The following is a 57671-nucleotide window of genomic DNA, read 5'->3' as shown; positions in this document are numbered from 1 at the left end:
TGGCCGCCCGACATCTGCGCCGGCAAACGCGTCTCGAACCCCGTCAGTCCCACGGCGGCGATCACGGCTTCCACCTTGGTTTTCAGCAGGGCCGGCGCGACCTTGCGCAGGCGCAAACCGAAAGCGATGTTGTCGTACACATTCAGGTGCGGGAACAGCGCGTACGACTGGAACACCATGCCGATATTGCGCTTGTTCGGCGCCAGCTTGCCGATTTCGCGGCCGTCGAGCACGATGCGGCCCGACTGCAGCGGCATCAGGCCGGCGATCGCGCGCATGGTGGTGGTCTTGCCGCAGCCGCTGGGGCCCAGCAGGGAAATCAGTTCGCCCTGCTCGACGTGCAAGTCCAGGTCTTTCACGGACGTCGTGTTCTTGGCGTAGCCGAGGTTCAGCTTGTGCAGTTCCAGATAACTCATCGTGTGTTGCCTCTTACATGTATTTAGAAATGCCCAGCACCTTCTCGGTCACCATCACGAAGGCCATGGTGAACAAGACCAGCAAGGTCGACAAGGCAGCGATCGACGGGTCGAAGCTGTTTTCCATATGCCCCAGCATCTCGATGGGCAAGGTGCTGATGCCCGGTCCCGTCAGGAACAGCGACACGGGCACCTGGTTGAACGAGGTGACGAAGGCGAGGAAGAAGGCGGCGATCACGGCGTTGCGGATGTTCGGCAGCACGATCATGAAGAACGCGCGCAGGCGCGACGCGCCCAGCGTGATGGCGGCATCCTCGATATCCACGCGCAAATTGACCAGGCTGGCGTACACCACGCGCACCGAGTACGGGATCAGCAGCGCGATATGGCCGATCAACAGGCCCACGTAGACGGGCGCATTGATGGTGAGGACCAGGTGATGCAGCAAGCCCAGGCCGACGAGGATGGCGGGAATGATCAGCGGCGACGTCAGGATCTGGCGGATAACGCCGATGCCGGGCGGCGGCATGCGCGAAAACGCATACGCGACGGGGATGCCCAGCAACAGCGCGATGACGGTCGCGATCAGGCCGATTTCCAGGCTGGTCTGGAAGGCGCGGCGGAACTCGGGCGCCGCCCACACTTCCAGAATCCAGCGCAGCGAATACGACTCGGGCGGGAAGGCCAGCGTTTCGCCGCCGCTAAAACCGGCCAGCACGACGATGGCGAAAGGCCCCAGCAGGAACAAAAACACCAGCCATAAAACGGCACGTGAAAACAAGCTTTCTTTCATACGGAGCTCCGGCTCGAGGAAATACGTTTAAGGCCGGCATTCACCAGCAGGGTCATGCAGACGAGGATGACGGCGATCACATTCGCGGCGCCAAAATCGCTCTCCACGCTGACCTTCTGGTACAGCAGCGTTTCCAGCATCAGCACCTTGGTGCCGCCCAAGAGGGCCGGCGTCACGTAGGCCGTCACGCAGCCCGTAAACACCAGCGTGCCGCCAACGACCAGGCCTTCCTGCGTCAGCGGCAGGGTGACCTTGCAAAACACTTGCCATGGATTCGCGCCCAAAGTCGCCGCAGCCGGTTCCACGTCGCGCGGCAGGTTTTCCAGCGCACCGGCCAGCGACATCAGCATCAGCGGCAGCAGCAATTGCAGCAGGCCGACAAACACGGCAAATTCACTGAACAGCAAACGCAGCGGCTCGTCCGTGAACCCCATGTTGACGAGCGCCGCGTTGAGGGCGCCGTTACGGCCCAGCAGCACGATCCACGCGTAGGTACGCGCAATCGGCGAGACCATCAGCGGCAGAATCATCATGCCCACCACCAGGCCGCGCCACTTCGGCGACACGCGCGCCACGGCTTGCGCGGCCGGGTAGCCGAGGATGATGGCCGCCAGCGTCACCAGCGCGGCGATGCGCAGGGTGCGCCAGAAGATGGTGCGGTTGAATTCCTGCGAGAAGAATTCAACGAAGCGGTCAACGCCCCACTGCATGCCGTCGCCGACGCGAAAGGCGTCGACCAGCAAGGCCAGCACGGGCAGCAGGAAGCAGACGACGATAAAGATCAGCGCCGGCAGGACCAGCAGCAGTCCCAGGCGCTTTTTTGGATCAGCAAACATGGTGTTTTCTCCTCGTCACCACTATTTGCTCATGGCCTTGTTCCACTGCGTCATCCAGTTGCTGCGCTGCTTGAGGATGGTTTCCGGCTTGACGAATTTCAGCGAGCTGATTTGATCGGCGCCATAGGTATTGAATTGCGCGGCCGCCACGGACAGGCGCACGTCCTTGTTGACGGGCGAGTCGACCAGGTTGGTTGCCAGCTGCGTCTGCACTTCCTTGGACAGCCAGAAATCCATCAGCTGGTAGGCCAGGTCCGCATTCTTCGAGCCGGCCACGATGCCCATCACGTTCATGCCGGCCGCCTGGCCTTCGGCCGGGATGCTCCATTTCAGGGGCAGGCCCGTCTTGAGCATTTGCGACCACGTAAAGCGCGCCACGGGCGCGGCCCAGATTTCATCCTGCGCGAACAATGCCGCGAGCTGCGCGCTGTTCTTCGAGAACGTGACGACGTTGCCCTTCATGCCGACGATCTTGGCAAAGCCGGTGGCATAGTCGTCCGTCTTGCCGCCCCAGGCCGCATCGGCCATGCGCAGCATCAACGGGCCCTGCGTGGTGCTCACGTCGGGGAAGGCCACGCGGCCTTTCAGTTCGGGGCGCCACAGGTCCTTCCAGGACGTCAGCGGGGCGATCTTGTCGCTGCGGTACACCAGGCCCACGGAATACAGCGTGTAGCCGACGGCGTAGTTGCCGCCGATGGGGTTTTTCGCCACGTCGTACAGGGCTTTGTAATTACTCAGCTTGGCATAATCCATGGGCTGGATCACGCCTTTTTGCGCCGCTTCCAGCATGCCGGAATCGGACAGCAGCACCAGGTCGATCACCGGGTTCTTGGCGTGCACCACCAGCTTGGCGATGCGGTCCGCGTTATTCCCCGTTTCCACCTTGATATCGCACCCGCATTTGGCCTTGAACGGCTCGTACACATACTTCATGAACAAGGGCTGGGCAATCGGATAGGCCGAAATGACCAGCTCGCGTTTTTCCGCGTGGGCGGCGTTAGCCAGCAAGCCTAGGCTCAACGCCAACATGAGGTGCTTTTTCAAGATGCTTCCTTTCAGGGGGCGGCGCTGCGGGACAGCGCCTGTAAAGATGAATCAGAATCAGAAATAATGTCGCATGCCGACGATCAGGACGCTTTGCGTCTTGCCGGCCGAGGCGCCAAAGCCGAACACGCGCGCGAACGTCGCATCGCCGGCCGCTTTCTGGTAGCTCCAGGTGACGGCGACATCGGTGCGCTTGGACAGGAAGTAATCGGCCTGGAAGTTGACCTGATGCCATTTCGGCGTCTTGTTGATCACGTCATATTTTCCGGTGGTATAGAAATACGACGCGCCCAGGTTCAGCGCTTCCGTCAGCTTGTGGTTCACGTTCAGGTCCACGTTTTGCAAGGTCAGATTGCTTTGATCCAGATAGTGGTAGCGCACGTTGGTGTACAGCGCGCCAAACTTGGTCCTGCCCACATTATAAAAGCCTCCCGTGCCGGCGATGGCCTGGCTGTCCACGCCAGCGCCCTTGACGGCGCTCTTGTTGAAAATCAACAGGGAACTGCCATAGTCGTTGCCGATGGCGCCATTCGGCGCGTCGGGGCTGTTCGGGTGATCCATCTTCGTATAGGCGACGGCCCAGCTGAAGGCATCGACCTTGTAGCCGGCGCCCATGCTGTAGACGCGGTTGCGCTTGGAGTCCGCCGGATTTTCGCTGAAGCCATACAAGCCCGTGAACGACAGCTTGCTGATGTTCGGGCTGACATACTTGACGGCGTTTTGCACGCGCAGGTTGTTGTAGCCATTGTCGTTATCGCCGATGTGCACGCCGTTACTGGCGATGACCACGGGGCCCAGCAGGTCCTTGATGGCTTCATACTGGCGCCCCAGGGTGAGCGTACCCTTGTCGTTGCTCGACAAGCCCACATACGACTGGCGGCCGAACAGGCGGCCGCTTTGCGCAGCCGTGCCCGTCATCACGTTAAAACCGTTTTCCAGCACAAAGACGGCCTTGGTGCCGTCGCCCAGGTCTTCCTGGCCGCGGAAACCGATGCGGGGATTCTGATTCGTGCCGCTCAGCGCATGCGTGCGGCTGCCGTTACCCTCATCCGACACATAGCCGATACCGGCCGACAGCAGTCCATACACTTGCACGCTGCTTTGCGCCTGCGCCGCGCCCTGCGCCGCCAGCAAGCCACCCACCACCATCGTTCCCGTCATCCATTTGTTCATCGCCGCCACCCTAAAAAGAATAAACCCTGAGTTTTTTTGGAATTATTTTATTGATGCGTCCCTTGCCTGACGCGCCGCCGCACGTGCCGGTGCCGCATTCCAGGCGCTTCTCCTGAATACTATTGCTTTCAAGACAAGTAAAGACCAGTCCAGAATATGGTAAATTGCGGGATAAGAAAATTTGTTTATTTTTATAAATCCATTACTTTTTCTAATAAGCAACGCCCATGCATGAACTGAGCAAGAAGATTTCCTTACGACATTTGCAAGCGTTTGCCACCCTAGCCCGGGTAAACAGCTTCAGCAAGGCTGCACAGGAATTGTGCGTGACCCAACCGGCCCTCAGCGCGTCGATCAAGCTGCTGGAAAATCAACTGGGAAAAAAGTTGTTTAACCGCACAACCCACCAGCTGGAACTGACGCGCGAAGGCAAGCTGGCGCTCGATTACGCCACGCATTTATTGAATACGGCGAGCAACACTTTTGCCGATATCCAGCGCGCCATCGGCAGCGGCCGGCACCGCATCCGCATCGGCGCGATTCCGTCGGCCATGGCGATGACGGCCGTGGTGGTGGCGCGCTACAGCGAGCAGCATGGCGATGAAGTGGAAATCGTCCTGTCGGACATGCCCAACGATGGCTTGCTGCACGCGCTGCATTCGGGCCAGCTGGACTTTTGCGTGGGCATCGAGGTGCCCGGTTCCATCTCGCTGGAAAGCGTGGGCCTGTTCGAAGACGAGCTGGTGCTGGTGACGGCGGGGCGCCATGCGCTGGCGCCGCTCAAGGAAGTGCGCTGGGAGCAGCTGGCGGGCCAGGAAATCGTCGTGTTTACCAAGGGCAGCATCTGGGAATTCGCCTCGAGCGCGCTGCGCCAGCATGGCTTGAGCCCGTCGAACCTGTACCAGATGATCCACAGCGAGTCGCTGTATGGCGTGGTGCGCGCCGGCATCGCCGTGGGCATCATGCCCAGCCTGTACACGACTTTCCTCAATGACGAGGATCTGCACGTGGCGCCGCTGCGCCAGCCCACCTGCAAGCGCAAGATCGCCTTGATGCGGCGCAATGAAATCAGCCGCAACCACCATGTGGACGACTGTTTTTCAGCGTTGCGGCAGGATTTACAGCAAGTCGACCAGTGGTTTTGATTAACCCCAACCGATGAACAGCCGGGGTCGGCCCTTCCGGGGTCGGAATGTTCCCCATTGGGCAACATTCCCCCTGAGGGTCTGACCCCAGTCCTCGCCCTTGGGTTTGGCAACGCTTACACAGGTGCTTTGAGCAAATTCGCCAAAGCAACATACTGCTCCAGCCCCACGGTTTCCGGACGTTTGGTCGGGTCGATGCCGGCCGCCTTGATCTGCTCTTCCGTAAACATGCCGGCCAGGCAGTTGCGGATCACCTTGCGGCGCTGCGAGAAGGCCTTCATGACGACCGCTTCCAGCGTCGCCTGGTCGCACGCCAGGCGCTCGGCCACGGGGATCATGCGCACGATGGCCGATTCCACCTTCGGCGGCGGATCGAAGGCCGTCGGCGGCACGATGAACATCAAGGTCATGTCGTAGCGCCATTGCAGCATCACGGACAGGCGGCCAAACGCCTTGCTGCCCGGCTCGGCCACCATGCGCTCGACGACTTCCTTTTGCAGCATGAAATGCTGGTCTTTCACCAGCGGCGCGAAGTCCGCCAGGTGGAACAGCAGCGGGCTGGAAATGTTGTACGGCAAGTTGCCCACGATGCGCAACTTCTGGCCGGCCGGCACGGGAATTTGCGCGAAATCAAACTTCAGCGCGTCGCCCGAGTGGATCGTCAGCTTGGCCGGATTGAAGGTCTTTTCCAGGCGCACGATCAGGTCGCGGTCCAGTTCCACCACATGCATCTGCTTCAGGTGGCGCAGCAACTGCTCCGTCATGGCGCCCAGGCCGGGGCCGATCTCGACCATGGCATCGTCCTCCTGCGGCGCGATGGCGGCCGTGATGTCGTTGAGGACGAAGCGGTCGTGCAGGAAGTTCTGGCCAAAGCGTTTGCGGGCAACGTGTTTCATATTCTGTTTTCTATCAATGCGGTAAAGCCGGCACAGGCCGGCGGGATCGTTGAGCAGGCAGCGTCGGGTTACGCCTTGCGGCTAACCCGACCTACGCTCTGGTCGGGGTGCTGGCGCGCAGCATGTCGAGCGCCGTTTGCAGCGCCTGCTCCATGCTGTGGCAATCAGCCAGCCCCAGCCCTTGCGCGGCCAGGTCCAGCGCCGTGCCATGGTCGACCGAGGTGCGGATCAGCGGCAAGCCCAGGGTGATATTGATGCCGCGCCCGAAGGTCGCGTATTTCAGCACGGGCAAGCCCTGGTCGTGGTACATGGCCAGCACGCAATCGGCGTCGGCCAGGTATTTGTGCTGAAACAGGGTGTCGGCAGGGTACGGTCCGCGCGCATCGATGCCGCGCGCTTGCGCCGCGGCAATCGCCGGGGCGATCACATCGATTTCCTCGCGCCCCAGGTAACCGCCCTCGCCCGCATGCGGGTTCAGGCCGGTCACCAGGATGCGCGGCGCGGCGATGCCGAATTTCTGTTGCAAGTCTGTCTGAATGATATCCAGGGTGACGGCCAGGCGGTCCAGGGTGATGGCGGCGGACACGTCCTTCAAGGGCAAATGCGTGGTGGCCAGCGCCACGCGCAGGGTCGGTTCGCCGTGTCCCGGTTCGCCGGCCAGCATCATCACCACTTGCGGTGTGTTGGTTTTTTCTGCCAGGTATTCCGTATGGCCGGAAAAAGCCACGCCGGCGTCGTTGATCGTGCTCTTTTGCAAGGGCGCCGTGACCATGGCGCCAAACCAGCCGGCTTCGACGCCTTCCACGGCCGCGTCCAGGGTCGCCAGCACGGAGCGCCCGTTTTCCTTGTCGAGTACGCCAGGAATGACATTATTGACAGTCGGAATATCGATCACGGCCAGGCGGTCGGGGCCGAAATGCGGCAGGCCGTTGTTGCGCACGGCTTGCAGCGACAGCGCCGCCAGGCGGATCTCCGGATCGATCAGGCTGGCCGTCAGCGCCAGGAAGGCGGCGTCGCCCAGCAGGATGCAGTTGACGTCATTGCGCATGGCCCAGGCCGCGCGTATGGAGATTTCCGGGCCGACACCGGCCGGTTCGCCACAGGTAATGGCGATGGCCGGGCGGCGTGATGCAGGCAAATTACTCATGCGCAAATAATTGGCAGCATTACTGGTCGTCCGCGCGGAATTCGACGTAGGCACGGTCGCGTACTTCGCGCGCCCAGTTTTCCGTCGCTTCTTCCAGCTTGCGTTCGCGCAAGGCGTTACGTGCGGCGCTGCGCTGCTTCTCTTTCGAGACGTCGTCGCTCTTGCGTTCCAGCACTTCGATCAGGTGGAAGCCAAAGCTCGATTCGATCGGCTCGCTCACTTCGCCCGGTTTCAGTGCATTCATCGCCGTTTCAAATTCCGGTACGGTATCGCCTGGATACAGCCAGCCCAGGTCGCCTCCCTTGGCGGCCGAACCGTCGTTCGAGAACAAGCGGGCCAGGTCTTCGAACTTGGCGGCCTTGTTATCGAGACGCTCTTTCAATTCGGCCAATTTGCGCTTGGCTTCGGCCGCCGACAAGGTCGGCGTCACTTTCAGCAGGATATGGCGCGCATGCGTCTGCTGCACGGCAGCGACCGCTTGTGCTTCGGCCGCGCTGCGGCGGTCCACCAGCTTCAGGATGTGGAAACCGGTGTTGCTCTTGATGATGGGCGTGATCTGGCCCGGCTTCAATTTCAGCAGTTGCTCCGTGAACAGGGGCGGCAAACGGTCGCTATTGCGCCAGCCGATATCGCCACCGCTCAGCGCATCGCTGGCGTCGGAATAGGTGGCGGCCATCTTGGCAAAATCGGCGCCCGTGCGCAACTGGCGGCTGACTTCTTCGGCGCGCGCGCGGCGCGCGGCGATCTGTTCAGGGCTGGAGTTTTCCGGAATGCGCACGAGAATCTGCGCCAGGTTCAGCTCCACCTGTTCGCTGGCCGCCGCTTTTTCCGCTTCCAGGAAGTTATCCACTTCGGAATCGGAAATCTGGATCTTGGCGTCGACTTCATGCTCGCGCAAGCGCTGCATGATGATTTCATCGCGGATTTCTTCGCGGAAGGTCGCAAACGGCGTGCCTTCTTTTTCCATCTGGTTGCGCAGCTCTTGCACCGTCATCTTTTGCTGTTCAGCAATACGGGCAATCGCGCGGTCCAGGGTCAGGTCATCCACGCGCACGCCCATTTCCTTGGCCAGTTGCATTTGTGCGCGCTCAACGATCATGCGCTCCAGCAATTGACGACGCAGGTCGGCGGGATCGGGCACGGGAATATTCTGCGCCTTCATGCGCTGCTCCACGCTCTTGATGCGGGCCGCCACTTCATTGCGCGTAATCACATCGTCATTGACGACGACGGCGATGGAGTCGATGCTCTGGCCACTGCTCGAGGCCGGTGGTGTGAAGCCCTTGACCGGTGCTGGAGCAGCGGCAGCGGGCTTGTTCGCAGGCGCTGGTGCAGCCTGTTGCGCCCAGACACTACTGGTCGTGGCGCCGGAAATGGCGCACAACAAAACCGTTGCAATTTTGAGTTGGTGCATACTGGCATTACGCATAATGTGTAGAGCGCTCATGAGTTCAGGTGAATAAAAAAACCGGTTTGTGCCAGCGCCGGGAACACCGGCGGCGGCAACGGTGCCTATCTTAACGGAGTGGCTGGCTCAGTGGCTGGTAGCCAGGTATGGTTTTGGTAAATGTTTCCAGCCCATTCGTGCCCAGACCCAGGCCATTCGACAGCCCAGTCAGTTCCAGCTGGAAGAAAATCGGCGTCGAGGCCTTGTTGGCAGAAGTCACGAAACGCTGCGCTCCCATGCGGAATACCCAGCAGTCGCCCTTGTACTCCAGGCCGACCAGGCTTTCCAGCATGCGCCGGTCCAGCAGGGAGTAACTGATGCGTCCCACGCCATACAAGCGGTCCGTCAATGGCCATTGCGTCGACACTTCCGCATTGCGTATGCTGCCACGCTGAAAACGGTTACTAAAGTTCAATACTTTCTTGGCACCTGGCTGATATTGCAAGGAGTACGTCGAGCTCATCAACTGGCGATCGCTGGGATTGTACTGCACCAGGCTATCGACGGTCCAAGTCTCCGACACGCGGCCCGTTGCTGCCAGCAGGATATCCGAACGCGACTGATTGACGGGCGTGGTCGAATAGAGCTGCACACGCTGGTCGGCAAAGTAGAAACGCTGGCCGAAGGTCAGACGCATGCGCTCCGTGCCGTCCGACTGCAAGAAGCGCGAAACGACAGCGGCCGTGACCTGGTTGGCATCACCGATACGGTCGCTGCCAACAAAACGGTTTTCCGTGAAGATCTGCGTCAGGTTGAACGTGCCGGCTGCCGTATCGAAATTCGGGAACTGCGACTGGTCGCGGTATGGCGTATAGACGTAGAACAGGCGCGGCTCCAGGGTTTGCGTACCGCCCTTGGCGCCAAACAGATTCGAGTCGCGTTCGAACACCAGGCCGCTGTCGACCGAAAAGGTGGGCACGGCGCGCGTAAACGACGTGTCCGGAAACAGTGCCTTGGTCCTGGCATCGTTGTCGAGCTGATACGCGCTGGCATTGAGCATCAGCTTGGGCGTGATGAAGTAGCCAGGGCGCACGATGGGGAAACTCACCTGCGGCACGACCACGAGGCGCGACCCTTGCACCAGCGTCGGGTGCGCGAAGCGCGTCGCTTCCGCGTCGAAGGTCCAGTCGAAACCGCCCCAGACGTCATATTTACCAGCGTGAAAGTTTACCGCCGGCAAACGGTCATACGGCCGCGACACAGTCAGACTGGGATCTTTGGCGGCATCGGGGTCTTGCAACACCTGATAATTCTGCACGCGCGCCGTCAGGCTCCAGTCCTCGGTGCGGTAATCGGTGCGCAATTCGCGCAGCAACTGGCGCTCGGTGGCGGAGGCGACGTTTTTCGAAAAATCGTTCGGGTAATTATTGTCCGATGCGTCGCGCAGATCCCAGCTGTACGTCCAGTCCTTGGCCAGCGCCTGCTCGTGCTTGGACTTGATCATGTAGCGGTTGGTCTTGGTTTGCTTGTCATTAGGCAAGAACTCAACCGACGTTTCACCGCTGTACAAGCCGGCATCCGTCTCGCCCATGTAGCGGCCCGTCGCACCGAGCTGGATGCCGCGCCGCTGAATGTAGCGCGGGAACAGCGTCAGGTCGCGGTTCGGCGCGATGTTCAGGTAATACGGCATCAGCAGCTCGAAACCGTTCTTCGAGGCAAAGCCCGGCGTGGGCGCCAGCCAGCCCGAGCGGCGCGCGCCCGACAGCGAAAACGAGATGCCCGGCGTGCCCAGGATCGGCACGTCCTTGAAATAGATGATGGTCTTGCTGCCCGTCCCCACGTCGCGGCCCGTATCGAGGTTCAAGGTGCTCGATTTCAGGTACCAGTCCGGATTCGGCCCTTCGCAGGTACTGTACGTACCTTCGATGACATTGGCTTCGTCGGGGTTGATGAAGTCGACGCGCTCGGCCTTGCCCCGGCCGCCGCCCACTTCGAAGCGGTACGTCGGGTTAAGCAGGAAACCCTTGCCGGTCTCCATGTTCAGCTTCAGGACGTCACCCGTGTAGTAATCGCCAAAACGCCACATCTTGATATGGCCCTCGGCGTCGAACTGATCTTCAACTTGTTTGTAACAAGCTGTATCGGCCGTCATTTTTGTGGTTTTTCCGCGCTCAATCACGACATTTTTATCGAGATTGATCTCCCTTTCGGGTCGTCCGTTCATGCTGTTCGCCGTCATGACGGTGGGCGCGTCGGGATCTTCCACATGAACCGGACGCGGTGCTTTCTGGGCGTGAACAGGCACCGTCGTGGCGGCGACGAGCGCGCTGATGGCGAAAGCCCAGCGCTGCGAAGGGGGGGAGGCCGAAAACCAGCTCATGAATTGGAAGGGGCAAGCACCATTGAGAGGCGATTTTTTGATTTGAATCCCTTATTATATGGGAATCTGCATCATCAACCCGATTCCACAGGCCGCTTAATGTCATTCTCTTCCAATTCCTCCACCGCGCCGGCCCAGGCCGACGCTCGCCTGACCCTGTTGAAAGCCTGGTTGACCTCGCTTAACCTCGTCGCGCCCGAATCCGCCCGCCCCGCTTCCAGCGATGCCAGCTTCCGCCGCTACTACCGTCTCGATATGCTTCCTGGCAATACAACATTGCCAGGAAGTACACTGATTGCCATGGATGCGCCGCCCGAGCGCGAAAACGTGCCCGCCTTTGTCAAGGTGGCCGGCTTGCTGAAAGGCGCCGGCGTGTCCGTGCCCGAGATCTTCGCGCAAGACCTGGACAACGGCTTCCTGCTGCTCTCCGACCTGGGCACGACCACGTATCTCGACGCACTGAACCACGACAATGCCAGCGTGCTGTACGCCGAAGCGCTGGAATCGTTGATGAAAATCCAGCTGGCCAGCCAACCGGACGTCTTGCCCGAGTTCGACCGCGCCTTCATCCTGCGCGAAATGCATCTGTTCCCGGAATGGTTCATCGGCAAGCACCTGGGCGCCACCTTGACGGATGTACAACAAACCCAGCTGGACAAGGTCTTCGAGGCCATCACGGCAAATATTTTGTCGCAACAACAAGTATTCATGCACCGCGACTACCATTCGCGCAATTTGATGCACATCAACGACGGTTCGATTCCGAATCCCGGCATCCTCGACTTCCAGGACGCCGTCTTCGGTCCCATCACCTATGACATCGCCTCGCTGCTGCGCGACGCCTACATCCAATGGGATGAAGAACTGGTGCTCGACTGGGTGATACGCTACTGGCAACGCGCCAAGCAGCTGGGCTTGCCCGTGAATCCCGACATCGATGCCTTCTACCGCGATTTCGAATTCACGGCCCTGCAGCGCCACCTGAAAATCCTCGGCCTGTTCTCGCGCCTGAATTACCGCGACGGCAAGGATCTGTACATGGGCGACCTGCCAACCGTGCTCGATTATGTGCGCAAGACCGCCAACCGCTACACGGAACTCAAGCCGCTGGTGCGTTTGCTGGACGCCCTGGAAAACAAGACCCCACAAGTCGGCTACACATTCTGATCACTTCAGAGCAATGTACAAAATAAATCAGAAAACGAGTATTCCATGAAAGCCATGATCTTTGCCGCAGGCCGCGGTGAACGGATGCGTCCGCTTACCGATACCTGTCCCAAACCGCTGCTGAAAGTGCGCGGCCGCCCGCTGATCGTCTGGCATGTGCTGAACCTGGTGCGCGCCGGCATCACGGACATCGTCATCAACCATTCCCACCTGGGCCACCAGATCGAGGAAACCCTGGGCGACGGCAGCGCGTACGGCGCGCGCATCGCGTATTCGCCGGAAAGCACGCCGCTGGAAACGGCGGGCGGCATCGCGCAGGCGCGCCACCTGCTGGGCGATGAACCATTTCTCGCCATTTCCGGCGACATCTATTGCCCCTACTTTGACTTCAAGCAGGTACTCGACGTGCTGGCCGACAAAGATGTGCTGGGCACGCCGTACCCGGCCGACCAGCGCGACATCGCCTGGACTTACCTGGTGCCCAATCCCGACTTCCATCCACAGGGCGACTTCGGCCTGACCTTGTTCGCGATCAACAATACGGACGAGACCAAGTGGACCTTCGCCAACATCGGCGTGTACCGCCCCGAGATGTTCGACGGCATCGCGCCGGGCAGCCACGCCAGGCTGGGCGACCTGCTGCGCAATTATGCGGACCAGGGCCGCGTGGGCGGCGAAGTCTATCCGGGCGAGTGGACGAATGTGGGTACGCCGCAGCAGCTTGACGCGCTCAATGGCGTCACCGCTACAAGCCCGAAGGCGCCGGCGGCATGATCGCCAATTACGCGGCCCGGCGCGCGGCGCTGCTGGCGCAGATGCTGCCGGGCAGCGTGGCCATCCTCGCCACAGCGCCCGAAGTGCCGCGCAACAGCGATTGCGATTATCCGTACCGCCACGACAGCTATTTTTACTACCTCAGCGGTTTCACGGAACCCGACAGCGCCGTGGCGCTGGTGGCCGCCAGCGCCACGGCGCCCGCGCGCGCCATCCTGTTTTGCCGCGCCAAGAACACGGAACGCGAAATCTGGGATGGTTTCCGCCATGGCCCCGAGGCGGCGCGCGCCAGCTTCGGTTTTGACAGCGCCTTCCCCATCGAGGAACTCGACGTGGAAATGACGCGCCTGCTGGCCGACTCCCCCGCCATTTACTATGCGCTGGGCGGCAGCCTCGATGCACAGGTCAAGCTCTGGCGGCACAACGTGCGGCAAAAGGCCCGCAGCGGCGTCACGGCGCCCGCCATTGCGCATGACATCAACGGCATGCTCGACGCCATGCGCCTGCTGAAAGACCCGCAGGAACAGCAGCTGATGCGCCGCGCGGCCGCCATTTCCAGCGCCGCCCACGTGCGCGCCATGCGCGCCACGCGGCCCGGCATGCACGAATACGCGCTGGAAGCGGAGTTGCTGTACGAATTCCGGCGCAGCGGCGCGCAGTTTCCCGCGTATTCCTCCATCGTCGCGGGCGGCGACAACGCCTGCATCCTGCACTACAGCGCCAACAACGCGGTATTAAAAGACGGCGAGCTGGTATTGATCGACGCCGGCTGCGAACTCGATGGCTACGCCTCCGACATCACGCGCACGTATCCTGTCAACGGCCGCTTCAGCGGCCCGCAGCGGGCGCTGTATGAATTGGTGCTGGCCGCGCAGCAGGCAGCGCTGGACATGGTGCGCCCCGGCTTGCCGCACAGCGCCATCCACGAGGCGGCCGTGCAGGTGCTGGCGCAGGGCATGCTGGATTTGAACTTGCTGGACCGGCAAAAAAGCGGCAGCGCGCAGGACGTCGTCGCCGACAAGGCCTATATGCCCTTCTACATGCACGGCACCAGCCACTGGCTGGGCATGGACGTGCACGACGTGGGCGCCTACCGCGACACGGGCGCGCCCGGCAAGCCGTGGCGCACTTTGGCACCGGGCATGGTGCTGACGGTGGAACCGGGCATCTATGTGCGTCCCGGCGCGGGCGTGCCGGAGCAGTTCTGGCATACCGGCATCCGCATCGAAGACGACGTGCTGGTCACGCCGCAAGGCCATGAAGTCTTCAGCACGGCGCCCAAGAGCGTCGCTGAAATCGAACAACTGATGTCACAGGATTAACGCCGCCGCATGCATACACCATCCACTTTTGATCTCGCCATCTGCGGCGCCGGCCCCGTCGGCATGGCGCTGGCCGCCCTGCTGGTGCAGCGCGGCAGCCGCGCCGCCGGCATCGCCCTGCTCGACGCCAAATCCCTTGAGCAGGCCAGGCGCGACCCGCGCACCATCGCCCTGTCGCACGGCAGCCGCCAGATTCTCGAGGAAGCGGGCGCCTGGCCCGTCGAGGCGACGCCTATCCACCAGATTCACGTCTCACGGCGCGGCCAGTTCGGGCGCAGCCTGATGGACCGCGGCGAGCATGGCGTCGAGGCGCTCGGTTATGTGGCCCGTTACGGCGCCGTCGTCAGCGCGCTGGCCGACGTGTGCGAACGCCTGGGCGTGGCCAGCCTGCGCCCGGCGCGGGTGACGAGCAGCTGCGAAGACGCCGACGGCGTGTCCGTGCAGATCGACCAGGCGGGTGCCGCATCGAGCTTGCGCGCCAGCCTGCTGGTGCAGGCCGAGGGCGGCCTGTTCGGCCAGCAGCCGGAGCGCGCCGTCAGCCGCGACTACGGTCAAAGCGCCATCATCGCCCATGTGCGCACGAGTGCCCCCATCGCTCACCGCGCGTATGAGCGCTTCACCGATGAAGGCCCGCTGGCCCTGCTGCCGCAGGACGATGGCTACGCGCTGGTCTGGTGCGTGCCGCCCACGCGCGCCGAACAGTTGCAGGCCCTGGACGACGCGGCCTTCCTGGCGCGCCTGGGCGCCGCCTTCGGCAGCCGCCTGGGACGCTTTACCCACACGACGGCGCGCCTGGCCTATCCGCTGGGCCTGAACGCGCAGGCGGGCGGCACGGCGCGCACGGTCGCCATTGGCAATGCGGCGCAAACCCTGCACCCGGTGGCAGGGCAAGGCCTGAACCTGGGCTTGCGCGACGCCGCCGTGCTGGCCCGCGTGCTGGCGCAGGATAGCAGCCCGGCCGGCCTGGAACGCTATGCGCAATTGCGCCAGGCGGACCGGGGACTGACCGTGCGCGTGACCGACACCATGGCGCGCATTTTCACGGGCAGCGCCCCCACGCAAGGCTTGCTGGGCCTGTCGCTGGGCTTGCTGGACGTTTTCAGCCCGGCGCGCAAAAGCCTGGCCACCCTGATGATGTACGGCCGCCGCTGAGTCTTGGCAATAAGCAAAGGGCACGGGCGAAAAAGAAACAGGCGGGCGATCCGGCATGGAGTAAACGGCCCGCGGATGCGACAATGGCTGTCACCTGGCTTTCGGCGACCGTTCCATGACAGATGCATTGCCCGCAGCACCGCCTGCCGCTCTTCCCGAAGTACTTTTTTTCCGCCTGCTGGAAGATGCCCTTGACGCCGTCATCATCATCGACGAGCAGTGCCGCATCCGCTATATCAATGGCGCCATGCAGGCGCTGTCGGGCTATGCCAGCGGGGAATTGCTGGGCCAGACCCTGAATGGCCTGCTGCCCGACGCCGTCGGCGCGCAGCACGACAACCTCGTAATCAACTACATCCGCAGCTCACGCAGCTCCAGCGTACTGGGCAAGATACGCGAATTCGCCATTCGCCACCGCGACACGCAAATGATCCCCATCGAAATGAAGGCGCTGGACCTGGGCGTGGTCGACGGCACGCGCTATTTCGGCGCTTTTTTGCTCGATGTGCGCGAACGGCGCGAACTGGCGGCAAAAAACGCCAGCCTGCTGGCACAACTGGAACAGCAGGCGCTGTACGATGCGCTGACGTCGCTGCCCAACCGGCGCGCCTATGAAGCGCAGGCCGAGCAGGCGATGGCGCGCGCGGCGCGCAGCGGCGCCGCCCTGAGCGTGGGCGTGGCCGACCTCGACCACTTTAAAAAGATCAACGACCGCTACGGCCATGCCGTGGGCGACGCCGTGTTGCGCACGGTGGCGCAGGCGCTGCGCGACACGGGACGCATCACCGACGTGGCGGCACGCCTCGGTGGCGAGGAATTCGGCCTGCTCTTCCCGGACGCCAGCCTGCAGCAGGCGCACCAGGTGGCCGAACGCATCCGCGCGGCCGTGGCGGCGGCGGCCACCGTGCTGCCCGACGGCGGCTCGTTGCACGTCACCATCAGCATCGGCGTGGCGTCGCTGGTGCAAGGCGCCAGCCTGGACGCGGCCATATCGGATGCCGACAAGGCCCTGTACGCAGCCAAGCATCAGGGCCGCAATAAAGTCGTCGCGGCAGCGACCGGCCAATAAAAACGGCCCGCGCAAGGCGGGCCGTCCGGTCGCTGCAAGCGGCATTTATTCGATGGCTTTCAGCATATCCTCGATCACCTTCTTGGCGTCGCCAAACACCATCATCGTGTTCGGCTGGTAGAACAGTTCATTGTCCAGGCCCGCATAGCCGGAAGCCATCGAGCGCTTGTTGACGATGATGCTCTTGGCCTTGTACGCCTCCAGGATCGGCATGCCGGCGATCGGCGATGTCGGATCTTTCGCCGCCGGGTTGACCACGTCGTTCGCGCCCAGCACCAGCACCACGTCCGTCTGGCCGAATTCGCCATTGATGTCTTCCATCTCGAAGACCTGGTCGTATGGCACTTCCGCCTCGGCCAGCAGCACGTTCATGTGGCCCGGCATGCGCCCTGCCACCGGGTGGATCGCATACTTGACGGTGATGCCCTTGTGCGTAAGCTTTTCCACCAGTTCCTTGAGCGAATGCTGTGCGCGCGCCACGGCCAGGCCGTAGCCGGGCACGATGATGACGGTTTCCGCATTGCTCATGATGAAGGCGGCGTCGTCGGCCGAACCCGATTTCACGGGACGCTGTTCCTGCGCGCCGGCCACGCCTGCCGCCGGCGCAGCGCCGCCGAAGCCACCAAGGATGACGTTGAAGAACGAGCGGTTCATGGCCTTGCACATGATGTACGACAGGATCGCGCCGGAAGAACCGACCAATGATCCCGCGATGATCAGCATCGAGTTATTCAGCGAAAAACCGATGCCGGCCGCGGCCCAGCCCGAGTAACTGTTGAGCATCGACACCACCACCGGCATATCGGCGCCGCCGATGGGAATGATGATCAGCACGCCCAGCGCAAAGGCGATGAGGGTCATGATGACGAACGGCGTCCAGGCCGGCTCCACCCCGTCGGCGAAGCAGAACGCCAGGCCCAGGCCGACCATCACCAGCGCCAGCACCAGGTTGAGCATGTGCTGGCCCTTGAAGCTGACCGGTGCGCCCTGGAACAGGCGGAACTTGTATTTGCCCGACAGCTTGCCGAAGGCGATCACCGAGCCGGAGAACGTGATGGCGCCGACAAAGGTGCCGATGAACAGCTCGAAACGGTTACCGATGGGCAGCGCCTCGCCGTGCTTGGCGATATTGAAGGCCCACGGCTCGGACACGGCCGCCACGGCGATGCAGACGGCCGCCAGGCCGATCAGCGAGTGCATGGCCGCCACCAGTTCCGGCATCTTCGTCATTTCCACGGTTTTCGCCAGGTAGGCGCCGATGGCGCCACCCGTGACGATGCCGATGATGACGAGGGTCAGGCCCATGCCGCCCGTTTGCTGCTCCTTCAGTTTCAGGATCAGCGCCACGGTGGTGACGGCGGCAATCGCCATGCCGCTCATGCCGAAGGCATTGCCGCGGCGCGCCGTCGAGGGCGACGACAGGCCTTTCAAGGCCTGGATGAAGCACACCGAGGCGATCAGGTACATCATCGTCACCAGGTTCATGGTGACGAAGCTCATGGCGTGACTCATTCTTTGGCTCCTTGCTTGGCCTTCGGTTCTTTTTTGCGGAACATCTCGAGCATGCGCTGCGTGACGAGGAAGCCGCCAAACACGTTGACGGCGGCCAGCGCCACGGCCAGGGTGCCGGCCGCCTGCGCCAGCGGGCCATCGGTCAGGCCGGCCGCCAGCATGGCACCGACGATGATGATGGCGGAAATGGCATTGGTAACGGCCATCAGCGGCGTATGCAGCGCCGGCGTGACAGTCCAGACGACGTGGTAGCCGACATAAATGGCCAGCACGAAGATGATCAGGTTGGTGATGGTGTGACTGATTTCCATGATGTTGTTCTCTCCGGCGCCGCGTTATTTACGTAAGATTTCACTACCTGCGCACACCAGGCTGGCCTTGATGATTTCATCCTCGCGGTCGATCAGCAACTGATCGTCCTTGTCGATGATGAGCTTTAAGAAGTCCAGCACGTTGCGCGCATACAGGGCCGAGGCATCGGCCGCCACCAGGGTCGCCAGGTTCGGCTCGCCCACGATGTAGACGCCGTGCTTGATGACCGTCTTGCCCAGTTCTGACAGGGGGCAGTTGCCGCCCTGCTCGACGGCCAGGTCGACGATGACGGAACCGGGCTTCATGGCCTTCACCGTTTCTTCGGAGATCAGCACGGGCGCGGCGCGGCCGGGGATCAGGGCCGTGGTGATGATGATGTCGGCCAGTTTCGCCCGTTCATGCACCAGTTCGGCCTGGCGGCGCATCCAGTCGGCCGGCATGGCGCGTGCATAGCCGCCCGAGCCCTTGGCGATTTCCTTTTCTTCCTCGGTCAGGAAAGGCACGTCGAGGAACTTGGCGCCCAGCGACTCGACCTGCTCCTTGACGGGCGGGCGCACGTCGGAGGCCTCGATGACGGCGCCCAGGCGCTTGGCCGTGGCGATCGCCTGCAGTCCGGCCACGCCCACGCCCATGATCAGCACGCGGGCCGCCTTGACGGTGCCGGCCGCCGTCATCAGCATGGGCATGAAGCGCTGGTAGGTATTGGCCGCCACCAGCACCGCCTTGTAGCCGGCGATATTCGCCTGCGAGGACAGTACGTCCATCGACTGCGCGCGCGTGATGCGCGGCACGGCTTCCAGGGCGAAGGCGGACAGGCCGGCCGTTGCCATGGCGGCGATATTGTCGGCGTCAAACGGGTTGAGCATGCCGATCAGCACCGTGCCGCTGGCCATCAAGGCCCGTTCCCCGGCATCGGGGGCGCGCACCTTGAGCACGATGGCGCAGCCATAGGCTTCCTGGGCGGTGCCGATCTGCGCGCCGACGGCGGCATACGCCTCGTCGGGAATCGACGCTTGCAAGCCCGCTCCCGACTGCACGACGATCTGATGCTTGGCTGCCAGCTTCTTGACTGTCTCGGGCGTGGCTGCCACCCGTGTTTCACCAGGCCGTGTTTCGGCCGGTATGCCTATCCTCATGATGCCTCCGCTAATTGATAAACTGACTAGAATCTAACACGGAAAGCAGCGCGTTAAACGTTTGTGAACCAGCAACTTCTAGTTGTACGACACTAATTTCACCAGCATCCCCCGATTCGTTTCACCATGCGGCGCGGCGACCATATTGTGGGAATGTGTGTCAATCTCACCACAGTCGAGCCTGCGTGCGCGCTTGTTTTGACCACAGGGAAAGCCTATATTAGCGGGCGTTTCCTGCCATCTTGCCGACTAAGCCCCCATGCTAGTGCGCTCCCCGGGAAAGACGTAAGTACCTCCCACCGCTATTTGCTAAAACGTTGTCATTTATCAATATGTCCGCGCAACAGAAGGCCGGGTTCAAACCGCGCGCGCAGAACAAGATAAAATGTCGGCTCTTTCAAGGATGGAATCATGCCGAGAATCTGGAAACCCTCTGTCACCGTTGCCGCCATCGTCGAGCGCGACGGCCTGTTTTTACTGATTGAAGAAGAAACCAGCGAAGGCATCAAGCTCAACCAGCCGGCCGGTCATCTCGATCCGTTCGAGTCGCTGGAACAGGCGGTGATCCGCGAAACGCTGGAAGAAGCGGCCTACGATTTCATCCCCACGGCACTGGTCGGCATGTATATGTCGCGCTATCAGTCATTGCGCACGGGCGAAGACGTAACCTATTTGCGCTTCACCTTTTGCGGCACGGCCGGCGCCGAACATGACCGCCCGCTGGACGAAGGCATCATCCGCACCCTGTGGATGACGCGCGACGAGCTGGCGGCATGCCAGGAGCGCCACCGCAGCCCGCTGGTGCTGCAGTGCGTGGACGAATACCTGGCTGGCCGGCGCGCGCCGCTGGCCCTGCTGCACACGCATGCGTCTGTCTTTAACAGCGCATAGCAATATTATCTAAAGTACACTGGAAAGCAAGATGAGCAAGAAGAAAGTCGTTATCGGCATGTCCGGCGGGGTCGATTCCTCGGTCGCGGCATGGATGCTGAAGGAACAAGGCTATGAAGTCATCGGCCTGTTCATGAAAAACTGGGAAGATGACGACGATTCGGAATACTGCTCCACGCGCCAGGACTGGATCGACGCGGCCAGCGTGGCCGACGTCATCGGCGTCGATATCGAAGCCGTCAATTTCGCCTCCGAATACAAGGACCGCGTATTCGCCGATTTTTTACGCGAATACCAGGCCGGCCGCACGCCGAACCCGGACGTGCTGTGCAACGCTGAAATCAAGTTCAAGGCCTTCCTCGACCACGCCATGACCCTGGGCGCCGACCTGATCGCCACCGGCCACTACGCGCGCGTGCGCCAGGCGCCGACGGACGCTGGACGCTATGAACTGCTCAAAGCCGTCGACGCCAGCAAGGACCAAAGCTACTTCCTGCACCGGCTGAACCAGGCGCAATTGTCGAAAACCCTGTTTCCGCTCGGTGAAATCCCGAAGACGCAAGTGCGCAAGATCGCCGAACAGCTGGCGCTGCCGAACGCGCAAAAGAAGGATTCGACGGGCATCTGTTTTATCGGCGAACGCCCGTTCCGCGAATTTTTGAACCGCTATCTGTCCTACAAGCCTGGCCCGATGAAGACGGCCGACGGCAAGACGGTGGGCGAACACGTGGGCCTGAGTTTTTATACGCTGGGCCAGCGCAAGGGCATCGGCATCGGCGGCGTGAAGTCGTACCAGAACGCGGACGGCAGCAGCGACGCCTGGTATGTGGCGCGCAAGGATATCGCCAACAACACCCTGTGGGTGGTGCAGGGCCATGACCATCCGTGGCTGCTGTCGCCCGCCTTGACGGCCGACCAGGCCAGCTGGGTCGCAGGCAGCGCGCCGCAGGCAGGCGCCTTGAGCGCCAAGACGCGCTACCGCCAGGCCGATGTGGCTTGCCAGCTGCTGCCGGAGGGGAATGAACACTTCAGCCTGGCGTTTGACCAGGCGCAATGGGCCGTCACGCCAGGCCAGTCGGCCGTGCTGTACGACGGCGACGTGTGCCTCGGTGGCGGGATCATCGCCAGCTCAACGGGCCTGGCCGGCGTCTAGGTATTGCCTTGCGCGGCGGCGGCCAGCGCCTGCTGCTGCTTGCGCACCATGGCAATGACCGTATTGCGCACGGTTTTCAGGACCGTGTCGGCCATGAAGGGTTTCACGATGAAGCCCGATACGCCCATGGCGTGCGCCGCCTGCAGCGAAGCGGCGTCGATGCCGCCCGAGACCATGAAAATGAGCGTTTTCGGATACTGGGCGCGGATGGTTTGCACCACATTCGTCCCGTCTTCCACCTGCTCGCGCGCGATGCAGACGAAATGCGGGTGGTGCTTGACCAGCAGCGCCAGTCCCAGCGCGCTGGTATGCGTCTGCCCGCAGACATCGTAGCCGCCATCGGTCAGGACCGAGTTCAGCAGACCGCGCGCCACGGCGCTGCTATCGATCAGGACTGTTTTTAACATCATGATTGCTTTCCTTGCTTGATTGTTCTTGCCTGGCGTTCTACTTTTCCCACGCGAGCTTGTTCCAGGTCACGCCTAAAACTACGTCGGTCTTGAGTTCCACCAACTTTCTTGAAAGATACAGTATTTCCCGCTCTTTTCGCAGGCTTTCGCCCAGCGCACCGGGCAAAATCCCCGCGCCGGCCATCACGGCGTCGATATTGCCGTAACCGCGCAACAGTTTCGCCCCCGTTTTCAGGCCGATCTTCGACACGCCGGGAATACTGTCGGTGACGTCGCCCATCAGCGCCAGCAAGTCGGGCAGCAGTTCCGGCGGCACGCCGAACTTTTTCTCGACCCAGGCACGGTCGTGCCAGATGCCCTTGAAATGGTCCCACACGAGCGCGCCGTGCGCGATCAGGCCATGCAAATCCTTGTCGGTGGTGGCGATGACGGCCGCGCCGCGCCCCTCGTGCAGCCAGCGCATGACGGCCGTGCCGATCACGTCGTCGGCCTCCACTTCGGGAATGCTCACGACATGCATGCCGAAGCTGGCCAGGGTGGCGTAAAAGCCGGGCAAGGCGTCGCGCAGCACCTGCGGCATGGGCTGGCGCCCCTCGCGGTAACCGGCATACAGGGCGTGACGCCAGGTCGGGCCGCCAAAATCGAAGGCCGGCAGGATGTGCGTCGGCTCGTGGTCGTTGATGAGGGTGCGGAACGACGACAGCGCATGGCGCAGCGCGATCTCCGCCTTCAGGTCGGAATCGGGTTCAGGACTGGCTTCGTAGACGCGGCGTACGATATTCAAGCCGTCGATAGCGAGGAGTCTGGCCATGCGGTAAGTGGATGCTGGTTGAATCGGGCATTTTACCGTATGGCGCCGGGGATATTCCCAGCATATTCCCCTTGGCAGGATTCACGCGGCCTCACAGCACCGAACAAAACCGTAGCGAGCGGAAGGGAGATGTGGCCGAGAAGCGCAACCGTACTCTAGTACGGTGAGCATCGCAGGCCATATATACCGACGCGCAGTAGGTTTGGTTTGGTGCTCTCATTTGGCGAAATCGTAGGGCCCGCCCCGCTCGAGAGCCCGCTGATAGGCGGGCCGCGCGTGGATGCGCTGCAGGAACGCCGTCAGCTTCGGCAGGCGCTCGTCGAGTCCGCCGCGCATGGCGGCCGCTTCCAGCGGAAAGCTCATCTGGATGTCGGCCGCCGTGAATTCATTGCCGGCAAACCATTTGGTGTTCTCCAGCTCCGCTTCCATATAGGCCAGCTGGCTGTTGATATTGGGCAGGATGAAACTGCTCTTGACCTTGCTGGAGATGCCGCGCGCGATGGGCTTGACGAAAAACGGCATCGGCGACGATTCGACCTTGTCGAACACCAGTTTCATCAGCAGCGGCGGCATGGCCGAGCCTTCCGCGAAATGCAGCCAGTAAGTCCAGCGCAGCTTCTCCGGCGTACCGGCCGCCGGGATCAGGCGGCCATTGCCGTAGCGTTCGACCAGGTAGTCGATGATGGCGCCCGATTCGGCGATGGTGTTGGCGCCATCCGTGATCACGGGCGACTTGCCCAGGGGATGCACGGCTTTCAAGGAAGCGGGCGCCAGCATGGTTTTCGGGTCGCGCTGGTAGCGCTTGACCTCATATTCCAGGCCCAGTTCCTCGAGCAGCCAGAGCACGCGCTGCGAGCGTGAATTATTCAGATGGTGGACGACGATCATGGTTTTCCCGTTAGGCGATGGTTGAGTTCCAGTATAGCCGGGACAGGAAAATCGCGGCGTCAGGGGCGCCACACCAAAAGAAATTGCAGAAAACAGTATTTTCAATTGATAACTTTTCAATCTTCCCTTATCTTGTTTTGTTTCCAATAAGTAAGGAAACTCCCCTGTGGATTTCGACACCAACAACACCATGCCCAAGCGCGAAGCCATCACCTTCAGCGCCACCGGCAGCGAATACTTCCGTATCTGGATCGTCAACCTGCTGCTGAGCATCGTCACCCTGGGCATTTATTCCGCCTGGGCCAAAGTGCGCCGCAACCGCTATTTCTATTCCAGCACCCATCTGGCTGGCAGCAGCTTCGAATACCACGGTAACGCCATGGCCATCCTGAAGGGGCGCATCGCGGCCGTGGTGCTGATCGGCGGCTACAACATCGCCCTGCGGGTCTCGCCCATCGTGGGCCTGCTGATGTTCGTGCTGCTGGCCGCCATCCTGCCCTGGCTGATCTGGAAAAGCCTGCAATTCAAGCTGTACAACACCAGCTACCGGGGCATCCGCTTCGGTTTCGGCGGCAGCGCCAAGGAAGCCTACAAATACTTCCTGTGGCTGCCCATCCTGAATACCTTCACCCTGGGCTTGATGACGCCATTCCTGCACCAGCGCCTGAAGCGCTTCCAGCACACGCAAAGCCGCTTCGGCACCAGCCAGTTCAGCTTTGATGCCAGCGTGGGCAGCTTCTACAAAACCTACCTGCTGTTCTTCGCGATCCTGGTAGGGGGCTTGGTAGCGCTGTTCTTTTTCATCGTTGGCGGCGTGGTTGGTTCGTTCCTCACCACCCCCGGTGACAAGACCAAGATCGGCGGTTTTCTGATAGGCATGGGCTTGATGTATCTGTGGGCCTTCACCGTGCTACCGTTGTTCCTGACCATGATCCAGAACCTGATCTGGAACCACACGCGCTTGCAGCAGCACCAGTTCCAGTCGCAACTGACCTGGGGCCGCACCACGTTCATCATGCTGACCAACCTGCTGGGCGTGGTCGTCACGCTGGGCCTGTTCGCGCCATTCGCCCACGTGCGCTGGCTGAAGTACCGCCTGGAGGCGACGTCGATGCTGGTACACGGTAGCCTGGACGAGTTTGTCGCCGCCACGGGCCAGCAAGTGTCGGCCACGGGCGAAGGCATGGCCGACCTGCTGGACTTCGACCTGTCGATGTAAGCAATGAACGCCAACACGCAAGAAGACCACGCCGCTCTGGCCGCCCGCTATTTCGACGGCCAGAGTTCGCGCCTGTACCACGTGACGCTGTCGGTGCGCGATGGCGTGGCCATGCTGGCGGGCGATATCGAGCGCAGCTGTCCGCTGGGCGAGCTGCACGTGTCCGAACGCAGCAGCCACGCCGTGCGCAAGGTCAGCTTTCCCGACGGCGCCTACCTGGAAATCGCCGACCAGGCGGCCTTCAACACATTGCTGCACGACACGGGCCACCGCGACGGCTGGGTGGTGCGGCTGCAGCAAAGCTGGCGCGGCGCCCTGCTGGCCACGGTCGCCACCGTGCTGGCCCTGTGGCTCAGCTATCAGTACCTTCTGCCCGTGGTGGCGAAGGGGGTCGCGTATGCGATTCCCCAGTCCGTCGAGCGGCAACTGGGCCAGGGCGTGCTCGATTTCCTCGACGGCCACGTGTTTGAAGCGAGCAAGCTCGCTGGCACGCGCCAGCAAGCCTTGCGCAATCAGTTCGCGCGTCTGGCCACGCCCGGCGACAGCACGCCCGAGCACCGCATCGTTTTCCGCAAGAGCAAGATCGGTCCGAACGCGTTCGCCCTGCCGTCCGGCGACATCGTGCTGACCGATGAAATGGTCGAACTGCTGCCGGACGATGCCGCCATCATGGGCGTGCTGGCGCATGAGCTGGGCCACCTGCAGCAGCGCCACCTGACGCGGCGCATCATCCAGACCTCGGCCGTGGGCGCCGGCGCGGCGCTGCTGTTCGGCGACGTGTCGACCGTGGTGGCCACCGTGCCGCCGCTGTTGCTGGACTTGAAGTATTCGCGCGATGTCGAACGCGACGCGGACGACTACGCGATCGCCATGCTGCGCCAGAACGGTATCGCGCTGGAACACCTGGCGCAAGTGTTTGTCGCCCTGGGCAAGCTGGACCAAGGCACGCCGTACTTGTCGAGCCATCCGGCCAGCACTGAACGCATCGCACGCATCAGAGCGGCACAGCGCTAAGCACCTCACGCGGCGCCGCTGGGCGCCGCGTTCTTTCCGTCCAGCACGTTCCGTGAATCGAAGGTAGACTCGGCAGTATCAGTCTGACTTCCCCGGAGTGCCCATGCACCTAGTACCATTTCGCTACCTGACCTTCATTGCGACGGCCGCCATCTTTGTCCTGTCCCTGTTTTATTACGATCATTACTGGCTGCCCGTGCTGGCCGGTGCGCTGACCCTGGTTGGCATCAGCGACCTGCTGCAGACCAAGCGCGCCCTGCGCCGCAACTATCCCATCCTCGCGCATTTCCGCTTCTTTTTTGAGAGCATCCGCCCCGAAATCCGCCAGTACTTTCTGGAAAGCGACAGCGAGGCGACGCCGTTTTCGCGCAGCCAGCGCAGCATCGTCTACCAGCGCGCCAAGGAACAGACGGACAAGCGCCCGTTCGGCACCCAACTCGACGTGTATGCAGCGGGCTATGAATGGATCAACCATTCCATCGCCCCCGCCAAGGTCACGGGCCACGATTTCCGCATCGAGATCGGCAACCATCCGGACTGCCCCCGCACACAGCCGTATTCGGCCAGCGTCTTCAATATCTCGGCGATGAGCTTTGGCGCCCTGTCGGCCAACGCCATCCTGGCCCTGAACGGCGGCGCGCGCAGCGGCGGCTTCATGCACGACACGGGCGAAGGCAGCATCAGCCCCTACCACCGCGAAAACGGCGGCGACCTGGTGTGGGAAATCGGCTCCGGCTACTTCGGCTGCCGCAACCAGGACGGCACGTTTTCAGAGGAGCGCTTCATCGCCAACGCCAGCTCCGAGCAGGTGAAAATGATCGAGCTGAAAATGTCGCAGGGCGCCAAGCCGGGCCACGGCGGCGTGCTGCCCGGCCCGAAAGTGACGATCGAAATCGCCACCACGCGCGGCGTGATGGTGGGCGAGGATTGCGTCTCGCCGGCGGCGCACAGCGCCTTTTCCACGCCGCTGGAAATGCTGCATTTTATCGACCGTCTGCGCACGCTCTCCGGCGGCAAGCCGACGGGCTTCAAGCTGGCCATCGGCCATCCGTGGGAGTTTTTCGCCATCGTGAAAGCCATGCTGGAAACGGGCATCACGCCCGACTTCATCGTCGTCGACGGCAGCGAAGGCGGCACGGGCGCGGCGCCCCTGGAATTCACGGACCATGTGGGCACGCCGCTGCAGGAAGCGCTGGTGCTGGTGCATAACACCCTGGTGGGCGCCAACCTGCGCGCGAAGATCAAGATCGGCTGCTCGGGCAAGATCATCACGGCCTTCGACATCGCCCGCCTGCTGGCGCTGGGCGCCGACTGGTGCAATTCGGCGCGCGGCTTCATGTTCGCGCTGGGCTGCATCCAGTCGCAAAGCTGCCACACGGACCGCTGCCCCACGGGCGTGGCGACGCAAGACCCGCAGCGCCAGCGCGCGCTGGTGGTGTCCGACAAGATCGCCCGCGTGGCGCACTTCCACCAGAACACCATGAAGGCGCTGGCCGAACTGATCGCCGCCGCCGGCCTCGCGCACCCGCAGGAACTGCGCCCGCACCACCTGGTGCGGCGCATCTCGCCGAACCAGGTGAAACTGGCCTCGGCCCTGCTGCCCTTCCTGGAAGCGGGACAATTGCTCGACCCGAGCCAGCTGCCGCAGCTGCCGCCCGTGTTCGGCCTGTACTGGCCCAAGGCGCAATCGGCCTCGTTCCAGCGCCTCGATTGATGCGGCGTTTGCGCAAGTGGAGCAATACCACTTAATAACCACTTGCGCAAATATCCAAATCCAATACAATACCAAAACAAGTACAAAACCAGGGCAGCTTTTCCGGTGAGCGCCACGATGCGCCACCACGGTGCCAGAATACGTATGCCGTCGTCACAATAAATACCGGAGGAGTTGCAGCATGGAGCAGGGTTTGCGCGAAAAAGTAGGACAGTTGTTCATGGTGGGCTTCGACGCCCTGCAGGCGGACGAGCATATCAAGACCTTGATACGCGAAAAGAAGGTGGGCGGCGTGATCCTGTTCCGCCGCAACGTGCACACGCCCGCGCAAGTGTCGGCCCTGTGCCGCGAACTGCAGGAAATCAACGCGGAAGTGTCGGACATCCCGCTCTTGATCTCCATCGACCAGGAAGGCGGCATGGTGATGCGCATCGAGCAGGGCGTCACGCCGATTCCGGCGGCGATGGCTTTCCAGGCGGCCGGCTCGGTGGAAGATTGCGAACGCATGAACCAGATCAGCGGCGATGAAATGCGCCAGCTGGGCATCAACCTGCTGCTCGCGCCCGTGCTGGATGTGAACAACAACCGCAACAACCCCGTCATCGGAGTGCGCGCGTATGGCGAGGATGCCGCCACCGTCATAGCCTACGGCATGGCCGCCATGCGCGGCCAGCGCGCCAGCGGCATGGCCGTGACTGCCAAGCACTTCCCCGGCCACGGCGACACGGCCATCGACACGCACTACGCCATGGCCCTGGTCCCGCACGACAAGGAACGCCTGCGCGCCGTGGAACTGGCGCCCTTCCGCGCGGCCATCGCCGGTGGCGTGGACGCCATCATGACGGCGCACGTGGTCTTCCCCGCCTTCGAAGCCGACACCAGCGTGCCGGCCACCCTGTCGAAAGGCGTGCTGACGGACCTGCTGCGAGGTGAAATGCAATACCAGGGCGTCGTCATTACCGACTGCCTGGAAATGGCGGCCATCGCCGACGGCATCGGCATCGCCCAAGGCGCCATCGCCACCTTGCAGGCCGGCGCCGACATCGTCCTCATTTCGCACCGCGAAGCGCAGCAGACGGCGGCCATCGAGGCTGTCATCGCCGCCGTGGAGCGCGGCGACATTGCGATCTCGCGCATCGATGCGGCTTGTGCGCGCGTGGCGGAACTCAAGCGCAACCGCGCCGTGCGCGACTGGCGCGCACGTCCCGTCGCCCCGCCGGCGCTGATGCAGCCGGCCGCCATGGCCCTGTCGCAGCTGCTGCAAAAAGCGGCATTGCGCGTGCAGGGCGACTACCGCCCGCTCGATGCCAGCCTGCCCGTGACCCTGCTGACGGTGGAAGTGCGCTCGCGCAGCGAGATCGACGAAGTGGCGCTGGGCCGCAACAAGGAAGCGCGCAGCTCGATGCTGCCGGCGCTGCTCGAAGCGGGCCTGGACGTGCGCGAATATGCCTTGTCGGCCGAAGCGCTGGACGACGAGGTCAACGAGGCCATCGCCTTTGCGCAAGGCGCGCAGCAGATCGTGCTGCAAACGTATAACGCCATGTTCGTCGACGGCCAGCGCCGGCTGGTCGAGGCCCTGCCGCACGATAAACTGTGGCTGGTGGCGGGCCGTTTGCCGTATGACCTGGACCTGGCCCCCCACGCGCAAGGCCGCCTGGCCGCCTTCGGCTGCCGCCCGGCCGCGCTGGTGCCCGTGGTGGAAAAACTGGCCGGCCAGGCGTAAAGCCACGCCGCCGTCATGCACATGCCGGGCATTGCCCGGCATTTTTTATGCCGCGCCGCAATCGAAGCGCACGCCCGTCATCTGCTCGCTCAGCGCCCAAAGCTGGCGCGCCTGCGCGGGATCGGCCGCCCAGCGCCGCACGCCCGGCCCCGTGCTGTCGTCCGCCACCAGGGTGGCGATGTCGCCATCCTCGCAATACACGCCGCCCAGACCCGCGAGCTGCGCGCTGGTGGCGCACCAGACGGCCGTGGCGGCACCCTGCGCCACATTCTTGAAACCCGATCGCGGCGGCGGATTCACCTGGCCCTCGTCATCGAGCGCCCCGACCCGGCGCAAGTCGTCGAGGTCCAGGTGGCGCACCAGCGGCGTCAGGATGGCGCCCGGATGCAGCGAGTAGGCGCGCACGCCGTGCGCCGCGGCGCGCCGGTCCAGTTCCACGGCAAACAGCGCATTGGCGCTTTTCGACTGCGCATACGCGCGCCATTTATCGTACGGCTGACGCAGGAAATGCGGGTCATCCAGGTCGACGCCTGCCTGCCGGTGTCCCAGCGACGACACGCACACCACGCGCGCGCGCCGCGCCTGCCGCAAGGCGCGCCACAGGCGTGCCGTCAGCTGGAAATGCCCCAGGTGATTCGTCGCGAACTGCGCCTCGTAGCCGCGCGCATCGCGCAGCAAGGGCGTGGCCATGATGCCGGCGCCGTTGACCAGCACGTGCAGGGCGCGGCCGGTGGCAAGAAAGGCGGCGGCAAAGGTGTCGATCGATTGCGGATCGAGCAGGTCGAGCGCGGCGACCTCCACGCCGGCCATGCCATTCAAGGCGGCTTGCGCCTGATGCGGGTCGCGCGCCGGCACCAGTACACGGGCGCCGGCACCGGCCAGCACGCGCACCGTTTCCAGCCCCAGGCCCGATGCGCCGCCCGTGACGATGGCCTGCATGCCGGACAGGTCGCGCCCGGCCAGCGCCTCGGTGGCCGTGGTGCGCGCGTCAAAACCGGAATGCAAGGGAGTTTGAAGGGTAGTGGTATATGTCATGGCTGCCTGGGCGTGATCGATAAAAACCCATTGTGCGCGCCGTGGCCTGGACTGTGAATGGCGTAAAATCTTTAATACTATCGCTATCGTCCAGAATTGAACCCACCATGGATTTGCTCTCCGATGTACTCTCGCTGCTCGATACGCGCAGTTCCTACTTTGCCGGCCTGAAGGCGGGCGGCGAGTGGGCCATCGACTTTCCGCCGCCGGACGGCATCAAGTTCAACGCCGTGATCGAAGGCGGCTGCTGGCTGACGGTCGCCGGCATCGACGCTCCCGTGCAACTGCAGACGGGCGACTGCTTCCTGCTGGCGCCGGGGCGCGCCTTCACCCTGGCCAGCACACCCGGCTTGCCGGCCGCGCCGGCGCTGGACGTGTACCGGCATGCGCGGCACGGCGTGGCCCGCCACGGCGCGCCGCAGCACGATTTTTTTCTCATCGGCGGACGCTTCCACTTTGGCGACGAAGCGGCCATCCTGCTCGACTGCCTGCCGCCGCTGCTGCACGTGCGCGGCGATACGGACCAGGCCAGCGTGCTGCACTGGGCCTTGCAACGGCTGGCGCAGGAACTGCAGGCGACGGCGCCCGGCGCGGCGCTGATGACGCGCCACCTGGGCCACATGATGCTGCTGCAGATGCTGCGCCAGTATCTGGCAGCGCAGGCATCGCACCCGGCAGGCTGGCTGTTCGCGCTGGCCGATCCCCGGCTGCGCGCGGCCATCGAGGCGATGCATGCGCAGCCGGCGCAGCGCTGGACCTTGGCGCAGCTGGCCGCCGTCGCGGGCCAGTCGCGCTCCGCCTTTGCCGTGCATTTCAAGACCAGGGTGGGCGTGACGCCGCTCGACTACCTGCTGCGCTGGCGCATGCGCCTGGCGACGCGGCGCCTGAAGGACAGCGGCGCACCCATCGCCTCGATCGCGCTGGCGCTGGGCTACGATTCGGACAGCGCCTTCAGCCACGCCTTCAAGCGCGTCATGGACTGCTCGCCGCGCCAGTACCGGCTGCGCCACGCGGGCGCGCAGGCGTAAAAAAACCCGCATCTGCGGGTTTTAACAATACAGGGTCAGCGCGCCGCGACGGGCGGCAGGGCCGCTACCGCCAGCAAGGCGAACGGCCCGAGGAACAGGCCGATACCGAACCAGACGCCGCCATTGCGCCCACGCCGGCTGGCCAGCAGCCAGGTGGCGATCGCAAACAAAAACATGAAGATCAACAGTATCGCCATTGCCACTCCTTGCCATGCGGAAAGCCCAGTGTAGCCGACGGGCGCGCCCGTGCCTAGACATACATCAGTCCTGGCGCTGTACCTGCATCAAGATCACGCGCTTGCTGCTGCCGTCGGCCGGTGGCGTGGCCGACGGTGGCGGCGGACTGTCGCAGGAACCGCAGGAACCGCAGCCGCTGCCGCAACCGGGCGCCACCTTGAAGAAGGTCGACATCTTCGCCTCATCGAGGCCGCAGCGCACCAGGCCGCGCACGATGGCGCGGCGCACGCCCGCCGGCAGGTACTTGGTCGAAAAATGCAGCAGCGCGGCTGCGACGATCAGGGCGACGATGAGGGTTTGCCACATGGTTTTCTCCTAAGCGCCCAGCATCAGGGCGACGCGATATGTGATGAACGAGGCGGCATACGCCAGCGCAAACATGTAGCCGGCCATCAGCAGCGGATAGCGCCAGCCGCCCGTCTCGCGCTTCACCACGGAGAGGGTCGACAGGCACTGCGGCGCGAACACATACCAGGCCAGCAGCGACAGCGCGGTGGCCATCGACCACGAATGGGCGATCAGCGGCTCCAGTGTGGTGGCCAGCGCATCGCCCGTTTGCGACAGCGCATACACGGTGCCCAGGGCGCCGACGGCCACTTCGCGCGCCGCCATGCCGGGCACCAGCGCGATGCAGATCTGCCAGTTGAAACCGATGGGCGCGAAGATCACTTCCAGGCCGCGGCCCAGGATGCCCGCCAGGCTGTAATAGATCGGCGGATGGATCGCGTTGTCCGGCGCGCCGGGGAAGGTGCTGAGGAACCACAGGATGATCATCAGGCTCAGGATGATGGTACCGACGCGCGTGAGGAAGATCTTCGCGCGCTCCCACAGGCTGACGGCCAGGTTGCGCAGATGCGGCCAGTGGTAGGCCGGCAGCTCCAGCATCAGCGGCTGGTTGCCGCGCACGCCCATGCCGCGCTTCATGACCCAGGCCACGGCCATGGCCGAGATGATGCCGGCAAAGTACAGCACGAACAGCACCAGGCCTTGCAGGCTCAAATAACCCCATACCTGGCGCTGCGGAATGAAGGCGGCGATGATCAGCGCATACACGGGCAAACGCGCCGAGCACGTCATCAGCGGCGCGATCATGATGGTGACGAGGCGGTCGCGCGGGTTCTGGATGGTGCGCGCCGCCATCACGCCGGGGATGGCGCAGGCAAAGCTCGACAGCAGCGGGATGAAGGCACGGCCCGACAGGCCCACGCCGCCCATCAGGCGGTCCAGCAGGAAGGCCGCGCGCGGCAGGTAGCCGCAGTCTTCCAGACTCAGGATAAAGAAGAACAGGATCAGGATCTGCGGCAGGAATACCAGCACGCTGCCGACACCGCCGATGATGCCTTCCACCAGCAAGCTTTTCAGGTGGCCATCGGGCATGTTCGCCGTCAGCACGGCACCCAGGTGGCCCACGCCATCGGTGATCATTTCCATCGGCGTGGCGGCCCAGGCAAACACGGCCTGGAAGATCAGGAACATCAGCACGGCCAGGATGAGGGGGCCGAACACGGGGTGCAGCACCACGTCGTCGATTTTTTCCGTCAGGTTGCCCGTGTCGCTGCTGTCATTGCTGACGGCGGCCAGGATGCGGCGCACTTCGCGCTGGGTTTCTTCGACCGTGACGGCATCGATGGCCGCCAGCGGTTTCGCTTCCACGACCGGCAGGGGCAGCATGGCGTCGATGGCGTTCAACAGGGCTTTTTCGCCATCGTGCTGCACCGCGACGGTTTCCACCACGGGCATACCCAGTTCCTGCGCCAGCCTGGCCGTATCGATCAGCATGCCGCGCTTGCGCGCCACATCCGTCATGTTCAGCGCCAGCAGCATGGGCAAGCCCAGACGCTTGACTTCCAGCACCAGGCGCAAGTTCAGGCGCAGATTGGTGGCGTCAACGACGCAAATGATGGCGTCCGGGCGCGGGTCACCCTTGCGCAATCCCCCCACCACGTCGCGCGTGATGGCTTCATCGGGCGTGGTGGCCGACAGGCTGTAGGCGCCCGGCAAATCGAGCAGGCGCACGGGCTTGCCGGCGGGCGAAGTGAAATGGCCTTCCTTGCGCTCGATGGTCACGCCGGCGTAGTTCGCCACTTTCTGGCGCGCGCCCGTCAAACGGTTGAACAGGGCGGTCTTGCCGCAGTTCGGATTGCCCAGCAAGGCGATTTGTGGCTGGTGCGGCGGCTTGTGCGCGCCCGCTTCCACGATAGTTTCTACGGCACCCATGGTTATTCCGGTTGAAGCAGCGGTTGAATCGTGATCAGCGCCGCTTCGAAGCGGCGCAGTGCGAACGTGGCATTGCCGACCTTGATGGCCAGCGGGTCGCCGCCGGGAATGCCGCGCTTGAGCATGCGGATATGTTCGCCAGGAACGAATCCCAGCTCCATCAAGCGGCGGGCAAGGTCAACGCCATCTTCCGTCTGTCCTGCCGTGTGGGGCGTGATATGCAACACCGTGCCGCTCTGGCCGACTGCCAGCGCGTCGAGCGTCATCAAGGGTGGAACTAGAGTCATGAGCAAATTCCGTTCAAATTAAGAACACCGGGACAAACTGCTGCGCGCGGCGCATCGCGTTTGACTTGGGTGTTGTGAGGTAAAACGCAACTGTTGCGCATTACCGACAAGCGACCTTTCAAACTGTCCGGACGGCGACCGTCCGAGACAATACCAGCATTATAAACATGAATGCGAATTGTTTTTATTTGGCCCGGAGAGTGGCCCCTGTCAAGGGCTACGCCATGCGCACGCAGGCCATATCCACGCGCCGCGCCAAGCCGCCAGGCGCCGCACACTTGATCAAAATCGCTTGCATTGTCCTCCGCTTTGCGCGACAATGAAACGTAATGATAATGATTCTCATTAAAACACTAGCAACAATGCTTCCCAGCACTAGTGCATTTTTCATCCTCCAGCCAGAAGGTGTATCAATGATTGTATGTGTCTGCAACAACATATCTGATCGTGAAATCCGTCAAGCCGTCGATCTTGGCCTGTCCAGCATGGCCGAACTGCGCCGCGACTTGGGCGTAGCCACCTGCTGCGGCAAATGCCATACCTGCGCGCGGGAAGTGCTGAACGATCACCTGAGCGCCACCGTAGTGCTGCAAGAAACCGTATTGATGCGAGCTGTACTGACAAACTAAAGAAAGCGATGAATGCCATGACGATGATGCCCCCGCCCGTAACGGTGCAGGCCGTGCAACAATTTGCCGACTTCGACAAGAAGCGCAACAAGTTCGCGCCGCTGATGGCCATCGTCGTCCTGCATATTGTCGGCTTTTACGCCATCCAGAGCGGCCTGCTGAGCCGCGTCGTCACGGCGGCCATGCCGACCATCACCACCATCAGCATCATCGCCCCGCCGGCGCCGCCCAAGCCGCCGGCACCGTCGGTGCCAAAAACCGTGGAATTGAGCGCTCCCGTGCCGCGCGCCGTCATTCCGCCGCTGCCGCTGATCGCCGTGGCGCCGAGCGAACCGACGATCACGCCGCCGCAGCCGACGCGCGCCGAAGCGGCCCCCGTGGCCACCGCCGCGCCGACCGCGCCATCGGCACCGTCGCCGACGCCACCGGCACCATCGACGCCGCGCACCGTCAGCAGCGTCGAATACATCAAGGCACCGCAACTGATCTACCCGAATTTGTCGCGCCGTCTGGGCGAAAGCGGCACCGTGGTGCTGCGCATCCTGATTAATGAAAAAGGCTTGCCGGAGCAAATCCTGATCCACAAATCGACGGGCTACGGCAACCTCGATGAAGCGGGCCGCCAGGCCGCGCAGCGCGCGCTGTTCAAGCCGATGATCGAAAACGGCAAACCCGTCCCGGTCTATGTGCTTGTCCCCCTGACCTTCCAGCTGAGCTAGCCTTCCGGCGGCCACGGCGCCGCTGCCAGCCCGCAAGCACCGCACCCCGTGCCCTGCTTGCTTTTTTGCGCCCTGTTTTCTGTACCAGTCAAGCAACTGCTTGTTTCAGTCTGCCAGCCACCATCCCCGGGCCAGGCAGACTTTTTTTTGCCGGTGCTTCACGCAGTATCGTAGGTCGGATTAGCGCGGCCAAAGGCCACGCGTAATCCGACACCGCCACGATCACATCTCCGCCCACATCCGCAGCAGGTTGTGATAATGCCCCGTCAAGCCCACCGTCGCGGGCGAATCGCCATGCTCTGCGCGCACGCTCTGGATGTTCTGATCGAGCTCGAACAGCATGCTGCGTTTCCAGTCCTCGCGCACCATGCTTTGCGTCCACAGGAAGGAACAGATGCGCTCGCCGCTGGTGACGGGCAGCACCTGATGCACGCTGCTCGACGGATACACGATCACGTCGCCGGCCGGCAGTTTTACCTCATGCGTGCCGTAGGAATCGACCACCACCAGCTCGCCGCCTTCGTACTCGTCCGGCTCGCTCAGGAACACAGTCGAGGAGACGTCGGCGCGCATCGACTGCAGGCCGTGTTTCGGCGTGCGGATGGCGCCGTCGATATGCAGGCCATAGTGCTCGCCGCCCGCATAACTGTTGAAGAACGGCGGCAGGATGCGCAGCGGCAGCACGGCGGCAAAGAACAGCGGATTGGCCATCAGCGCGCGGCTGACGATCTCGCCCAGCTCCAGCGCCAGCGGCGAACCTTCGGCCAGCTGGCGGTTGCGCTTGACCTGCGCCCCTTGCGCCCCGACGCTGGCGCGCCCGTCGACCCAGTCCGTTTGCGCCAGGCGCTGGCGAAACTGCGTCACCTGTTCCGGCGTCAGCACGCCGGGTATATGCAGCATCATCTTGCTATCCCTTTTCAGTAAAAATCGCTGCCTGATTATCGCATCGCCGGCAGCGGTCAAGAAGACACAAAAGCAAGAACGGAGCAACATTTCCCGCCTTTTCAACGCAGCCAAATAGCAGCGGGAACGCGAATGAGAATGGCCTGCATTTTCCTTGACAAATAAAAAACGGAAAAATGGGGCAATCCATTTGAGAATGGGTTTTATTCGCACGATATTTACGTTAAAAAGACGGAAAGACACCGTTTCGCAGCAAAAAACGCCCCTATTTTGCGCTATCATGCGGGCATAGCGAGACCGGCAACCTGCACGCCACCAGGCAGCCCTGCGCCACCCGGCAGTGAGCGCCAGCAGCCTCCGGTTTCATCATCGAACGCGACACAGAACAAAGGAATTCCCATGAAGGGCGATAAAGAAGTCATCCGCATGCTCAACGCACAGCTCACCAACGAACTGTCGGCCATCAACCAATACTTCCTGCATGCGCGCATGTACAAGCACTGGGGCCTGGAAAAGCTGGGCAAGAAGGAATACGAAGAATCGATCGGCGAAATGAAACACGCCGACAAGCTGATCGACCGCATCCTGATGCTCGACGGCCTGCCTAACCTGCAAGCGCTGCACAAGCTGCTGATCGGCGAGAACACGCCGGAAATGCTGGAATGCGACTTGAAGCTGGAGCGCGCCGCGCACGCCACCGTCAAGGAAGGCATCGCCATCAGCGAAAAAGCGGGCGACTACGTCTCGCGCGACCTGTTCCTGATGATCCTGGAAGATACGGAAGAGCATATCGACTGGCTCGAAACGCAGATCGACCTGATCGCCAAGGTCGGCATCCAGAACTACCTGCAAAGTCAGATGGCCGTCGAAGAGTAATGAGGACACCTGCCAAAACCTACTGCGCGTCGGCATAGGCGGCCTGCGATGCTCACCGTACTTTAGTACGGTTGCGCTTCTCGGCCACCTCTTCCTTCCGCTCGCTACGGTTTTGTCAGGTGTCGTAACATCGTTGGTGGAACAAAAAAAACCGGCAATTGCCGGTTTTTTTACGCCTGTACTTAGAGCCGTCCAGCGCCCTGGCGCCCGTTCAATTTGACGAACAGCACCGCCACCGCCGCGCACAGCAACAGGGCGCCGGCCAGCCGGATGACGTTCTCCGGATTGCCGCCCAGCCAGCTGCGGTAGTACAGGGGCAGGGTGAAGATCTGGATAATCATCGGGATGACGATGAACATATTGAAGATGCCCATGTAGACACCCGTGCGCTCGGGCGGAATGCAGCCGGCCAGCATGATGTAGGGATTGCCCATGATGCTGGCCCAGGCCAGGCCCACGCCCAGCATGGGCAGCAACAGCAGCGCCGGGCTGTGGATCAGCGGGATGCTCAGCATGCCGATACCGGCCGCGCACAGGCACAGGCTGTGCATGCGCTTGGGGCCGAAACGGCGCGTGAACGGCACCAGCGCAAAGGCGGCGATAAAGGCGATGAAATTGTAGAAGGCGCCCACTTGCCCGTTCAGCAGGCCCGCGTCGCGAAAGCCTTGCGACGCCGGGTCCGTCGTGTGGAACAGGGTCGCCGCCAGCGACAGCGCAATGTACTGCCAGTAGCAGAACATGGCGTACCACTGGAACAGGTTGACGAGGGCCAACTGCTTCATCGTCGGCGGCATCTCGCGCAGGGCCGCGCCGATATCGGCCAGCGTGTGGCGCCAGCCCGGCGGGCGGCTGCGGATGGCCGCCAGCTCGGCCGCCGTGAGCGGATTTTCCGGCGTCGTCTTCAGTGTCCACAGCACCGAGGCGAGCGAGAACACGGCGCCGATCAGGAAGGCGGCGATGACGATGTGCGGGATATGGCTGCCATTGACGGCATCCTTGTTCATGCCCAGCATGACCAGCAGCGATGGCGTCAGGTAGGCCAGCGTTTGCCCCAGTCCCGTAAACGCGCTTTGCGTGAGAAAACCCAGCGAGTGCTGCTTCTTGTCGAGCTTGTCGCTGACGAAGGCGCGGTACGGCTCCATCGTCACGTTGTTCGCCGCGTCGAGTATCCACAGCAGGCTGGCGGCCATCCACAGGGTGGGACTGAACGGCATGGCCAGCAGGCCCAGGCTGCACAGGATGGCGCCGATCAGGAAGTACGGCGTGCGGCGGCCCCAGCGCGTCACCGTGCGGTCGCTCATGGCGCCGATCAGGGGTTGCACGAGCAGCCCCGTCATGGGACCGGCCAGCCATAAATATGGCAGGCTCGCCTCGTCGGCGCCCAGGTATTTGTAGATGGGGCTCATGCTGCTTTGCTGCAGCCCAAAGCTGAACTGGATGCCGAAAAAACCGACATTCATGTTGACGATCTGCCAGAACGACAGATGCGGGCGGTGCGTGCTGGCGTCGCTCATGCTGGTTCCCGTTTTTGCTCTTGCTCCCGCTCCAGCCACAGCATATGCCATGGCTGCAGGCCTACGGTGCCGGCCAGCACGCTGCCATCGAGGCTGTCGCGCCATTCGCCCGCAGGCAAGGTGAAACGCTGGCTGGCGCCACTGAAGTTGCTCAGGTTGAGAAACGCGTCGCCACGCAGCAGCGCCAGCACGGCCGGCGTGTCGGCGGGCAGTACGCGGCGCGGCGCGGCGGCGGCCAGGGCGGGCAAGCGCCTGCGCGCGTCGACCAGCTGGCGCAGCGCCAGGTACAGCCGGCCGCTGGCGCTCACGCCATCGTGGCGCCATGCCAGCAGGCTGTCGTCAAACGCGGGGCGCTGCAGCCAGCGGCTGTCCAGCGCCCGGTCGGCGCGCTGCGTGTAGCTGTGATCGTTGGTCATGCCCAGTTCATCGCCCATGTACAGCACCGGCAAGGCGCCAAAGCTCAAGGCCAGGCCATGCAGCAGCAGCAGGCGCCGCAATGCATATTCCTGCTCCTGTACCGTGGTGGCGCTTTCCAGGCCTGCCAGCGAGGCGGCCATGCCGTTGCTGCCATGCGCCTTGTCGGCGCTGCTGCTCTGGAAGGCGGCGCCGCGCGCATAGCTGCCGGGGGCACCGGCAAAGAAGCGAGCGATGCGCGCCAGGCGCGCCGGCCCGTCCGCGCCCGCTTCATTGAGCAGCACGTTCCAGCCGATGTCGTCGTGGCAGCGCACATAACTGAGCCAGCTTGCGGCCGGCGGCAGCGGCGGCGTGGCGGCGATCACCTGCTGCAGCAAGTCCGTGCTTTCCTCCGCCAGCGCGCCCCAGCCGGCGGCCATCAGGCTGCTGTGATAGGCGATATGGCATTCGGGCGCGGCATCGCTGCCAAAGTAGGCGGGCAGCTTGGGCGTGGGCACGATGGCTTCGGCCTTGAGCAGCACGCCCGGCGCGACGATGGCGGCAATCGCCCGCAAGGCTTGCAGCAGGCTGTGGGCTTCGGGCTGGTTCATGCAGTCGGTGCCTTCGCGCTTCCACAGGAAGGCCGTCGAATCGAGGCGGAACACTTCGATGCCCTTGTTGGTCAGGCCCAGCATGGCGCCGGCCATGGCCGCGAAGACGGCCGGATTGGCGTAGTTCAAGTCCCACTGATACGGATAAAACGTGGTCCAGACCCAGCGCTGGAGCTCCGGCACGAAGGTGAAATTGCCCGGCGCCGCCTGCGGGAATACCTGGCCTACCGTTTGCTCGTAGCGGTCCGGCTGCGCGCGGTCGGGATAGGTGTGGAAAAATTCGCGCAGCAGCGGATCGCCCGCCTTGGCGCCCAGCGCCCAAGCATGGTCGTCGGCCACGTGGTTGAGGATCAGGTCCGAGCACAGGCTGATGCCGGCCGCGCGCAGCTGCGCCGTCAGCGCCAGCAAGTCGGCATTGCTGCCCAGCGCGGGGTCGACCTCCTCGAAGCTGGCGACGGCAAAGCCGCCATCGCTTTCACCGGCGCGCGCACGCAAAAACGGCAGCAGGTGCAGGTACGTCACGCCCAGTTCGCGCAGGTGGCCAATGCGCGCGGCCACGCCCTGCAAATTGGCGCCGAAGCGCTGTACATACGCGCTGTAGCCCAGCATGGACTGGCTGGCAAACCAGTCCGGCTGCGCTTCGCGCTGCGCATCCTGCCGCCGCAGTTCGGGCGCGCGCGCCGCGTACAGGCGCCCCACGCTTTCCATCAGGTCGCCCAGCCAGGGCAGGAAGTCCGGCCGCTGGCCATACAGGCTGCCCAGGCGGTCGAGCAAGACCGCCTCCTGGCGCGCGTAGCGGCGCGCCGCATCGTCGCGCAAGTGCGTGGGGAGCGGCGCCAGCAGGCGCGCCAGGGGGCTGCGTATCGACATCATGAATCCTATCCTTGCTTAAAATGCGTATTTCAGGCTGACCTTGACGGCGCGCCCCGTGATCGAGCGGGCCGCATGGCCATCGCCCTCGACTTCCGTATAGCCGATCTTGTTGAGCAGATTGTTCGCCGTCAGCGCCACCTGCATTTGCGGCGTCAGCTGGTAATTGACGAAGGCATTGAGCACCTGGTAGGCGGGCAAGGTGATCGTGTGCGCATCGTCGCCCCACGACTTGCCCGTGCCGACCAGGCTGGCGCCCAGGGTGGCCGGTCCCCATTCATAGGTGGGCGCGAGCTGGTAGACGACACGCGCCTGGCGCCGCGGCGTATTGCCGATCAGCGCCACGTCGGCCGCCGCCGTGCCCGTGATCTCGGCATCCGTGAACGTCAGGCCGCCATTGATGCGGAAGTCGCCGGCGCTGTAGGCCGCTTCCAGCTCCACGCCCTTGGCTGCATAGCTGTTGGCCGTGCGCAGCTGGGTGGTCGCCTCGTAATTGCTTTCCTTGGTCTTGGCCTGGAACACGGTGACGAAGGTACTCAGGGGACCTCGCCGCCATTTCACGCCGCCTTCGAGCTGGCGCACGGTATTGATGGCCACCGGCACGCTGCCGTCGAGCGGCGTGCCGAACAGGATACGGTCGGCATTGAAGGCCACGCCTTCGCTGACGCGGGCAAACACGGCCAGGTTGGCTTGCAGCTTGTAGTTCGCGCCCAGCGAGTACGAAGTGTGGCCCAGCGTGTAGTCGACCTGCTGCACCGTCGACGGCAGATAGGCTTGCGCGCCGGTCGCCTGATTGGCCGTGCCGCTGGCGTGCTGGCGGTCGCGCCGCAGGCCGCCGTCGAGGTTCAGCGCGCCGCTTTCCCAGGCCAGGTTCAGGTACGGTGACGTCGTGCGGTATTCCATGTCGACGGCGCGCGAGCAGCAGGCGCCGAAGGCCGGACCGATGTAGCCCGGCGTGCCGCTGGCCGTCTGCAGCAGCGCCGGCTGGTCGCCCGTGGCCTGCATCAGGTATTCATTGAAGTTCCAGGTCAGGCCCAGCTTTTGCTGCGACAGGTACAGGCCGGCCGTGGTGGTCAGCTTGCCGCTGTCAAGCACGAAAGTCTTGGCCAGCTTGGTGTCGCTCAGGGTATTGCTGGCGTCGTCGATCGAGGTATTGAACACCACGGCGGAAAACGCGCGGCCCGTGTAGGGCTTGCCCTGATTCGGGCCGCTGGCAAACACATAGCTGCCGTCGCTGCCGTTATTCGACGGGAAGACGCCGATGAAGCGGCCCGAATTGTCGGCGTAGCGGAAGTTTTCGCTCACGCTCCAGCCCTGCCCCAGCTTGAACGACGCTTCCAGGCCCACGGTATCGCTTTTGACGTGCAAGCCGTCGTTGACATTGGTGGCCACGCGCTGGTTATCCTTGTTCAGCACCATGTCGGGCACCCAGTACGGCGAATAGAAACTGGCCTTGCGCGGGTCGATGCCGGCGATTTCCGTGATGCGGCCATTGCGCACGCTGACCGGCACCGGCAAGGCCGTGGGCGACTGGTCGTCGAGGTGCTTGAACGACAGGCGCACGAAGCCGCTGTCGAATTCATGCGTGACATTGCCGCGGATCTGGCCGCCCTTTTCGCTGTTGACGCCACTGTGGCGGATGCCTTCGCCCGTGCGCCAGGAGCCGCCGATGAAGAAGCGCGTGCGCTCCGAAACCGGCGCGCCGTAATCGAAGTCCACGCGCGTCTGGTCGTAGCCCAGGCCGCGGCTGATGGCCACGCTGCCACCCTGCTCCTTGCCATTCTTGCTGATGAAATTGATGATGCCGCCCGGCGAGTTGGTGGCCAGGGTGGAAGCCGAACCGCCACGCACCACTTCCAGGTGGTCGAGCGTGGAATCGATCTTGACAAAGCTGTCGGGCGTGGTGAAGTTGAAGTCGCCGAACTGCAGCACCGGCAAGCCGTCTTCCTGGATCTGCACATAGCGCGCGCCGCCGGCGGAAATGGGCAGGCCGCGCACGGTGATGTTGGCATTGCCTTCACCGCCCGAGGATTCGGCCCGCAAGCCCGGCACCGAGCGCAGGACTTCGGCGGCGCTGGTCGGCGCGTTGTGCAGGATGGTGTCGAGTTCCATGCTGCTGACAGAATTGCTCGATTTCATTTTCGAGGTGCCGCCGGTGCTGCCCGTGACCACGATGCGTTCCAGGTTCAGGCCATCGGCGGGGGCGGCGCTGGCGGTGTCGCCGGCCGATTGTGCCTGGGCGGCGCCCAATTGCAGCATGGCCAGGGCGACGGCTGCGGCCATGCAGCCGCGTTGAGCAGTACGTGTCTTCATCTTGTCTCCAGTGTTGTATGCCGATACATCGAGGTATCGGCTTGTTATGAGTCCTGGCCGCTGCATGCCGTGGCGCGCTGGCTGAGCCGGTACGTCATTATTCAACGAATAAGAATTTATTGCAATCGATTGCAATCGAGCACTGCAACATGAAAATGTTGTTGTTTTTAAGAGAATTTTACGGGTGGAACGGAGCTAAATATGGGGAAGTTGAGGCGAATACGAGGGTTTTCATGCTGCGGCACAGCATGAAAATAAACGGATAAATTTGAATTTATTGCAATCGGTTGCAAACAAGAGACAATGCGCGCCTCAGCGGCCCGAAGCGCGCACGATCAGCTCGGTTGGCAATTGCCGGGATGGCGCAGGCGCGCCGTCGACCAGCGCCAGCAGCGAGGCCACCAGCGCGCGCCCGGCGGCGCGGATCGGCTGGCGCACGGTGGTCAGCGGCGGATGGAAATACGCGGCCAGTTCGATATCGTCGTAGCCGACCACGGCCACCTGTTCCGGCACGGCCAGGCCGCGCGCGCGCAGGGCGCTGATGGCGCTCATGGCCAGCAAGTCGCTGCAGGCAAAGATGGCGTCGAACGGCAGGTGGCGGTCCAGCAGTTCCTGCACGTCCGTCGCGCCGCCCTGCGGCAGGAAGGAGCCGGCCACGTACAGCTGCGGGTCGGGCGCCAGCCCCTGCGCGGCCAGCGCCTGCGCATAGCCCTGGTGGCGCTGCGCCACTTCGGGCAGCTTGGCGTCGCCAAAGAAGGCGATGCGCGTGCGCCCCGCCGCCAGCAAGTGTTCCGTGGCCAGCCTGCCACCGGCGACGTTGTCGCCGCCGACGGTGCAATACAGCTGCTGCGGCAATTGCGCGCCCCACACGACGATGGGCACCTGGCGCGCGGCCAGCTGGTTCAGTTGTTCATGGTGGCGCCACTGGCCGATCAGGATGATGCCGATCACGCGGCCGCTATCGAAGGATTGGGCGGCCGCATCGAGCGTTTCGGCATCCACGCGCGAAATGAGCATGTCGAAGCCCTGCTCCGTCAGCGCATCGGCCAGGCTGCCCAGCATGCTGAGGAAAAAAGGGTCGGACAAGTGCTGGCGCGTGGCCGCGTCATACGGCACCACCACGCCCACCGTGCGGTTCTGTTTCAGGCGCAGGTTTTGCGCGCCGATATTGATGGAATACTTGAGCGAACGGGCCAGCGCGATGACGCGCGCACGCGTCTCTTCGTTGACCAGCGAACTGCCGCTCAGCGCGCGCGACACGGTGGACGTGGATACGCCAGCCAGGCGCGCGATATCGGCCATCTGCAGGCGTTGCTGCGCCTTCGAATCAGTTCCGGTCATCGTGCGCTCACTGCGGCACGGTGTCCTTGAACGACTGCCGTTCGGACAGCTTGTCGAACAGGCGCGCCAGCGCGGGATGCTCGGCGCGCCAGTCGATTTCCGGGAAACGGAAGCTGAGCCAGCCCAGCGCGCAGCCCACGGCCACGTCGGCCAGGGTGTAGTTGCGGCCGGCGCAATACGCGCTCTCGCCCAGGCGCGCCTCTAGCGCGGCCAGACCCAGCGTGATTTTGTCGAGCTGGCGCGCGATCCAGGCCGCGCTTTGCTGCTCCGGCGGGCGCTGCGTGCGCTCCAGGCGCACCAGCACGCCCGCGTCGAGGATGCCGTCGGCCAGCGCTTCCCAGTTCTTGATATCGGCCCGCTCGCGGCCATTGCCGCCGGCCGGCAGCAGTTTGCAGACGGGCGTGAGCGTGTCGAGGTATTCGACGATGACTTTCGAATCGATGAGCGTGCTGCCATCCTCCATCACCAGGCAGGGCACCTTGCCCAGGGGATTGGCCTGGGCGATGCGGGTTTCCGGCACCCACACGTTTTCCAGCTCAAAGACATAGTCGAGCTTTTTTTCCGCCAGCACGATACGGGCTTTGCGGACATACGGGCTGGCGAGGGAGCCGATCAGTTTCATAGGTACTTTAAGGTAAAGGAGCAGCAAGCAGTATAGCATCGGCGGCAGCGGCGTTTGGCAGCGCGCGCCCGGCGCTCCCCGCAGTGTGGCAGGCATGCCGCATCGGGGCCGGATTCGGCCAGATTGCGGTGCGCTGGCGGCCGACGGGCGGCTGGCCAGCGGCCAGCGGTGGTAAAATCGCCCTTTACTGTGGCGCCGTCAGTGTTGCTGTATTGCAATAGCCCTGCCCTCCCCGCGCGCCACACGCCAACCGTTTCTTTAACTTGCGTCCGCTCTCATGACTTCTACACCTCCGTATTCCACGCTGTCGGCCCTGTCTCCGCTCGATGGCCGCTACGCCAGCAAGACCGATCTGCTGCGCCCGATCCTGTCCGAAGCCGGTTTCATGCACCACCGCGTGAAAGTGGAAATCTCCTGGCTGCAAGCGCTGTCGCAAGCCGGTTTCGCCGAAATCAAGCCGTTCTCGGCGGAGGCAACCGCCCTGCTCGACAAGATGGCAGCGGACTTCTCGGAAGCCGACGCGGCCCGCATCAAGGCCATCGAAGCGGTCACCAACCATGACGTCAAGGCGGTCGAGTACTGGCTGAAGGAACAAGTGGCGGACGTGCCGGAACTGGTGGCGGCGTCGGAATTCATCCATTTCGCCTGCACCTCGGAAGACATCAACAACACCTCGCACGGCATGATGCTCAAAGCCGCGCGCGACGGCGTGATGCTGCCGGCCCTGCAAGGCTTGGTGACCAGGCTGACGCAGATCGCGCACGACAATGCCGACGTGCCGATGCTGTCGCGCACGCACGGCCAGACGGCCAGCCCGACCACCCTGGGCAAGGAAATGGCCAACGTCGTGGCCCGTTTGCAGCGCGCCGTCAAGCGCATCGAACAAGTGGAAATCCTCGGCAAGATGAATGGCGCCGTCGGCAACTACAACGCCCACCTGTCCGCCTACCCCGGCTTCGACTGGCCGGCATTCTCGCAGGCCGTCATCGAACAGCGCCTGGGCCTGGTCTTCAACCCGTACACCATCCAGATCGAGCCGCATGACTACATGGCCGAACTGTTCGATGCCTTCGCGCGCGCCAACACGATCCTGCTGGACCTGAACCGCGACATCTGGACGTACGTGTCGCTGGGCTATTTCAAGCAAAAACTGAAAGCGGGCGAAATCGGCTCGTCGACCATGCCGCACAAGGTCAACCCGATCGACTTCGAAAATTCGGAAGGCAACCTGGGCCTGGCCAATGCCGTCCTGAAACACCTGTCGGAAAAACTGCCCGTCTCGCGCATGCAGCGCGACCTGACCGATTCGACCGTGCTGCGCAACATCGGCGTGGGCCTGGGCTACACCCTGCTGGCCTATGACAGCTGCCTGCGCGGCCTGAACAAGCTGGAAGTGAACCACGCGCGCCTGGCGCAAGACCTGGACGCCACCTGGGAAGTGCTGGCCGAGCCCGTACAAACCGTGATGCGCCGCTACGGCATCGAAAATCCGTACGAGCAACTGAAAGAATTGACGCGCGGCAAGGGCATCTCGAAAGAAGCGCTGCAAACCTTCGTCAACGGCCTGGCCATCCCGCAGGATGCCAAGGACGTGCTCTTGACCATGACGCCGGGTAACTACATCGGTATCGCGGCGCAATTGGCCAAGGCAATCTAAGCCACAATCTGTATCTGGATCAAGCAGATCCACTCCCGCGGGGCGGCCAGCATACAAATGCTGCCCGCCCCGCGGTTTTTCCGGCGCTCTTTCTTGTAGAATCTGCAGCACGCAGCGTAATTTGCTTTTCTTTGGTATATTAGGCCAAATTAGTCCTAATACGTACTACATTCAAGAAAGCCGCCGATGCAACGCTACACCACCACCGCCATCATCCTGCACTGGCTGACCGCCCTGCTGATCATCAGCGCCTTCGTCATGGGCCTGGTCATGACGGACATTCCCGGCCTGACGCCCACCAAACTCAAATATTTCTCCTGGCACAAGTGGCTGGGCGTGACCGTGCTGGCCATCGCCGCCATCCGCCTGCTGTGGCGCAAGGCCAACGTGCCGCCGCCGCACCCGGCCAGCATGGTTGCCTGGCAAAAGAAGGCGGCCGACGCCATGCACGTGCTGCTGTATATCCTGATTTTCGCCGTGCCCATTTCCGGCTACCTGTACACCCTGGCCGCCGGTGTGCCGGTGGTCTATCTGGGCCTGTTCCAGCTGCCCGTCATCATGGCGCCGAACCCGGAACTTAAGCCACTCTTAAAAGAAATTCATTATGTTCTGAACATGACGATGGCCGCCGCCGTGGCCGCCCATGTGCTGGCGGCGCTGAAGCACCAGTTCATCGACCGCGATGGCGTGCTGAAACGCATGCTGCCATAACGTCCTCCCCTTGCTCACTGAAACACAGGAAAAAACAAGATGAAAACCACCCAACGCCTCGTCCTCGCTTCCCTGCTGGGCCTGTCCGTGGCCGCCACCGCCGCCACCCTGCTGAAAGTCGATCCCGCCAAGACCAGCGTGTCGGCCGTGTTCAAGCAAATGAACGTGCCCGTGGAAGCGAAGTTCAAGAAATTCAATATCGCCATCGAATACAACCCGGCTACGCCGGATGCCTCGAAGGCGTCGGTGGACATCGAGACGGCCAGCATCGATATCGGCGATCCGGAATACAACAAGGAAGTGGCGAAGAAAGAATGGTTCAACTCGGCCCAGTTCCCGAAAGCCACCTTTGTCTCGAGCAGCATCAAGGCCGCCGGTGCGGGCAAGCTGACGGTGACGGGCAAGCTGAGCATCAAAGGCAAGACCACCGACGTGAGCTTCCCCCTGGCGGTGAAAGCCGACGGCGGCAAATACGCGTTTGACGGCGCCCTGCCGATCAAGCGCCTGACCTACAACATCGGTGAAGGCGAGTGGAAAGACACGAGCATGGTCGCGGATGAAGTCACAATAAAATTCCACGTTGCCGCCCAATAATCGTTTTATCTCTCGTTATTTAACTCTAGGAATTCAATGAAATTTTCGCACTTGATGATCGCCGTGCTGGCAGCCGCCGGCGCGGGTTCGGCCATGGCCGCTACCGACACCTACAACCTCGACCCGACGCACACCTTCCCCAGCTTTGAAGCCGATCACATGGGCATGTCCGTCTGGCGCGGCAAGTTCAACAAGACCAAGGGCACCGTGACCCTGGACCGCGCCGCCAAGACGGGCAGCCTGGACTTGGTCATCGATGCCGATTCGATCGATTTCGGCCTCGACGCCATGAACACGCACGCGAAAAAAGCGGACATGTTCAATGTGGAAAAATTCCCGGCTATCACCTACAAGAGCAAGTCGTTCAAGTTCAACGGCGATCAGCTGGTGGAAGTCGATGGCGAACTGACCCTGCTGGGCGTGACCAAGCCCGTCAAATTGAACGTGAGCAAATTCAAGTGCATCATGCACCCGCGCTACAAGCGTGAAGTGTGCGGCGCCGATGCCAGCGCGGAATTCAAGCGCAGCGACTTTGGCCTGAACTACGGCATGCCGGCGTTCTCGCCGGAAGTCAAACTGGCCATCCAGGTGGAAGCCATCAAGGCCGATTAAACCTCATCTTGTCGCATGACAAGCCCGCCTCGCTGCCCGCAGCCAGGCGGGCTTTTGCATGCGCGACGCAAATCCGCTGGACTTTTCTATCGTGCGGCATCAGTATCACCTGGCATAATGTTTTTTTAACATGGCACTCCATTCACCCATCGCGCGGAGGACTACATGAATTTCATTATCTGGATCGTTATTGGCGGCGTCATCGGCTGGCTGGCCAGCATGGTCATGAAAACCGATGCGCAACAGGGCATCTTCCTCAATATCATCGTCGGCATCGTGGGCGCCTTTCTGGGCGGCTGGCTGCTGGCGCCGCTGTTCGGCACGGGCACCATCAATAGCGACAATTTCAGCCTGTCTTCGCTGCTGGTCTCGTTCCTGGGCGCCGTGATCCTGCTGGGCATCGTGAATCTTTTGCGCCGCGGCAAAATCCGCTAGACCGGCAACACACCGTGCCTCACGAGGTGGCCGGGCCGCACAAGCGCCCGGCCACTTTTATTGCTGCTAGGACACGTATGGACAATACTACAGTCGCCGCACGGAAAAATGCGGGCTGGCGGCCGGTTCCTGCCCCTACGCCACCGAAAAACATGCTATTTATACAAATACACAAGAACATGCTGCCCGGAAAATGTGATTGACTAGTGCGAGTTCGATACGGATACTCTAGGTCGCCCGCTGCACAATCAGCGGGTACTCCGCTGATTCCGACTTCCCTACAATGTAAAAGAACAGAACTCGAATGAAAAAATCTCTCATCGCGCTCGCCATCCTGAGCAATTTCGCACACGCCGACGAAGGCATGTGGATGCCCCAACAGCTGCCACAAGTAGCCAAGGAACTGAAAGCGGCCGGACTGAAACTCGATCCGACCACCCTGACCAAACTGACCGAGTTCCCGATGGGCGCCATCGTCAGCCTGGGCGGTTGCTCGGCCTCGTTCGTCTCGCCGCAAGGCCTGGTTGCCACCAATCACCATTGCGTCTACAACAGCGTGGCGGTCAATTCGACCAAGGAGCGCGATTTGCTGGCCAACGGTTTCCTGGCCAAGACCTTCGCTGAAGAATTGCCGGCCGCTCCGGGCAGCCGCATCTTCGTCACCTCGGCCGTGACGAATGTCAGCGACAAGATCATCACCAGCGACGTGGCCAAGCTGCAAGGCAAGGCACGCATCGACGCGATCGAGAAAAACCAGAAAAAACTGGTCGCCGAATGCGAAAAAGAAGCGGGCTTCCGCTGCACCGTGTCGAGCTACTACGGCGGCCTGGAGTTCTACCTGATCAAGCAACTGGAAATCCGCGACGTGCGCCTGGTGCACGCGCCTCCAGCGGGCGTGGGCAAGTTCGGCGGCGACACCGACAACTGGATGTGGCCACGCCACACGGGCGACTACGGTTTCTACCGCGCCTATGTCAGCCGTGATGGCAAAGCTGCCGACTTCAGCAAGGACAACGTGCCGTACCAGCCAAAACACGTGCTGAAACTGGCCAAGGATGGCTTGAAAGAAGGCGATTTCGTGATGGCGCTGGGCTACCCTGGCCGCACCAACCGTCACCGCCTGCCATCCGAAGTGGCGTTCACGTTTGACTGGAACTACCCGGCCTTCGTGAAAGCGTCGGGCGAAACCCTGGCCATCATCGCGCGCGAAACCAAGGACAACAAGGATGTCGCGCTGAAATACGCGGGTCAAGTTGCCGGCGTGAACAATTACTACAAGAACCGCCAAGGCATGCTCGATTCCTACGCCGGCAGCGACTTCCTGGCGCGCAAGACAACGGAACACGAAGCCCTGAAAACCTGGGTCAACGCCAATGCCGCCCGCAAGGCGGAGTTTGCCGGCGATATCGAGCAGGTGGAAAAGCTGATCGCCGAACGCGATGCCGACACCAAGCGCGACTTCTTCCTGGGCTACGCACAGCCACGCCTGCTGAACACGGCACGCAGCCTGTACCGCCTGTCGAACGAAAGCACCAAGGCCGATACGGAACGCAAGTCCGGCTACCAGACGCGCGATTTGCCGCGCCTGGCCTCGGGCGTCACGTCGGTCGAGCGCACCTACGATGAAAAAGTCGACAAGGCGCTGGTACTGAACAGCCTGACCAAGTACGCCGCGCAACCGGCAGCACAACGCCGCGCCAGCTTCGACGCCGCTATCGGCATCAAGGACGGCATGTCGCCAGCCGACCTGTCCGCCGCCTTGGACAAACTGTATGCGGGCAGCAAACTGGCCGACAAGGAAGAACGCGCGGCATGGCTGAAACGCACGCCAGCCGAATTCCAGGCCAGCAAGGACAGCTTCATCCAGGCAGCCGTCGCCATGTATCCGGATTCGCTGAAAAACGAAGCGGAAGACGAAGAACTGGCAGGCAAGATCCAGCAAGCCTACGCCAACTACATGAAAGCAAAAATTGCCTTCATGAAGAGCAAAGGCCTGGCCGTCTACCCTGACGCCAACAGCACCTTGCGCGTCACGTTCGGCAAAGTTGCCGGCCGCGACCATGGCGCCGACGGCACCACCTGGACCGCGTTCACCACCGTCAATGGCGTCGCCGCCAAAGCCACGGGCGAAGGCGAGTTCAATGCACCAGCGAAACAACTGGCGGCGATCAAAGCCAAGGACTTCGGCAAATTTGTCGATCCGAAGCTGAAAACCGTGCCGGTCGACTACCTGGCCACCCTGGACATCACCGGCGGTAACTCCGGTTCGGCTGCCTTGAACTCGAAAGGTGAATTCATCGGCCTGGCATTCGACGGCACGCTGGACTCGATCATCTCCGATTGGGACTACAACAAGGCCAACACCCGTTCGATCCAGGTCGACCTGCGCTACATGCTGTGGAACATGAAGCACATCGACCACGCCGACAACCTGCTGAAAGAAATGGGCGCTGAATAACAACAAGCCATAACCCGGCAACGGGCGCTTTAGCCTGAGCCACTCCTGCGGGAGTGGCTTTTTTTCGCCTAACGTTTTACTTTGGCAAAGCGGTAAGGCACGGCTTGCTCCTCGCCAAACACTGGCGCGCGGCCACTTCCCAGCGGCAACATCACGCGCCGGCCATCCTGCAGCAGCAAGGCCAGGTCGGCGCCGGGAAAGCGCTGCGCCAGCAGCGGATAGGCTGGCCCGGCTATGCTGGCGGCGAGAATCACGATGCGATAATCGGCCTCGCCAAAATCGAGCAGCAGCGCGGGCGCCTCAGGTCCCGGCAGCGCCGTGATGCGCAAGCGCGTGCTGCCCTTGATCAACTCGAAGGCTGACCACAGGGGCAAGCTGCGCCGCATGGAGCCGATCTGCAGCCGCGGCGCCTGGCCCGCATCGGCCGATGTCAGCAAGACATCGGGCCGCTCCTCCGATACTGCCCCATCGACGGCCACCAGCCAGCCCCGGTAGCGTATCAGCGCCCCCTGCGCGGCGGCCGTCACGGAGCCGCCCTGCGCCACCGGCCCCTTGCCCGCCGGCAAGCGCAACGGCGCCGCCTGTGCCGCCAGGCAAATCGACCACACCAGCGCCGCCATCGCTGCCGCAGTCGCCGTCTTCACCATGCCGCCTCCATCCTTGCGTGTGAAACGTATTCATAGCACAAGTACTGCAGCAAGCCCCTGCGACGCCTCAAGGCAGGAGCGCCGGTGCTACAATTGGCTCCTAGCGGGCGTACTTACCCAGCGCGCCTTCCCCCTCCCAGACTCAGACCGCTATGCCACCAGACTTGCGCACGACCTACGAACTCGGTAACCATAACCAGACCACGACCTGGCTGGAATGCATCACCTTCTATCAAGATCTCGCCGCACGCTATCCGCAGGTGCTGCACTTCGAACAGATCGGCCTGTCCGACTCGGGCGTGCCCATCCACGCTGGCGTCGTCAGCGCCGATGGCGTATTCGACCGCGAGCAGATCAAGCGCGCAGGGCGCACCGTGTTCTTCAACAATAACGGCATCCACCCGGGCGAACCGGAAGGCATCGACGCCTGCATGGCCATCGTGCGCGACCTCTGCACGCAGCCCGAGCGCCTGGCGGCGCTGGGCAGCACCGTGCTGCTGTTCATTCCGATCTACAACGTCGATGGCAGCCTGAACCGAGCCAACACCTCGCGCGTGAACCAGGATGGCCCGGAGCAATTCGGTTTCCGCGGCAACAGCCGCCACCTGGACCTGAACCGCGATTTCATCAAGTGCGACAGCCTGAACGCGCAAGTGTTCAACCGCCTGCTGGCCAGCTGGGACCCGGACGTGATGGTCGATACCCACACATCGAACGGCGCCGACTACCCGTACACGATGACCCTGATCCACACGCAGACGGATAAGCTGGGCAATGGCTTGGGCCCCTTCCTGCAAGACACCATGCTGCCGCACATCTTTGCGGCAATGGAAAGCGCCGGCTGGCCCACCTGCCCGTATGTGAATCCCGTCAAGGACAGCCCCGACCACGGCATCGCCGAATTCCTCGAAGTACCGCGTTTCTCGACGGGTTTTGCGGCCTTGCATCACGTCATCGGTTTCATGCCGGAAACGCACATGCTGAAACCGTTTGCCGACCGCTACGCTTCCATGCGCGCGCTGCTCGACATCACGATGGCGTTCACCATCGAACATGGCGAGACAATCCGCCAATTGCGCGCGCAAGCCAAGGCGGCCGGCCGCACGCAAGCCGAGTGGCCGATCCACTGGGCCATGAACGAAGCGCAACCGTCCACCTTCCCCTTCAAGGGCTACGCGGCGCAATACACGCCGAGTATCCTGGGCGACTACCAGCGCCTGTCCTACGACCGTTCGCAGCCGTGGGAACGCGATATCGCCTACTACAACCGCTTCGATGCGGACGTCACCGTGGCCGCGCCGAAAGCCTATGTCGTGCCGCAAGCGTGGCGCGAAGTGATCGAGCGCCTGCGCTGGAACGGCGTCGAAATGAGCCGCATCACCGCCGAACAGACGCTAACGGTACGCTACTATCACATCACCAATGTCGGCACACGGGCCACCGCCTACGAAGGCCATATGTTCCACGATACGGTGGACGTGGAAGCACGCACGGCACAATTCACCGTGCAGGCGGGCGACTATGTAGTGTCCCTGGAGCAGGACAACGCGCGCTACGCCGTGGAAACGCTGGAACCGCAGGCGCACGACAGCTTCTTCCGCTGGGGTTTCTTCAACAGCGTGCTGGAGAAGAAAGAAGCGTTTTCCGATTACGTCTTTGAAGACATGGCATCCGAGCTGCTGCGCGATGAGCCTGCACTGGCGGCCAAGTTTGCCGACTGGAAAGCAGCGAATCCGGCCTTGCTGAGCAATCAGGAAGCCGTGCTCGACTTCATTTTTGAGCACTGCCAGCGCTTTGCCGAGCCGGAATGGCGGAGATATCCTGTCATTGCCCTGATGTAAATCCGGGCTGTAGCGACTGCAACATCCTGGCGCCGCATCGGAGATCCCGGTGCGGCGCCTCTTTCTGTGCCCTGCCCACAAGGTAATCCCATGCACTACGCACTGAACCTGCGCACCTTTATTTACAGCCATTATTTTTACCTGGGCTTGCGCGTGGCCATCGGCCTGGTCGGCCTGGCCTTGCTGGTCCAGGAAATCAGCGACAGCGCCACCGCCATGACGGTGTGCATCGGCGCCCTGTGCACGACCCTGATGGACATGCCCAGCCCGCTGCGCCACAAGTTCAACGAAATGCTGGCCTCGGTCCTGCTGTGCAGCGCCGTCACCTTGTTGATCAGCCTGTGCGGGCCCGTGCAGTGGCTGCTGATGACGGTGCTCGTCCTCGTGAGTTTTCTCGCCAGCATGATGGTGGTGTATGGCAAGAAATCCATGCCCTTGCAACTGGCCGCCCTGTTCATCATGACCATGTCGATGGAGCACCAGATGACGTGGCAGCAATCGTTTCACCACGCAGGCCTGTTCATGCTGGGGGGATTGATCTATCTGGCCTACGCCATGGCCATCGCCTGGGTCTTGCGCCACCGCATCAAACAGCAAGTGCTGGCCGAAGCCCTGTTCGAGTTAGCCGCCTACATCGACATCAAGGCCGATTTCTACGACACGCGTTTCAACCTGACGGAGCAATTCAACAAGCTGGTGCGCCATCAAAGCATGTTGGCCGACCGCCAGCAAGCGTCGCGCGACCTGATTCTGCGCAGCCACAAGAACAGCAAGGATGCCATCGTGGTGCAGGTGCACGTGTGCATGCTCGATTTATATGAACTGATCCTTTCCACGCACACGGATTACGCGCTGCTGCGCCAGCACCTGGCCGACTCCGAGGTACTGCAATCCTTGCATGACCTCGCCTACAAGGCGGCGCGCGATATCGAAGCCGTGGCGTATGCCGTCACGCGCAAGCGCGCTTCGTATGCGCAGATCAGCTACGACAAGGAATGGGCCGATATCGAAGGAGAAATTGCCCGCCTGCACGCACAAGGCGACGCTGCGCAGGAAGCGCTGGCGACCCTGCGCGCGCAGCGCAACAAGATCCGCGCCATTTTAAAAATGATCGGTGAGCTGCACCTGGCGACGCAAAAAGTCTATGCCGACGTGCCATTCTGGAGCGGCGCGGACATGGCGCCGTTCTTGTCGCAGCAAAAGTATGAACTGAAAACCCTGCTGTCGAATCTGCGCCTCGATTCACCTGTGTTCCGCTTCGCCCTGCGCGTCTCGATGGCCATCTCGGTGGGATTGCTGATCGGCCACTGGTTGCCGTACGCGGCGCACAGCTACTGGATCGTGCTCACCATCGTCATCATCCTGCGCCCCACGTTCAGCATGACGCGCCAGCGCCGCGCCGACCGCATCATCGGCACCATCATCGGCTGCGTGGTCACGGCCATCGTGATCCGCTTCGTGCACAGCAATATCGTGCTGATGGGCATTTTATTTCTCTCCATCGTGGCCACGCCCACCTTCATCTATTTGCGCTACCGCTACACAGCCATCGCCGTCAGCCTGATGATTCTGTTGCAGATGCATCTGGTGGCGCCCAGCAACCCGAACCTGGTCAGCGAACGCCTGATCGACACGCTGATCGGCGCGGCGGTCGCCACCGTGTTCAGCTTTGTGCTGGCCAATTGGGAATACCAGAGCCTGCCGCGGCTGGTGCGCCAGGTGCTGAACGTGAACCTCAGCTATATGCAAGCCAGCTTCGCGCTACTGCAGGGAAAATGTTTCGATGATTTCGCCTACCGCATCGAGCGCAAGCGTTTGATGGATAGCCTGGCCGCGCTCAGCTCGGCACTCGTGCGCATGCTCGATGAACCGGCCAGCAAGCAGCGTGCCGTGGAAGACATCAACCTGTTCATCGTGCAAAATTACCTGCTGGTGGCCCATGTGGCGGCGCTGCGCTCGATCCTGGGCCGGCACGCCAGCCAGTTGCCCGTCGCGCCCGTCAACGCCCTGCTTGGCCATAGCCATACGCAAGTGTGTTTGACCCTGTCGCGCGCGCTGGAACAGCTCGATGACAAGGCCACCATCAGCGCGCCACAGACTCCCGCTGCCGCGCCGCCCGTCAGCGACGTGGCCTGGTCGGGCTGGCCGCTGGTCAAAAGACGCATCCGCCTGTTGCAGGCAGATGCCGACAAGATCGTGATACATAGCGCGGCGATCGTGCATATTGTGGCGCCACGCTAAATACCGGACTTTACTTCAGATACTGCTCGAACCAGCCGATGGTACGCTGCTGCAAGTCGCGCTGGTGTTCGGGCTTGCGGAAGGAATGGCCTTCGCCGTCGTAGATGAACAGGCTGGACGGCACGCCCATGGCGCGCAAGCCGTGCCAGAATTCCAGCGACTGGGCGGCCGGCGTTTCCACGTCGCGCTCGCCCACGTAGATCAGGGTCGGCGTCTTCGCCGCCTTGATCGATTCGATGGGCGAGGCACGGCGGTAGACCTCGGGCTTGTCATACGCGGAGGCGCCAAAGAACGGGATCATCCACTGGTTGATGCCATTCTGGCCGTAATAACTGATCCAGTTCGATACGCCCGCCCCCGCCACGGCCGCCTTGAAGCGCTCGCTGTGCGTGACGCCCCACATGGTCATGAAGCCGCCATACGAATGGCCGGTCAGGCCCAGGCGCTGGCCGTCGACGGGCGCCACTTTTTCCACCGCATCGATGCCGGTGAGAATGTCGCGCCAGTCGCCGCCGCCAAAGTCGGCCATGTTGGCGCGCGTAAATGCCTGGCCCTGGCCAAAGCTGCCGCGCGGGTTGGGCAGGAAGACGAAATAGCCTTTTTGCGTCAATTCCTCGATCACGGTGCTCGCCGCCACATAACGGGGCGAGGCGGCAGCGCCCGGGCCGCCATGCACGTTGACGATCATCGGGTAGCGCTTGCCGGCCTCCACCGACAACGGTCCCAGCAACCAGCCCTGCACCTTGTATTGCTCGTTGTTCCAGCCCACGTTCTGCACCGTCAGCTGCGGCGCAAAGCCGTCGTTGTCGCGCGTGATCTTTTTCAGCTGGCCCACAGGTCCCGCCACCAGGTAGCTGGCGTGCGTAAAATCTTCCTGTGCGGCAGCGGCTTGGCGGCCATCGGCGCTGAACGACAGACGTCCATCGCTGCCGCTACTGCTGATCTCACCGAGCAGCACCGGCTGGGCCGGACCGCTTTGCGCATCGACAGGCACCAGCGCCAGTTGCGAGTCGATCAGCGCGGTCGCCAGCAAGCCTGTGCCGCGCCAGACGACGCCATTGAAGGTGCCGCGATAGTCTGGCGTGAGATTGCGCGGCGTGCCGCCGGCCAGCGGTACGGTATAAATATCGCCGCCGATGGAGCCGAAATCGCTCATCAGGCCGCCGATGAAGGCCACCGTCTTGCCATCCGGCGAGACGGAAGGCAGGTTCAGCTGCATGGCCGGCGAGGCGATCACGCGCAGGGCGCCCGTGGCCGCATCGATATGGCTGAGCTTGGCGACCCACCAGTTGCTGTCGCCATTGCCCTGCGCGCTGGTGGCGACAAAGCCGCGGCCATCGGGTGTCCAGCTGTATTCATACACATAGGTGTCGGCGGGTGACAGCAAACGCGGTTC

General features: G+C 62.7%; 52 protein-coding genes (1 of these 52 running past the window's edge). 24 read left to right on the top strand and 28 right to left on the bottom strand.

Annotation, left to right across the window (positions count from 1 at the left end; translation table 11 throughout):
* The 5 genes in view from K0F86_RS00530 to K0F86_RS00510 are tightly spaced (at most 57 nt apart) and all read right to left on the bottom strand, a layout consistent with a single transcriptional unit that may run on beyond the window.
* Positions 1 to 416, bottom strand: the beginning of a protein-coding gene (locus K0F86_RS00530) for an ABC transporter ATP-binding protein (protein ID WP_219132466.1). Its footprint begins 616 nt before the window's first position; the window shows 416 of its 1032 coding nt (coding positions 1-416); its start codon is at positions 414 to 416; the stop codon falls past the left edge of the window.
* A gap of 13 nt (positions 417 to 429) precedes the next feature.
* Positions 430 to 1209: an ABC transporter permease gene (locus K0F86_RS00525; RefSeq protein WP_071075235.1), complete on the bottom strand. Its 780-nt coding sequence runs from the start codon at positions 1207 to 1209 to the stop codon at positions 430 to 432.
* Positions 1206 to 2045 (bottom strand): ABC transporter permease, encoded by an 840-nt coding sequence (locus tag K0F86_RS00520; protein WP_219132465.1) that lies wholly within the window; start codon positions 2043 to 2045, stop codon positions 1206 to 1208. The genes K0F86_RS00525 and K0F86_RS00520 overlap by 4 nt, the downstream gene beginning before the upstream one ends.
* A gap of 21 nt (positions 2046 to 2066) precedes the next feature.
* Positions 2067 to 3089, bottom strand: coding sequence for an ABC transporter substrate-binding protein (locus K0F86_RS00515; protein WP_243136084.1), 1023 nt, complete (start codon positions 3087 to 3089; stop codon positions 2067 to 2069).
* Between the two features lie 57 nt (positions 3090 to 3146).
* Entirely contained in the window at positions 3147 to 4262 is a 1116-nt protein-coding gene (locus K0F86_RS00510) for a porin (RefSeq protein WP_257571920.1), read from the bottom strand.
* Positions 4263 to 4489: 227 nt separating this feature from the next.
* Between K0F86_RS00510 and K0F86_RS00505 the strand changes: the two genes are divergently transcribed.
* Positions 4490 to 5407, top strand: coding sequence for a LysR family transcriptional regulator (locus tag K0F86_RS00505; protein ID WP_219132464.1), 918 nt, complete (start codon positions 4490 to 4492; stop codon positions 5405 to 5407).
* Between the two features lie 116 nt (positions 5408 to 5523).
* Here the strand turns inward: K0F86_RS00505 and rsmA are convergent, their stop codons facing one another.
* The 4 genes from rsmA to K0F86_RS00485 all read right to left on the bottom strand — a co-directional run bounded on the left by rsmA (position 5524) and on the right by K0F86_RS00485 (position 11217).
* Entirely contained in the window at positions 5524 to 6303 is a 780-nt protein-coding gene (gene rsmA, locus K0F86_RS00500; RefSeq protein WP_219132463.1) for a 16S rRNA (adenine(1518)-N(6)/adenine(1519)-N(6))-dimethyltransferase RsmA, read from the bottom strand.
* A gap of 91 nt (positions 6304 to 6394) precedes the next feature.
* Positions 6395 to 7450, bottom strand: coding sequence for a 4-hydroxythreonine-4-phosphate dehydrogenase PdxA (gene pdxA, locus K0F86_RS00495; protein ID WP_219132462.1), 1056 nt, complete (start codon positions 7448 to 7450; stop codon positions 6395 to 6397).
* Positions 7451 to 7469: 19 nt separating this feature from the next.
* On the bottom strand, positions 7470 to 8864 hold the full coding sequence (locus tag K0F86_RS00490; protein WP_257571919.1) for a peptidylprolyl isomerase: 1395 nt from the start codon (positions 8862 to 8864) through the stop codon (positions 7470 to 7472).
* A gap of 103 nt (positions 8865 to 8967) precedes the next feature.
* Complete coding sequence (locus tag K0F86_RS00485) at positions 8968 to 11217, bottom strand: LPS-assembly protein LptD (RefSeq protein WP_219132460.1); 2250 nt, start codon at positions 11215 to 11217, stop codon at positions 8968 to 8970.
* 99 nt (positions 11218 to 11316) lie between these two features.
* Here K0F86_RS00485 and K0F86_RS00480 point away from each other — a divergent pair, with 99 nt between their 5' ends.
* From K0F86_RS00480 to K0F86_RS00460, 5 genes are all read left to right on the top strand, one after another.
* Positions 11317 to 12384 (top strand): aminoglycoside phosphotransferase family protein, encoded by a 1068-nt coding sequence (locus K0F86_RS00480; protein ID WP_219132459.1) that lies wholly within the window; start codon positions 11317 to 11319, stop codon positions 12382 to 12384.
* A 45-nt stretch (positions 12385 to 12429) separates the two neighbouring features.
* The gene (murU, locus tag K0F86_RS00475; RefSeq protein WP_219132458.1) at positions 12430 to 13158 is read left to right on the top strand and encodes an N-acetylmuramate alpha-1-phosphate uridylyltransferase MurU; all 729 of its coding nucleotides are present in this window, start codon (positions 12430 to 12432) and stop codon (positions 13156 to 13158) included.
* Positions 13155 to 14480, top strand: a complete 1326-nt coding sequence (locus tag K0F86_RS00470; RefSeq protein ID WP_219132457.1) for an aminopeptidase P N-terminal domain-containing protein — start codon at positions 13155 to 13157, stop codon at positions 14478 to 14480. The genes murU and K0F86_RS00470 overlap by 4 nt, the downstream gene beginning before the upstream one ends.
* Before the next feature lie 9 nt (positions 14481 to 14489).
* On the top strand, positions 14490 to 15632 hold the full coding sequence (locus K0F86_RS00465) for a UbiH/UbiF/VisC/COQ6 family ubiquinone biosynthesis hydroxylase (RefSeq protein WP_219132456.1): 1143 nt from the start codon (positions 14490 to 14492) through the stop codon (positions 15630 to 15632).
* 115 nt (positions 15633 to 15747) lie between these two features.
* A complete protein-coding gene (locus tag K0F86_RS00460) occupies positions 15748 to 16701 on the top strand; it encodes a sensor domain-containing diguanylate cyclase (protein WP_219132455.1) in 954 nt (317 codons plus the stop codon).
* Positions 16702 to 16746: 45 nt separating this feature from the next.
* Here K0F86_RS00460 and K0F86_RS00455 read toward each other — a convergent pair whose 3' ends face one another.
* Genes K0F86_RS00455 through K0F86_RS00445 form a run of 3 tightly spaced genes read right to left on the bottom strand, consistent with a single transcriptional unit; the run spans position 16747 to position 19661 of the window.
* Positions 16747 to 18201, bottom strand: coding sequence for an NAD(P)(+) transhydrogenase (Re/Si-specific) subunit beta (locus tag K0F86_RS00455; RefSeq protein WP_219132916.1), 1455 nt, complete (start codon positions 18199 to 18201; stop codon positions 16747 to 16749).
* Positions 18202 to 18209: 8 nt separating this feature from the next.
* Entirely contained in the window at positions 18210 to 18524 is a 315-nt protein-coding gene (locus K0F86_RS00450; RefSeq protein WP_071321726.1) for an NAD(P) transhydrogenase subunit alpha, read from the bottom strand.
* A gap of 24 nt (positions 18525 to 18548) precedes the next feature.
* Positions 18549 to 19661 (bottom strand): Re/Si-specific NAD(P)(+) transhydrogenase subunit alpha, encoded by a 1113-nt coding sequence (locus K0F86_RS00445; protein ID WP_219132454.1) that lies wholly within the window; start codon positions 19659 to 19661, stop codon positions 18549 to 18551.
* A 411-nt stretch (positions 19662 to 20072) separates the two neighbouring features.
* Here K0F86_RS00445 and K0F86_RS00440 point away from each other — a divergent pair, with 411 nt between their 5' ends.
* The gene (locus K0F86_RS00440; protein ID WP_010401817.1) at positions 20073 to 20552 is read left to right on the top strand and encodes an NUDIX hydrolase; all 480 of its coding nucleotides are present in this window, start codon (positions 20073 to 20075) and stop codon (positions 20550 to 20552) included.
* A 31-nt stretch (positions 20553 to 20583) separates the two neighbouring features.
* On the top strand, positions 20584 to 21705 hold the full coding sequence (gene mnmA / locus K0F86_RS00435; RefSeq protein WP_219132453.1) for a tRNA 2-thiouridine(34) synthase MnmA: 1122 nt from the start codon (positions 20584 to 20586) through the stop codon (positions 21703 to 21705).
* On the opposite strand, the gene K0F86_RS00430 is transcribed toward mnmA, so the two are convergent.
* From K0F86_RS00430 to K0F86_RS00420, 3 genes are all read right to left on the bottom strand, one after another.
* Complete coding sequence (locus K0F86_RS00430; protein ID WP_096238706.1) at positions 21702 to 22112, bottom strand: response regulator; 411 nt, start codon at positions 22110 to 22112, stop codon at positions 21702 to 21704. The genes mnmA and K0F86_RS00430 overlap by 4 nt on opposite strands.
* 40 nt (positions 22113 to 22152) lie before the next feature.
* The gene (locus tag K0F86_RS00425) at positions 22153 to 22926 is read right to left on the bottom strand and encodes a 5'-3' exonuclease (protein ID WP_116745749.1); all 774 of its coding nucleotides are present in this window, start codon (positions 22924 to 22926) and stop codon (positions 22153 to 22155) included.
* Between the two features lie 216 nt (positions 22927 to 23142).
* Positions 23143 to 23814: a glutathione S-transferase gene (locus K0F86_RS00420; protein ID WP_219132452.1), complete on the bottom strand. Its 672-nt coding sequence runs from the start codon at positions 23812 to 23814 to the stop codon at positions 23143 to 23145.
* Between the two features lie 166 nt (positions 23815 to 23980).
* Here K0F86_RS00420 and K0F86_RS00415 point away from each other — a divergent pair, with 166 nt between their 5' ends.
* The 4 genes from K0F86_RS00415 (at position 23981) to nagZ (ending at position 29484) form a co-directional block, all read left to right on the top strand.
* Positions 23981 to 25033: a YjgN family protein gene (locus tag K0F86_RS00415; protein WP_257571918.1), complete on the top strand. Its 1053-nt coding sequence runs from the start codon at positions 23981 to 23983 to the stop codon at positions 25031 to 25033.
* 3 nt (positions 25034 to 25036) lie between these two features.
* Complete coding sequence (locus K0F86_RS00410; RefSeq protein WP_219132451.1) at positions 25037 to 26047, top strand: M48 family metallopeptidase; 1011 nt, start codon at positions 25037 to 25039, stop codon at positions 26045 to 26047.
* A gap of 103 nt (positions 26048 to 26150) precedes the next feature.
* Complete coding sequence (locus tag K0F86_RS00405) at positions 26151 to 27761, top strand: FMN-binding glutamate synthase family protein (RefSeq protein WP_219132450.1); 1611 nt, start codon at positions 26151 to 26153, stop codon at positions 27759 to 27761.
* Positions 27762 to 27942: 181 nt separating this feature from the next.
* On the top strand, positions 27943 to 29484 hold the full coding sequence (gene nagZ, locus K0F86_RS00400) for a beta-N-acetylhexosaminidase (protein ID WP_219132449.1): 1542 nt from the start codon (positions 27943 to 27945) through the stop codon (positions 29482 to 29484).
* A 45-nt stretch (positions 29485 to 29529) separates the two neighbouring features.
* Here nagZ and K0F86_RS00395 read toward each other — a convergent pair whose 3' ends face one another.
* Positions 29530 to 30519: an oxidoreductase gene (locus K0F86_RS00395; RefSeq protein WP_219132448.1), complete on the bottom strand. Its 990-nt coding sequence runs from the start codon at positions 30517 to 30519 to the stop codon at positions 29530 to 29532.
* A gap of 107 nt (positions 30520 to 30626) precedes the next feature.
* On the opposite strand from K0F86_RS00395, the gene K0F86_RS00390 reads away from it, so the two are divergent.
* Positions 30627 to 31547 carry an AraC family transcriptional regulator gene (locus tag K0F86_RS00390; protein WP_219132447.1) on the top strand — a complete coding sequence of 307 codons (921 nt, stop codon included), beginning with the start codon at positions 30627 to 30629 and terminating at the stop codon, positions 31545 to 31547.
* Positions 31548 to 31582: 35 nt separating this feature from the next.
* On the opposite strand, the gene K0F86_RS00385 is transcribed toward K0F86_RS00390, so the two are convergent.
* From K0F86_RS00385 to K0F86_RS00370, 4 genes are all read right to left on the bottom strand, one after another.
* On the bottom strand, positions 31583 to 31744 hold the full coding sequence (locus K0F86_RS00385) for a hypothetical protein (protein ID WP_219132446.1): 162 nt from the start codon (positions 31742 to 31744) through the stop codon (positions 31583 to 31585).
* A 64-nt stretch (positions 31745 to 31808) separates the two neighbouring features.
* Positions 31809 to 32090, bottom strand: a complete 282-nt coding sequence (locus tag K0F86_RS00380; protein ID WP_070220612.1) for a hypothetical protein — start codon at positions 32088 to 32090, stop codon at positions 31809 to 31811.
* 9 nt (positions 32091 to 32099) lie between these two features.
* Positions 32100 to 34001 (bottom strand): ferrous iron transporter B, encoded by a 1902-nt coding sequence (locus K0F86_RS00375; RefSeq protein ID WP_219132445.1) that lies wholly within the window; start codon positions 33999 to 34001, stop codon positions 32100 to 32102.
* A 2-nt stretch (positions 34002 to 34003) separates the two neighbouring features.
* Positions 34004 to 34288: a FeoA family protein gene (locus K0F86_RS00370; protein ID WP_071075209.1), complete on the bottom strand. Its 285-nt coding sequence runs from the start codon at positions 34286 to 34288 to the stop codon at positions 34004 to 34006.
* Between the two features lie 413 nt (positions 34289 to 34701).
* Between K0F86_RS00370 and K0F86_RS00365 the strand changes: the two genes are divergently transcribed.
* Complete coding sequence (locus K0F86_RS00365; protein WP_071075208.1) at positions 34702 to 34917, top strand: bacterioferritin-associated ferredoxin; 216 nt, start codon at positions 34702 to 34704, stop codon at positions 34915 to 34917.
* Positions 34918 to 34934: 17 nt separating this feature from the next.
* Positions 34935 to 35636, top strand: a complete 702-nt coding sequence (locus K0F86_RS00360) for an energy transducer TonB (protein ID WP_219132444.1) — start codon at positions 34935 to 34937, stop codon at positions 35634 to 35636.
* Positions 35637 to 35858: 222 nt separating this feature from the next.
* Here K0F86_RS00360 and K0F86_RS00355 read toward each other — a convergent pair whose 3' ends face one another.
* Positions 35859 to 36539 (bottom strand): Fe2+-dependent dioxygenase, encoded by a 681-nt coding sequence (locus tag K0F86_RS00355; protein ID WP_219132443.1) that lies wholly within the window; start codon positions 36537 to 36539, stop codon positions 35859 to 35861.
* A gap of 399 nt (positions 36540 to 36938) precedes the next feature.
* Here K0F86_RS00355 and bfr point away from each other — a divergent pair, with 399 nt between their 5' ends.
* Entirely contained in the window at positions 36939 to 37415 is a 477-nt protein-coding gene (bfr, locus tag K0F86_RS00350; protein ID WP_010401839.1) for a bacterioferritin, read from the top strand.
* A 182-nt stretch (positions 37416 to 37597) separates the two neighbouring features.
* Here bfr and K0F86_RS00345 read toward each other — a convergent pair whose 3' ends face one another.
* From K0F86_RS00345 to K0F86_RS00325, 5 genes are all read right to left on the bottom strand, one after another.
* A complete protein-coding gene (locus K0F86_RS00345) occupies positions 37598 to 38929 on the bottom strand; it encodes an MFS transporter (protein WP_219132442.1) in 1332 nt (443 codons plus the stop codon).
* Entirely contained in the window at positions 38926 to 40806 is a 1881-nt protein-coding gene (locus K0F86_RS00340) for an alpha-amylase family glycosyl hydrolase (RefSeq protein WP_257571917.1), read from the bottom strand. Before K0F86_RS00340 ends, K0F86_RS00345 begins: the two co-directional genes overlap by 4 nt.
* Positions 40807 to 40821: 15 nt before the next feature.
* Positions 40822 to 43116, bottom strand: a complete 2295-nt coding sequence (locus K0F86_RS00335; RefSeq protein ID WP_219132441.1) for a TonB-dependent siderophore receptor — start codon at positions 43114 to 43116, stop codon at positions 40822 to 40824.
* A 312-nt stretch (positions 43117 to 43428) separates the two neighbouring features.
* On the bottom strand, positions 43429 to 44457 hold the full coding sequence (locus K0F86_RS00330) for a LacI family DNA-binding transcriptional regulator (RefSeq protein ID WP_257571916.1): 1029 nt from the start codon (positions 44455 to 44457) through the stop codon (positions 43429 to 43431).
* A gap of 7 nt (positions 44458 to 44464) precedes the next feature.
* Positions 44465 to 45079 (bottom strand): glutathione S-transferase N-terminal domain-containing protein, encoded by a 615-nt coding sequence (locus K0F86_RS00325; protein ID WP_219132440.1) that lies wholly within the window; start codon positions 45077 to 45079, stop codon positions 44465 to 44467.
* A gap of 277 nt (positions 45080 to 45356) precedes the next feature.
* Here K0F86_RS00325 and purB point away from each other — a divergent pair, with 277 nt between their 5' ends.
* The 6 genes from purB (at position 45357) to K0F86_RS00295 (ending at position 51546) form a co-directional block, all read left to right on the top strand.
* Positions 45357 to 46736, top strand: coding sequence for an adenylosuccinate lyase (gene purB, locus K0F86_RS00320; RefSeq protein ID WP_219132439.1), 1380 nt, complete (start codon positions 45357 to 45359; stop codon positions 46734 to 46736).
* Positions 46737 to 46922: 186 nt separating this feature from the next.
* On the top strand, positions 46923 to 47447 hold the full coding sequence (locus K0F86_RS00315; RefSeq protein WP_070311507.1) for a cytochrome b: 525 nt from the start codon (positions 46923 to 46925) through the stop codon (positions 47445 to 47447).
* 39 nt (positions 47448 to 47486) lie between these two features.
* A complete protein-coding gene (locus K0F86_RS00310) occupies positions 47487 to 48041 on the top strand; it encodes a YceI family protein (RefSeq protein WP_219132438.1) in 555 nt (184 codons plus the stop codon).
* A gap of 36 nt (positions 48042 to 48077) precedes the next feature.
* Positions 48078 to 48653 carry a YceI family protein gene (locus tag K0F86_RS00305; RefSeq protein WP_219132437.1) on the top strand — a complete coding sequence of 192 codons (576 nt, stop codon included), beginning with the start codon at positions 48078 to 48080 and terminating at the stop codon, positions 48651 to 48653.
* A 165-nt stretch (positions 48654 to 48818) separates the two neighbouring features.
* Entirely contained in the window at positions 48819 to 49088 is a 270-nt protein-coding gene (locus K0F86_RS00300) for a GlsB/YeaQ/YmgE family stress response membrane protein (protein WP_092802933.1), read from the top strand.
* A gap of 304 nt (positions 49089 to 49392) precedes the next feature.
* Complete coding sequence (locus K0F86_RS00295; RefSeq protein ID WP_219132436.1) at positions 49393 to 51546, top strand: S46 family peptidase; 2154 nt, start codon at positions 49393 to 49395, stop codon at positions 51544 to 51546.
* 68 nt (positions 51547 to 51614) lie between these two features.
* Here the strand turns inward: K0F86_RS00295 and K0F86_RS00290 are convergent, their stop codons facing one another.
* Positions 51615 to 52190: a hypothetical protein gene (locus tag K0F86_RS00290; RefSeq protein ID WP_219132435.1), complete on the bottom strand. Its 576-nt coding sequence runs from the start codon at positions 52188 to 52190 to the stop codon at positions 51615 to 51617.
* A gap of 155 nt (positions 52191 to 52345) precedes the next feature.
* On the opposite strand from K0F86_RS00290, the gene K0F86_RS00285 reads away from it, so the two are divergent.
* Positions 52346 to 54034: a M14 family zinc carboxypeptidase gene (locus K0F86_RS00285; RefSeq protein WP_219132434.1), complete on the top strand. Its 1689-nt coding sequence runs from the start codon at positions 52346 to 52348 to the stop codon at positions 54032 to 54034.
* Positions 54035 to 54124: 90 nt separating this feature from the next.
* Entirely contained in the window at positions 54125 to 56275 is a 2151-nt protein-coding gene (locus tag K0F86_RS00280) for an FUSC family membrane protein (RefSeq protein ID WP_219132433.1), read from the top strand.
* Between the two features lie 10 nt (positions 56276 to 56285).
* Here K0F86_RS00280 and K0F86_RS00275 read toward each other — a convergent pair.
* The coding region (locus K0F86_RS00275) for a S9 family peptidase (RefSeq protein ID WP_219132432.1) at positions 56286 to 57671 on the bottom strand (1386 nt) is incomplete at its 5' end.

The sequence above is a fragment of the Janthinobacterium sp. UMAB-60 genome, assembly GCF_900095235.1.
Lineage (GTDB): Bacteria > Pseudomonadota > Gammaproteobacteria > Burkholderiales > Burkholderiaceae_D > Janthinobacterium.
This window is presented reverse-complemented; position numbering and strand designations above follow the sequence as displayed.

Coding starts and splice junctions, on each gene's coding strand:
- K0F86_RS00305 (WP_219132437.1), top strand. CDS start 48,078: ATGAAATTTTCGCACTTGATGATCGCCGTGCTGGCAGCCGCCGGCGCG.
- K0F86_RS00520 (WP_219132465.1), bottom strand. CDS start 2,045: ATGTTTGCTGATCCAAAAAAGCGCCTGGGACTGCTGCTGGTCCTGCCG.
- K0F86_RS00365 (WP_071075208.1), top strand. CDS start 34,702: ATGATTGTATGTGTCTGCAACAACATATCTGATCGTGAAATCCGTCAA.
- K0F86_RS00345 (WP_219132442.1), bottom strand. CDS start 38,929: ATGAGCGACGCCAGCACGCACCGCCCGCATCTGTCGTTCTGGCAGATC.
- K0F86_RS00335 (WP_219132441.1), bottom strand. CDS start 43,116: ATGAAGACACGTACTGCTCAACGCGGCTGCATGGCCGCAGCCGTCGCC.
- K0F86_RS00375 (WP_219132445.1), bottom strand. CDS start 34,001: ATGGGTGCCGTAGAAACTATCGTGGAAGCGGGCGCGCACAAGCCGCCG.
- pdxA (WP_219132462.1), bottom strand. CDS start 7,450: ATGAGTAATTTGCCTGCATCACGCCGCCCGGCCATCGCCATTACCTGT.
- K0F86_RS00325 (WP_219132440.1), bottom strand. CDS start 45,079: ATGAAACTGATCGGCTCCCTCGCCAGCCCGTATGTCCGCAAAGCCCGT.
- K0F86_RS00405 (WP_219132450.1), top strand. CDS start 26,151: ATGCACCTAGTACCATTTCGCTACCTGACCTTCATTGCGACGGCCGCC.
- purB (WP_219132439.1), top strand. CDS start 45,357: ATGACTTCTACACCTCCGTATTCCACGCTGTCGGCCCTGTCTCCGCTC.
- K0F86_RS00385 (WP_219132446.1), bottom strand. CDS start 31,744: ATGGCGATACTGTTGATCTTCATGTTTTTGTTTGCGATCGCCACCTGG.
- mnmA (WP_219132453.1), top strand. CDS start 20,584: ATGAGCAAGAAGAAAGTCGTTATCGGCATGTCCGGCGGGGTCGATTCC.
- K0F86_RS00470 (WP_219132457.1), top strand. CDS start 13,155: ATGATCGCCAATTACGCGGCCCGGCGCGCGGCGCTGCTGGCGCAGATG.
- K0F86_RS00285 (WP_219132434.1), top strand. CDS start 52,346: ATGCCACCAGACTTGCGCACGACCTACGAACTCGGTAACCATAACCAG.
- K0F86_RS00420 (WP_219132452.1), bottom strand. CDS start 23,814: ATGATCGTCGTCCACCATCTGAATAATTCACGCTCGCAGCGCGTGCTC.
- K0F86_RS00505 (WP_219132464.1), top strand. CDS start 4,490: ATGCATGAACTGAGCAAGAAGATTTCCTTACGACATTTGCAAGCGTTT.
- murU (WP_219132458.1), top strand. CDS start 12,430: ATGAAAGCCATGATCTTTGCCGCAGGCCGCGGTGAACGGATGCGTCCG.
- K0F86_RS00330 (WP_257571916.1), bottom strand. CDS start 44,457: ATGACCGGAACTGATTCGAAGGCGCAGCAACGCCTGCAGATGGCCGAT.
- K0F86_RS00295 (WP_219132436.1), top strand. CDS start 49,393: ATGAAAAAATCTCTCATCGCGCTCGCCATCCTGAGCAATTTCGCACAC.
- bfr (WP_010401839.1), top strand. CDS start 36,939: ATGAAGGGCGATAAAGAAGTCATCCGCATGCTCAACGCACAGCTCACC.
- K0F86_RS00510 (WP_257571920.1), bottom strand. CDS start 4,262: ATGAACAAATGGATGACGGGAACGATGGTGGTGGGTGGCTTGCTGGCG.
- K0F86_RS00445 (WP_219132454.1), bottom strand. CDS start 19,661: ATGAGGATAGGCATACCGGCCGAAACACGGCCTGGTGAAACACGGGTG.
- K0F86_RS00425 (WP_116745749.1), bottom strand. CDS start 22,926: ATGGCCAGACTCCTCGCTATCGACGGCTTGAATATCGTACGCCGCGTC.
- K0F86_RS00460 (WP_219132455.1), top strand. CDS start 15,748: ATGACAGATGCATTGCCCGCAGCACCGCCTGCCGCTCTTCCCGAAGTA.
- K0F86_RS00490 (WP_257571919.1), bottom strand. CDS start 8,864: ATGCACCAACTCAAAATTGCAACGGTTTTGTTGTGCGCCATTTCCGGC.
- K0F86_RS00310 (WP_219132438.1), top strand. CDS start 47,487: ATGAAAACCACCCAACGCCTCGTCCTCGCTTCCCTGCTGGGCCTGTCC.
- K0F86_RS00360 (WP_219132444.1), top strand. CDS start 34,935: ATGACGATGATGCCCCCGCCCGTAACGGTGCAGGCCGTGCAACAATTT.
- K0F86_RS00440 (WP_010401817.1), top strand. CDS start 20,073: ATGCCGAGAATCTGGAAACCCTCTGTCACCGTTGCCGCCATCGTCGAG.
- K0F86_RS00380 (WP_070220612.1), bottom strand. CDS start 32,090: ATGTGGCAAACCCTCATCGTCGCCCTGATCGTCGCAGCCGCGCTGCTG.
- K0F86_RS00455 (WP_219132916.1), bottom strand. CDS start 18,201: ATGAGCTTCGTCACCATGAACCTGGTGACGATGATGTACCTGATCGCC.
- K0F86_RS00465 (WP_219132456.1), top strand. CDS start 14,490: ATGCATACACCATCCACTTTTGATCTCGCCATCTGCGGCGCCGGCCCC.
- K0F86_RS00355 (WP_219132443.1), bottom strand. CDS start 36,539: ATGATGCTGCATATACCCGGCGTGCTGACGCCGGAACAGGTGACGCAG.
- K0F86_RS00390 (WP_219132447.1), top strand. CDS start 30,627: ATGGATTTGCTCTCCGATGTACTCTCGCTGCTCGATACGCGCAGTTCC.
- K0F86_RS00485 (WP_219132460.1), bottom strand. CDS start 11,217: ATGAGCTGGTTTTCGGCCTCCCCCCCTTCGCAGCGCTGGGCTTTCGCC.
- K0F86_RS00315 (WP_070311507.1), top strand. CDS start 46,923: ATGCAACGCTACACCACCACCGCCATCATCCTGCACTGGCTGACCGCC.
- K0F86_RS00430 (WP_096238706.1), bottom strand. CDS start 22,112: ATGTTAAAAACAGTCCTGATCGATAGCAGCGCCGTGGCGCGCGGTCTG.
- K0F86_RS00280 (WP_219132433.1), top strand. CDS start 54,125: ATGCACTACGCACTGAACCTGCGCACCTTTATTTACAGCCATTATTTT.
- rsmA (WP_219132463.1), bottom strand. CDS start 6,303: ATGAAACACGTTGCCCGCAAACGCTTTGGCCAGAACTTCCTGCACGAC.
- nagZ (WP_219132449.1), top strand. CDS start 27,943: ATGGAGCAGGGTTTGCGCGAAAAAGTAGGACAGTTGTTCATGGTGGGC.
- K0F86_RS00480 (WP_219132459.1), top strand. CDS start 11,317: ATGTCATTCTCTTCCAATTCCTCCACCGCGCCGGCCCAGGCCGACGCT.
- K0F86_RS00450 (WP_071321726.1), bottom strand. CDS start 18,524: ATGGAAATCAGTCACACCATCACCAACCTGATCATCTTCGTGCTGGCC.
- K0F86_RS00525 (WP_071075235.1), bottom strand. CDS start 1,209: ATGAAAGAAAGCTTGTTTTCACGTGCCGTTTTATGGCTGGTGTTTTTG.
- K0F86_RS00370 (WP_071075209.1), bottom strand. CDS start 34,288: ATGACTCTAGTTCCACCCTTGATGACGCTCGACGCGCTGGCAGTCGGC.
- K0F86_RS00300 (WP_092802933.1), top strand. CDS start 48,819: ATGAATTTCATTATCTGGATCGTTATTGGCGGCGTCATCGGCTGGCTG.
- K0F86_RS00340 (WP_257571917.1), bottom strand. CDS start 40,806: ATGATGTCGATACGCAGCCCCCTGGCGCGCCTGCTGGCGCCGCTCCCC.
- K0F86_RS00395 (WP_219132448.1), bottom strand. CDS start 30,519: ATGACATATACCACTACCCTTCAAACTCCCTTGCATTCCGGTTTTGAC.
- K0F86_RS00410 (WP_219132451.1), top strand. CDS start 25,037: ATGAACGCCAACACGCAAGAAGACCACGCCGCTCTGGCCGCCCGCTAT.